Consider the following 57,671-nt stretch of genomic DNA (forward strand, 5'->3'; position numbering starts at 1 on the left):
CTGCACTATTTTCCTCGTTTGACGGCAATTTATCTCATTTTTATCACCATTTTTAAAATGAGGACACGCCCTAGAACATAAGATTTGTAGATGCATCTTCTTAAAAATATTAGAGAATCAAAGATTCCATAACAAATAGATATGAATGCTTGAAACCCGCTTAAACAGTTACTGTCACAACTCAGTATTAGTACCCCTCACGAACAGATAAGGATAACAATATGAGCCAGTCTTCTAACACCAATCGTATTCAAAAAGGCAGTCTTGCCATCGATCAGCAGTTATATGATTTTATTGAAAACGAAGTGCTACCGAAAGTCGGTGTTGATTCAGAAAGTTATTGGTCAGGTTTCGAAAAAGTTATCAAAGCGTTTACCCCACGCAATAAAGCACTACTAGAAACTCGTGACAAGATTCAAGCGCAGATTGATCAATGGCACCTAGATAATCCTGCAAAAAATGGCGAAATCGATTATCCAGCTTATAAGATATTCCTGCAAGAAATTGGTTATCTGCTACCTGAAGGCGAAGCGTTTACGGTTGATACCAAAAACGTCGATGATGAAATCGCTCACATCGCAGGGCCGCAGCTGGTTGTACCAGTTCGCAACGCTCGTTATGCGCTTAACGCGACCAATGCACGTTGGGGTAGCTTATATGATGCCTTGTATGGCACCGATGTAATTAGTGATGAGAATGGTCAAAAGGCGACTGGTAGCTATAATCCTACTCGCGGTGCGGCAGTTGTCGCTTATGCCAAGGCATTTTTAGACGAGCATTTCACACTAGCATTAGGCTCATACAATGACGTGATTGGTTTTAAAGTAGTCGATGGTAAGCTCGAGGTCATACAAGGTGATAGCAGTACCGAGCTAAAAGATACCGCTAAATTTGTTGGCTTTGTCGGTGACGCTGAATCTCCTACGGGTGTTCTGTTAAAAAATAACGGCTTGCATGCTGAGATTCAAATCGATAGCAATCATCCAGTGGGCAAAGACGATCCAGCAAACATCAAAGACGTACTGCTTGAATCAGCGATTACTGCGATTCAAGACTGTGAGGACTCAGTCGCTGCTGTAGATGCAGAAGAAAAAGTGGAAGTCTATCGTAACTGGCTCGGCTTGATGAACAGCGACCTACAGGAAACCTTTGAAAAAGGTGGCAAAACGCGTACACGTAAGCAAAACCCAGATCGTGAATATAACACACCAGATGGTGGCAAGCTGATCTTACCAGGTCGTTCGTTATTGTTAATTCGTAACGTCGGTCATCTGATGCAGAACCCTGCCATCTTGGTCGATTTGGGCGAGGGTCAAGAGCAAATATTTGAAGGTTTAATGGATGGCTTAATTACGCCACTATTATCACTCAACGATATCAAAGGTAAAAACGAGCTATCAAACTCACGCCAAGGCTCAATGTATATTGTGAAGCCAAAAATGCATGGCCCTGAAGAAGTCAAAATGGCCAATGACTTATTCAATGCATCAGAGGACTTGCTAGGTTTAGAACGCAATACGCTCAAAATCGGCATCATGGATGAAGAGCGCCGTATGACGGTTAACTTAAAAGAAGCAATCCGCCAAGCCAAAGAGCGCGTTATCTTTATAAACACGGGTTTCTTAGACCGTACAGGCGATGAGATGCATACCAGTATGAATGCAGGTCCGTTCGTACCAAAAGGCGAGATGAAGTCGCAAGCATGGCAACCTGCCTACGAGCAGTGGAACGTCGATATCGGTCTAGAGACAGGCTTACAAGGCCATGCTCAAATTGGTAAAGGCATGTGGGCGAAGCCTGATGAAATGAAAGAGATGATGGATACTAAGGCTGCTCATCCTAAGTCTGGTGCTAGCACTGCGTGGGTGCCATCGCCAACGGGTGCGACCTTGCACAGCATACATTATCATCAAGTAAATGTGGCCGATGTACAAGACAATCTAAAATCACGTGAACGTGCCAGCGTAGACGATATTTTGACCATTCCATTGGCAAAAAACACCAACTGGACTGAAGAGGAGAAGCAGCAAGAGCTTGAAAACAACGCTCAAGGTATCTTGGGTTATGTCGTACGCTGGGTAAACCAAGGGGTTGGCTGCTCTAAAGTACCTGATATCAACGATGTCGGTCTCATGGAAGATCGTGCGACCTTGCGTATCTCAAGCCAACACATTGCCAACTGGTTGCATCATGATGTGGTTAGCGAGCAGCAAGTGATGGATACGATGGAACGTATGGCCAAGGTCGTTGATGAGCAAAATGCAGGCGATGATGACTATCAATCAATGGCAGATAACTTCGATAGCTCTTACGCGTTCAAAGCCGCTTGTGATTTGGTCTTTAAAGGTCGTGAGCAGCCTAGTGGCTATACTGAGCCATTATTGCATCAGGCACGTCTAGATCTAAAAGCAAATGCGTAGAGCGTACCCTCATTTTTAAAATGAGGACACAGCCTAAAATAATAGACTGGATATGAGACCAAACAGCGTCTATTTGAGCCTATATTATAATGGGTAGACTGGCTCGTTTGTAACTGTCAGACGTACTTAAAGTAAGTGATAAATTGTCTTATGAGCGCTATTTATTTATCGATAAGTAGCGCTTTATTTTGGTCAGTTAATGAGCATTTATTACGAGAGTTTAAGAATATTGGTAACTGTATTAACCAATATTATTCGTATCTATTTGAGTAGATAGAAGTTTTTTTATAGCAGCTCAGACCTAATGAGGCGTGGGTTATTCGATATTAGATGTATCGAAAAAGCAAAAAAATATGTTGCAAATTATGTCAAAGTTGTTATGCTTGTACTCGAAGTATGAGTTTGGTAACGGATGTTACGCAATGGAAGGATAAAAACTAAAGATTACATGGCAGTTACTTTTTTGATCCCAGTTATGTAAATCATGGTTTTTTTCATCTTACTGTAATAGAACTTCGCCACACTTGTTTCTGACTAATCTAGGTAGCCAGTTACACATTATATCTTTGAGGATTTGTGACGATACCATTATGAGCACCAGCTAATAATAGCTAGCTTATTACTAAAATTGTAAAGTGGAGATACCCCATGAAAAAACTACTTTTAGCTACAGCAGTTGCTGCCCTATCTGTATCTGCAGCCAATGCCGCTCCTACCATATATGGTAAAGCATTTGTTACTGCCGATTATGTCAATGCTGAGTTTGATGGCCCTGCTGGCAACATGTATGATGAAGATACTGTAGAAATTAACTCTAACTCTTCACGTATTGGTTTTAAAGGCTCTGAAGCCATGACTGCTAATACTGATGTTATCTATCGTTTAGAGTATGGCACAAGCGTTGATGGTGATAGTAATGGCTTCACTAACCGTGACACATATCTTGGTGTAGTAAACAAGCAGTTCGGTGAATTTCGTGCTGGTAACAACCAATCTAGCCTAGACAAAATTAACAACGTTGTTGTTAACCAAGGTTATTGGGACAACATGGGTACTAACGTAAATGATGGCGATGTTGTTGAAGCATTAAACATGGCGGATAGTGGCCGTATCAATAGTTCAGTTATCTGGATGTCACCAAAGTATGACGGTCTACCATTACAGATGACTGCAATGTATAGTTCTGATGAAGCAAATGGTAATAAAGACGACGGCTTTGGCGTTGCAATGATGTTTGACCAAGGCACTGGCTTCACAGCTGGCGTTGCATATGACAAAGATCAAAACATCAATGGTGATATCATCCGTGGTACAGCAACTGTAGATCTTGGTAAGTACATGGCCGCTCCTGTAACACTTGGTGCTTTGTATCAGGTTGCAGATTATGACGTCAGTGGTTATGAGAAAGAGAAAGGTTTGGTAGTTAGTGCTCAAATGGGCCTAAACAACTTTGCCCGTCCAGCGTCTGTATATGCACAGTACAACAAAACTGACAACTTGGGCGGTCTTGATAATGCCAATTCAGACCAAATCGTTGTTGGTGGTAAGTACATGTATAAAGACAACATCATTGCTCATGCCTATGCTGGTATAAACAATGCTGATAATGTAGGCTACACGGGCTCTACTGGCGATGCTGAAGTATTCGTACTTGGTACTGGTCTAGAATACTTATTCTAGTATGAACTAGCATTTGACTCTAAAAAAACTCATCCTTCGGGGTGAGTTTTTTTGTTATATAACGTTTTAATGACAGAAAAATGTTTATCATCAGCCCAAAAAAATAAGAGTTTCAGATAGTTTGCATTTTTGCCCTATATTTTGTGGCGTATTTTTAGTAAAATCCTTCTTTACCAATTACCGACAGAGTACTATGACCAAGTTTATATTTGTGACCGGTGGGGTAGTGTCCTCACTAGGAAAAGGTATCACCGCAGCTTCTCTTGCCGCGGTCTTAGAAGCCCGTGGCGTGACCGTCACGATGACCAAGATGGATCCATACATCAACGTCGATCCAGGGACGATGAGTCCGTTTCAGCATGGCGAAGTGTTCGTCACCGAAGATGGTGCAGAGACAGATTTGGATTTGGGTTATTACGAGCGTTTTTTACGTCACTCAAAAATGAGTAAAAGTAATAACTTCACCAGTGGTCGCATCTATCAGAATGTTCTAAACAAAGAACGCCGTGGCGAATACCTAGGTGGTACGGTACAAGTTATTCCACACATCACTGACGAGATCAAAAGTAAAATCTTAGCCAGTGGTGAAGGTTATGATATCGCTATTATCGAAATTGGCGGTACAGTCGGTGATATCGAGTCACTGCCTTTCATGGAAGCCGTACGTCAAATGCAAGTAGAGCTTGGCCGTAATAGAGCCATGCTGATGCATCTGACCTTAGTGCCTTATATTGCCAGTGCTGGTGAGACCAAAACCAAGCCGACACAGCATTCGGTAAAAGAGCTACGCTCTATCGGTCTACAGCCTGATATTCTGATTTGTCGCTCTGATCATCATATCTCACCAGACAACCGTCGCAAGATTGCACTATTCACTAATGTGGAAGAGCGTGCGGTCATCATGTGTGAAGATGCTCAAAGTATCTATCAAATACCGCGCACACTGCATGAGCAAGATCTTGATGATCTAGTCTGCGAGCGTTTCGGCCTTGATGTGCCAGAAGCAGATTTGAGTGATTGGGATAAAGTTGTCGAAGCACAGCTCAACCCTGAAGCGGCAGTGACAGTAGCGATGGTCGGCAAATACGTCGAGCTTCCAGATGCTTATAAATCTATCAATGAAGCATTGCTACACGCAGGTATCACTCATAAAGTTGATGTTAAGATTGACTATGTAGATGCTGAACGTTTGGAAGATGATGACAATTTATTAGCGCAGCTCAATGACGCCGATGCTATCTTAGTACCAGGCGGTTTTGGTGAGCGCGGTACGATGGGTAAAATAAAAGCCATTACTCATGCTCGTGAAAACAACGTTCCTTATCTAGGCATTTGTCTTGGTATGCAGCTGGCCGTCATAGAATACGCGCGTAATGTGCTCAAAATTGATGCCAATTCTTCTGAGTTTGATCGTAAAACAGCTGAGCCTATCATTGGTCTGATCACTGAGTGGTTAGATGAACGTGGCGAGCTACAGATTCGCAGTGATGATTCAGACCTTGGCGGCACAATGCGTTTAGGCGCACAGCAAGCTGAATTGGTTGCTGGTAGCAAGCTAAGCCAAATTTATGGTGCAAGCAATATCACTGAGCGCCATCGTCATCGTTATGAGATGAATAACCGCTATATCGAGCCACTAGAGCAAGCGGGTATGAGCATATCTGGTTATTCTGCCAAGCAACATTTGGTAGAGTCGGTTGAGATTAGCGACCATCCATGGTTTGTTGCCGTACAGTTCCACCCTGAATTTACTAGCTCGCCACGCGGTGGTCATCCACTGTTTAACAGCTTTGTAAAAGCCGCAAAAGATTATAGCGACAATAAATAATCGTTGAGGCATGACAGCTTTACTGGTATCAAAAAAGACTGATCTTCGGATCGGTCTTTTTTTTGCTTAATTTAGGGTGTGTCCTCATTTTAAAAATGGAGATAAAAATGAGATAAATTGCCGTCAAACGAGAAAAATAGTGTAGATAATATCGAGATATTGACCAGCTATTTGACGATGTTTGGCAAAATTTAGCCATTTTTAGCCCAGTTAGATAACTTATTGTGTGAATTGAGGACATACCCTAGATAGCTGGTCGTTATCATTCAGTAAATATGCTTGCTAATGATATCTAATTACGCTTGCATACTTTCTTTAATCAGGCTATCGGTTACAATATGCGATAACAATATTAATAACAAGATAAGGGGCAGATGCTTCATGGAAAACTTATTGACAGCACAATCACACATCACGCTTAGCACACCTAGCAATGGTACGATCAACATTGGTAATGACCAACCCTTCGTATTGTTTGGTGGTATGAATGTTTTAGAATCAAAAGAATTGGCGTTTGAGATTGCTGAGCAGTATGTAGATATTTGCCAACGTCTGGGAATCGGCTACGTCTTTAAGGCCAGCTTTGATAAAGCCAATCGCTCAAGTTTGCACTCATATCGTGGGCCTGGGTTGGAGCAGGGGATTGATTGGCTCGGTCAAATCAAAGAAAAGTTTCAAGTGCCGATTATCACGGATGTGCATGAGCCACATCAGGCCGCCCCAGTGGCTGAAGTTGCTGATATTATTCAGTTGCCTGCGTTTTTGTCGCGTCAGACCGACTTGGTTCATGCGATGGCAAAAACAGATGCCATTATTAACATTAAAAAGGCCCAGTTTTTAGCCCCTCATGAGATGCGTCATATCGTCAATAAATGCTTAGAGGGCGGTAACGATAAGCTCATACTTTGTGAGCGTGGCAGTGCCTTTGGTTATAATAATCTGGTCGTCGATATGCTTGGTTTTGATACCATGAAGCAGATGGAAATACCGGTGTTCTTTGATGTGACGCACAGCTTACAGCAGCCAGGCGCGCGTAGTGACAGTGCTGGTGGACGTCGTGAGCAGATTACAACCCTTGCACGCGCTGGTATGGCAACAGGCTTAGCAGGGCTGTTTTTAGAGGCGCACCCTAGCCCAGAAACCGCAAAATGTGATGGTCCGTGTGCGCTGCGTATGAGTCAATTAGAGCCATTCTTGCGTCAGCTCAAGCAGATTGATGATTTGGTCAAAGGTTTTGAAGTATTGGATACTCATTGATACGGTAAGTGATAAAAGGGTTATGCAATGGCAATTCAAACGGTACAAGTAAGCATTGAAAATATCGATGACGAGAAAGGGTTGGATAGTGTAATGATTGCGCTTAAGCATATTTCTGGCGTGACTGCTATCGATCTTGATCCTACTCATGATATCGCGACAGTGAGTTATGATGACACGGATACCAGTATCCATGCTTTCACGGCGGCGATTAGCATGGTAGATTATGTGACTCAGCCATTTCCTATCGATGCACCACAGAACCCGCACCATCGTGACTAGAGACCCTAATAAAGTAACAACCAAAGTATCTTGTTGATGATGATAGGGCTTATGCTGATTCAGTGTGGCTTTGGCAGACTTTCAAAGATAAGAACACAGAGAAAATAGCAATCAGTGTTGTTTTTCACTCATAAAAATAAGGAGCCTGATATGGCAAACCAAACACGTATTATTAAAATTGATGGCATGACTTGCGGTGGATGTGTGGCAAGCGTGCATACGGCGACAGCGGATATCGATGGTTTGGATGATATTAGTATTGAGCTTTTAGACAATCAAGCGACGGTCACTTTTGACGACAGCAAAACCAGTGCAGACGCCATTGCTTCAGCTATCGAAGATGCTGGATTTGATGCGACAGTTGCCAACTCATAAACTCGGTCATCTATTCAAAAAACCAGCTACCATGTTATTACTAGCATGATAGCTGGTTTTTTCATGATTAAAAAATCCTAAATATTGGCTACATACGTGGCATCACCCACTTATTGTTATTAATTGAATGATAGCGGGTTGCTTGAATAGATGACAGTCATGACCATCTAAAAGGTGTTTTTGAAAATAGTGTAATATGTCCATCTATAATGGCTGGATATGCCTTACATTGCCTCCTTTGTTTTATTTGAAATTTTTGCCAACCCACTGATATTTTATTGTGGTTCCTACGACTTTATAGGCACCATGACGAGTTTTATTTATGAATGATACTACCCGCACCACCAGCGAAAAACCCTACGATGTTGAAACTGATGTTGAATCAAATACACCGCTTGCACCGCAACGTGCGCATCTGCAATTAGCGATTGATGGCATGACCTGTCAGGCTTGTGCCTCACGAATTGAGAAGGTGCTTAATAAAAAGCCTTCGGTGTACGATGTGAGTGTGAACTTTGCTGGCGAGACTGCCAATGTTGATTATGATCCTACCCAGACGACGCCTGAGCAGGTCACAGAGTGGGTGAACAAAACAGGTTTTGTAGCCAATGTGCAGGCAGCCGATAGCTTATTTTCTCAAACTGACGAAGATACCGCCACTCAATATCCATGGCGTTTGATCGGATTATGGATTTGTTTGGTGCCGTTTTTGGTGGGTATGGCAGGTATGCTGACGGGTTCTGGTATGGCGTGGATGCCGCCTATCTGGGTTCAGTTTATTTTAGCAACAGTGGTACAGTTTGGCTTGGCGTTACCGTTTTATAAAAGTGCATGGGCATCTATTAAAGGCGGCCTTGCCAATATGGACGTGCTGGTGGTCATTGGTACAGTGACGATATGGGCATATTCAACTTATCTGTGGCTCACGCATGGCGATGGGACTTTAAACAGCCTCTTGCAAAGTGGATACACAGGCGGACACGGTGCGAGTAATAGCCCAGCCGTATATTTTGAAGCAGGGGTGATGGTCATTGCCTTTGTGCGTACGGGTAAATACTTAGAGGAACGTACCAAAAAACACAGCCTAAACAGTATCGATTTATTACTGTCGTTGACGCCTGATGAAGTAGAGCAGCAGCAGCCAAATGGTGATTTCCATCGTATTGCATTGTCTGATGTGCAAGTGGGTGACGTCTTACGTGCAAAGCAAGGCAGCCGCGTCGCTACAGATGGTACAGTCATAGAAGGCAGTGGTTGGTGCGTGGAGAGTCATTTAACTGGCGAATCAGTCGCACTCAAAAAAGAGCAAGGCGATGGATTACTGGCAGGTGCCTTGGTAGAGAATGGCAGTTTGCTTTATCGCGTGAATGCGAAGGGCAGTGACACGAAACTCGGCGATATGGTACAAGCACTGAGTGATGCACAAGGCTCAAAAGCCAATCTGGCGCGTCTCGCTGATCGAGTAACGGCTATTTTTGTTCCCATTGTGGTTACGATTGCATTGGTTACCTTTGGGGTCACATGGTGGCTAACAGGTATGGTTGATACTGCCCTAATGCATGCCGTATCAGTATTGGTCATTGCTTGTCCTTGTGCGCTTGGTTTGGCCACGCCAGCGGCGATCATGGCTGGTATGGGCGTCGCCGCGCGTCATGGGGTGTGGTTCAAGGATGCACAAAGTCTTGAAGCCGCGGGTAATATTGATACGGTGGTGCTCGACAAAACAGGCACATTGACTATTGGTAAACCGACTATCGTCGATCATGTCATGGTGGACAAATCGCTTGCTGTTGATGACGTATTGCAGATTGCCGCCAGTGTCGAGGCGCATGCCAGTCATCCACTAGCAACCGCTCTGGTCAACACAGCCAAAGACCGTCAACTGCCTCTATTTAATGTGACCGATATCAGCGTGATAAAAGGTGCAGGTATACAAGCCAACATCGAAGGGCTTGGATTGATAAAAGTGGGTACGGCAGAGTTTGCTAATTTGACGCTGCCTAAGCTGATGCCAAAAGTATGGCAAATTGCCAGTACCGTTGCGATTAGTATTAATGATGAGCCATTAGGGGCATTTGCTCTGGCTGATGACTTAAAAACAGACACGCCGCGTGCGATCATTGCGCTACAAAATGCTGGTATCAATGTCATCTTGATGAGTGGTGATAAGCAGTCTGTCGTCGACCATGTAGCAGGGCAATTGGGTATTGATAAAGCTTATGGCAAGATGAGCCCGCGTGACAAGGCCAGTCAAATTGCGCTATTGCAGACTGCTGGTCATAAGGTAGCGATGGCAGGAGACGGCGTCAACGATGCACCAGCGATGGCCACTGCCGATGCCAGTTTTGCTATGTTTGAGGGGACTGATGTCGCGCAGCATAGTGCCTCTGCACGCTTAATGGGTGAGTCGCTCATGCATATCGATGCGGCGCAAAAAATCGCTCAAGCCACGCTACGCAATATCAAGCAAAATCTGTTTTTTGCCTTCATTTATAACTGTCTCGGTATTCCGCTTGCTGCGTTTGGGTTTTTGAATCCGATGGTTGCGGCAGCAGCGATGGCGCTTAGCTCTATCTCAGTACTCATGAATGCACTACGATTGACACGGTTTAAGACAGAAGTTGAGCTAAAAAATACAGTATCTATGTCTCATTTTGATGAAGACTACTCAGTGAAAGGGTAGATATCGCCGTTGCGAAGGTATGCTACAAATGGAAACAAGATAGCCATCGTGTAGATGCATATCTAGGATTGTTTTTATGACCGCAAGTCAGTGTAAGATAAGGGAAGTTTGGTAAAATATATGCTATGATGCCAAGCACTATAGCCGTCCCTCGATCTGCTCAATACACCTTTTATTGCTATTTAAACCTAGCCATATGATAGAAAGGTTTGCAGGGGTTTTAGGGGCAGTCGCTATGTGATATTTTGCTTTATCTTTTTTGTATGCTAGCTGCCGTTATTTATCTCACAAACTTGGCATGACCAAAGGAATTAACAGACATTATGTACGCTGAAGAAACCAACAACGTCACCGCAATTAAAGACATTCGCGCTCGTGAAATTTTAGACTCACGCGGCAACCCAACTATCGAAGCTGATGTTATCTTAGCTGACGGTACTGTCGGCCGTGCTGCTGCTCCAAGTGGCGCATCAACAGGCTCACGTGAAGCGCTTGAGCTACGTGATGGCGACAAAGCCCGTTTTATGGGTAAAGGCGTCAAAAAAGCCGTTTCTAATGTTAATAGTCAAATCCGTAGTGCTTTGATCGACAAAGACGTGACTGAGCAACAAGGCATTGATGATGCCATGATTGCACTAGATGGCACAGAAAACAAAGAAAGCCTCGGTGCTAATGCCATGCTAGCGGTATCACTTGCTACGGCAAAAGCGGCGGCCAAATCACAGAATCTACCATTACATCAATACATTGCCAATCTGCGTAATCAAACGTCGTTGACCATGCCTGTGCCAATGATGAATATCTTGAACGGTGGCGAGCACGCGGACAACACCGTTGATATCCAAGAGTTTATGATTGAACCTGTTGGCTTCACAAGCTTCTCAGAAGCGTTGCGTGCTGGTACAGAGATTTTCCACAGCTTGAAATCTGTGTTGAAATCACAAGGTTTAAATACCGCCGTTGGTGATGAAGGTGGTTTTGCGCCAAACCTACGTAGTAACGAAGAAGCCATCACGGTTATTATGCAAGCGATTGAACAAGTTGGCTATAAAGCGGGTGAAGATATCCACCTTGCGCTAGATTGTGCGGCTAGTGAATTTTATAAAGATGGTCAATATATCTTGGCAGGCGAAGGTAATAAATCTTTTGATAGCCAGGGTTTCTCAGACTATCTAGTTGGTTTGGCACGTCAATATCCGATTATCTCTATCGAAGATGGTCTTGATGAGTCAGATTGGGATGGTTGGAAGTATTTGACTGAGCAAATTGGCGATAAAGTCCAATTGGTCGGTGATGATTTGTTTGTGACCAATCCTGCTATCTTGCAAGAAGGTATCGATAAGCATATTGCCAATGCTATTTTGATTAAATTCAATCAAATTGGTACCTTGTCAGAAACGCTAGATGCGATTTATATGGCGAAGAAAAATGGCTATGCAACTATCATTTCACATCGTTCAGGTGAAACGGAAGACAGCACCATTGCAGACTTGGCTGTTGGTACAGCTGCGGGTCAGATCAAAACAGGCTCATTATGTCGCTCAGACCGTGTGGCAAAATATAACCAATTGCTACGTATCGAGCAGCAAGTACGTGCAAGCTATCGTGGCCGTGAAGAGTTTATCGGTTTACGTGGCTAGGACACACCCCAATAGTCTGACTGGCTTTTTAGTGTGCAATGTACGTTAAAAAGCCTAAGCTTGACTCACAATTCAAGCCAGGCGATATATAACAATTTATATATCGCCTAACCAACTTAACCTTTACTATCATTCTTTTTATATCGTTTGGCGTTATCACCTTATGAAATATTTTAGCCAATTTATACTACTTGCTTTAGCCGTTGCAGTGCTTTTAGGATTGCAATATCAGTATTGGCTGGGTGAAAATGGCCGCTTTGAACACAACAAATTGACGGCTCAAATCGAAGAGCAACAACGTTTGAATGACAAACAAGTTGCTGCAAATAATTTATTACGTACCGATGTTCAAGATTTAAAAACGGGGCTTGAAGCCGTAGAAGAGCACGCTCGTTTAGATTTGGGTTTAATCAAGCCAAATGAGACTTTTGTCCAAGTATCCACCGCACCCACGACACATAGCAACTATTAGCTTTTACGAATACATTAGCTTTTACGCCATACATTAATTTTTATGACGTAATATCACAACGTTATTATCTAACACCATTCATCATACTTAACATCTGCTTTATTTCTCTTTAAATATACTGTCATGGGCTCAGCCATGAGTACACTACTATGAATACAACCCCTAATATACATGCCATGATCGTCGCAGCAGGTCGCGGCAGCCGTTTTGGTGCATCTATCGCCAAGCAATATACAATGCTGCAAGGGCAGACCCTACTACAGCATAGCGTGGCACGGCTTGCTTGTAGTGCTTATATTGATAAGTGTCTATTGGTCGTGGCAGCAGATGACAGGACGGCGCAACAATTAACGTTTGCACTACCTATATGCTACGCAGTCGGCGGGGCAGAGCGTTGGCAATCAGTACAGGCAGGCGTTGAAGCAATTAGTCAAACAGGTGCTGATGATTCAGATTTAGTACTGATCCATGATGCGGCACGTCCCGCTGTACCGAGTGTAGATATCGACACAGTCATTAGAGCCGCGATGATGGAGCCTTATGGTGCTATCCTAGCAACTCCAGTGGCTGATACGCTAAAAACATCCTATACACAGTGCACTGATGCGAACCGTCCATATTCTTATGCCAAATGTACTATTGATCGTAGCAACATGTGGCAAGCACAAACGCCGCAAGTATTCCGTTTAGGTCAATTAAAACAAGTCCTAACCCACGTCTCTGAACACCAGCTCAGTATCACAGATGAAGCCAGTGCTTTTGAGCAACTGGGCTTTCCCATACGCCTAGTCTCTGGTAGTCGCCAGAATATCAAGCTTACCTATCCTGACGATGCGGTACTGCTAACAGCGATTATGGCTATTCAATCTTAATTTGACTTCAGACAATCAAATGGATATTTGATTTATTCGTATTGAGTAGCAGTCCTAATATTTAAATGTTCAACAGACCCTAGGGCGTGTCCTCATTTTAAAAATGGTGATAAAAATGAGATAAATTGCAGTCAAACAAGGAAAATAGCGCAGATAATATCGAGATATTAGTCAGCTATTTGACGCCGTTTGGCAAGATTTAGCCATTTTTAACCCATTTAGATAACTATCGATTGAATTGAGGAGATGCCCTAATCTACTTTGGAATATAATATGGTTATCACATATATTTTTTGAGTCCGAATTAGCCTACAGCCATTAATAAGTTGCTTTGATGACTAAACTAACCTATGATGTAACTAACTTAATACAATTAATATAAAAACTTATAAAATCAATAGTATATCGGACCAATTCATTACATTTAGTTATGTTGTCTCTATATTTTTTCTAAAGTTAGTATGATTGTTTTATCGACATTTACCTGATGATAGGGAGAAGCTGATTGCCAACAATCAACGATTCAACAAATCCAGTCACGACAAATCTCTGCCAGCTTGTATATATAAGCCGCATTACGTCCACTGGTCTTTCAAGCCCCAGCACACTCAATGATATCTCAGAGATCTCAGTTGAGCGTAATCAAATAGACAACGTTACCGGTATTCTTTGCTATGGCAATGGTTACTTTTTACAGTGCGTCGAAGGATCCGAGCAGGCGTTAACCAATCTAAAAAATCGTTTACTGGTAGACGATCGCCATAAAGAGTTAAATATTTTAGACTTTTCGGAGATTGCAGAACGTCGTTTTGCCAGTTGGTCATTACGCTCAGTGACGCTTGAGCGTTGGATGACCAAAGACCCTGAACTTAAAAAATTAATGCCATTCAAGCCTTATGAATGGGATTCTAATGAATGGCAAAAATTCTTGGATGTTTTGCAAGGTTATTATGAAGAGCAAACCAGAACAGGCAACATCGATACGCCACCTGTCAAATACAGTACGTTAGGGGTCACGCTGAGTAAGGTCGTTGGGCAGCACCAAGCGTTCTTTTTAATTCAAACAGTATTAGGGTTGATGATAGTTGCCACGTTATTGTGGTTATTGCTGTAATCGATAACCAAATATAAGAAAGCTAAATAAAAGAAAGCCAGCAATTTAATTGCTGGCTTTCTTTTGTTCAAAATGCCCTAAATGAATGACTTGAGCGTTAAAAATAGGCATAAAAAAACCCAGTTCATAATATATTATGAACTGGGTTTTTGGTGGTACGCTTGTTAGTCTGATCTAATGCTAAGCAATAGTGCCAACAAGTGACGCCGTATAGTGGCGTCCCCAGGGGGATTCGAACCCCCGTTACCGCCGTGAAAGGGCGGTGTCCTAGGCCTCTAGACGATGGGGACTAGTAACAACACTTCAACTGCTTTCACCATTTATGCTGAAGTGGTGCGTATTTTAATAGCGTCTGCGCTTCTTGTCAAGCCTTTTTCTACGTCTTTTTAAAATTAAGTATCTTTTTTTGAGTGCACGACTAGGATGCAGGTCATTACGCTTCAAGTGATATCGAATCCATAAAGAAGTACAAGCACTAATCGTCAATGCAAGCAGCATATAACCGAGGATGGTGCCCCATAACTTGAGTTGTGGATCCATAATAAAGTCCCTCTTATTAGTCTTGATAGTATTTTTTATCAAGACAGGGTGAGCAACTTAAACCATCTATAGGATATAACTATATCGCTTAGGAGTGATATTTTATCATCAGACAGTTATTCATATCCAATAGAACAACTATGTCTGTAATCAATAAATAGTTCCATCTATATATTATGATATCAATCATATCCCTATTGATTGCCAAATCAAGATGTCAAAGTCATCAAGTATTACAAATAGCACTATTATGTATGATTGGCAATATAGGATATGTGATTTATTGACTGTCGCTATCAGCTGACTCTTCTTTCGCGTCTTCATTATGCATCGCATTGGCCAGCATAGGATAGTGGTTAAGGATGTAACAGAATAGCTCAGCAGTCTTTTGAGTGTCATACAGGGCCGAGTGCGCATTTTTACCATCAAAATCAAGCCCAGCTGCTTTACAAGCGCGTGCCAGTACAGTTTGGCCAAAGGCTAATGCGGATAAAGTCACGGTATCAAATACTGAAAAGCTATGAAATGGGTTGTGACTTTTATTATTGGTTCGTAGCACCGCGGCATTCAGAAACGCCAAATCAAAATGCGCATTGTGACCAATCAACACGCACTGACGGCAGTCTTCATCACGGCGTACTTCTTTTAAGCCCTTAAAAATACGGCGTAATGCCGTTTTTTCATCTTCAGCAATGGCTTTGCGCATGGGGTTATTGGGATCAATACCAGTAAAGGCCAGTGCGCTTGGTTCTAAGTTTGCCCCTTCAAAAGGCTCGATATGGGCATTGAATGCCTCACCTGGATAAAATACGCCATGCTCATCAAGTAATACAGGAATGCAAGCAATCTCTAGCAGTGCATCGGTCTGTGCATTAAAACCTGCCGTTTCAACATCGACGACAACAGGCAAAAACTTGCGAAAACGGTCTTTCAAGCCCATAGGCGTTTGCTCATCTGTCACTGAGGCTGCGTCCTCTTTATGATTCGATAAGTTTTCATCAGGCAAGGTCGTTATGTTTTGATTGGTCATATAAAGTTAAATCACTTTTATCAGTCGTACTATTATATTAAATTAAAATAAGCATCCTATGATATCAACCACGCCTTTAGTACAAATGGAACTAGGGCGGCATTGATATCATAGAGTAAAATCAGAGGTTGCTTTATGCGTACTATGCTTTGTGAAAGCTATGCTTTACGAGAGCTATGCTTTGATAGACCATTGTAGTGTTTCACCTGCCATGAGCGGCGTCAGTGATGTGCCATCAAAATAAGGATAGTCAGTCGGCACTTGCATGGGCGTGTTGACAAGCGTGATCGTGCTGTCATTTAGGGGTAGGCCATAGAACTGCGCACCAAAGCGACTAGCGAACCCTTCTAACTTGTCTATTTTTCCAACACTATCAAACGCACTCGCGTACAAGGGTAGCGCCGTAGCCGCGCTATAGCAGCCAGCACAGCCACAAGCGGCTTCCTTCTTATCCGTCGCATGTGGCGCAGAATCTGTGCCCAAAAAGAACTTTGGATTACCACTGGTGGCCACATCTAGCAGTACTTTTTGATGGCTCTCACGCTTTAAGATAGGTAAGCAATAAAAATGCGGTTTGATACCACCAACCAATAAATGATTGCGATTAAACATTAAGTGCTGCGGGGTAATAGTAGCAGCAACATGATTGCCTTGAGCCAATACAAAATCCGCTGCATCACTGGTGGTGATATGCTCTACCACAATTTTTAATGTAGGGAATTTCACGATAATTTGTGCCAATACTTCATCTAAAAAGCGCTTTTCACGATCAAAGATATCTACATGGTCTTGTGTGACTTCGCCATGTATCAACAGTGGCAGATTGTACTTTTCTAATGCTTCAAACACATCCACACAGGCATTGATATTGGTAACCCCATCTGCAGAGTTGGTCGTCGCGCCAGCAGGATAAAGTTTGACGGCTTGTACAATACCCGACTGCGCTGCCAATTCGATATCTTGGGCGGTGGTTTTGTCCGTCAGATATAAGGTCATACGGGGATCGAACGCCGTTTTGCGCTCTGTGCTCAAGCTACTAGTTTCTAGATGCGACATGATACGCGCGCGATAGGCACGTGCATCGTCGACATTCTTGACGGGCGGTACTAGGTTTGGCATGCAAATCACACGGTTAAAGCTGTTTGCTGCATGCAATACAGTCGTGCTCAATGCGTTGCCATCACGTAAATGGATATGCCAATCATCTGGCTGAAGGATGGTCAGTTCTCTAATCGAATCAGTCATAATGTCGTTGCGCTCTATATCGTCATATACGGAAATAAAAGAAAAGGATGCTGTACCGCTATCATAACAGATTTGCCTACTTGACTAAATATAAGGCTAAATATCTGTACATAATTCATTGGGTGTTTTTCATTTGAGACAGTCAGATATCACCCAAATGCGCATAACCAAAATATAACGATCCAAAACTTAAACCAAAAGCGCATTCCTGATGGCAGTGGCACTTTTGCCTATAGTAAATATGATGTACACTGAGTAGGTAATTATCGTTTATCTCGCGATTGAATCTTAGCGCTTTTACCAAAATTAAATTCTCATAATAGGAGTTATTCATGGCTCAACTTGATCCAAAAAACATTAATAAAATCGTATTGGCCTATTCAGGTGGTCTGGATACCTCCATCATCGCTAAATGGTTACAAGAAACCTATGATGCAGAAGTCATCACCTTTACGGCTGATATCGGTCAGGGCGAAGAAGTTGAGCCAGCACGCGCCAAAGCAGAAGCCATGGGTATCAAGCATATCCATATCGAAGACTTGCGCGAAGAATTTGCCCGTGATTATGTATTCCCAATGTTCCGTGCCAATGCTATTTATGAAGGCGAGTATCTGCTAGGCACGTCTATCGCCCGTCCATTGATTGCCAAGCGCTTGGTTGAGATTGCTAAAGAACATAATGCTGATGCTATTAGCCATGGTGCAACTGGTAAAGGGAATGACCAAGTTCGTTTTGAGCTGGGTGCTGTCGCCTTGTCACCAGATGTTGTGACCATTGCTCCTTGGCGTGAGTGGGATTTATCAAGCCGTGAAAGCTTAATGAAATATGCTGAAGAGCATAATATCGCAATTGATTATGCGGGTAATAAGAAGAAATCTCCTTACTCAATGGATGCTAACCTGCTACATATCTCTTATGAAGGCGGTGTCCTAGAAGATCCGTATGCTGAAGCAGAAGATGATATGTGGCGCTGGTCAGTCAGCCCAGAAGAAGCGCCTGACGAAGCACAGTATCTAGAGCTAGAGTATCAAAAGGGTGACATCGTTGCTATCGATGGCGAAGCGCTTAAACCGTTTGAAATTATGATTAAGCTAAATGAAATCGGCGGCAAACATGGTATCGGCCGTTTAGATATCGTCGAAAACCGTTATGTTGGCATGAAGTCACGCGGCTGCTATGAGACACCAGCGGGTACGATTATGCTAAAAGCGCATCGCGGTATTGAATCATTAACTTTAGACCGTGAAGCCGCACATCTAAAAGATGAGCTAATGCCACGCTATGCAAAAATCATCTATAACGGTTATTGGTTTAGCCCTGAGCGTATGATGCTACAAGCATTGATTGATAAGTCACAAGAGTACGTCAACGGTACGGTTCGTGTGAAGCTATATAAAGGTGCAGTGAGCGTGGTTGGACGTAAATCTGACGATTCATTATTTGACGAAAAAATCGCAACTTTTGAAGATGATGCAGGCGCTTATGATCAAAAAGATGCAGAAGGCTTTATCCGTCTGAATGGTCTACGTCTAGCTATCGAAGCCAGCCGTGGTCGCGATTTATCGAAGTAAGCTTTTAGGCTGCTTGTCGCCAATTAAAAAACTGAAATCGTAAACAAAAAAACAGAGGCCTATTTCAATAGCGCCTCTGTTTTTTTGTTTTGTTTTAGATGATTTTTAGCTATTCAGCCTTTATAGACCCGTCGGTGACGGGTTCATCATCGTTTACTTTGACGATGGCCACGTCCTGTTGCTGCCGCTCTTCGAGGCGGTCTTGCTCCATGACTTCTTCTGTTGCGAGGATGGCACCATCAGATTTTTGGTTTTGATATTTGAGCATGGCCAATGCACCAAGAATCCCGATAACGATAAGAATAATCAGAATAACGGGGTTTTTCCAAAGCGGCGTTGCAGCCTCGTATTCAATCGGTTTTTCACTAATTGTGGCCGGCGTGTTGTCATTATTGACACCGATTAATCCCAAGCTAACCAGTGGGGGTTTGGGCGGAGTAGCAGGTTCAGAGTTGACGCGCAGGCGGTTACGGCTGAGATAGATATCTGATATTTTGGCGAGCTGTAATAACCAGCGCTGATGCGGTAAGGCAATGGCGTACATTTCTGCAAACACCAGCATGTCGTTATGATGACCTTGCTGCAAGTTATCAGGTGAGCGGCCAATGGCTTTTAGATAGTTACCTGTGGCCAGTTGCATGTCTTGCACAGGTTCATAGTTTTCAGGTTTGAATGCCGTCAGTTCGTACCAGTAATGATCGAAAGGCGGTGGGTTATTTGAGAGCTGCTCAGCACTTAATAGACCAGTCTCTGATGGATTTTCAGCTCCCGTGTCCACTGTATTTTCGGCTGCTATCACGGGCGCTTCGTTGTTGTTATTAGCCGGTTCAGCTGATAGCGTTTCTGGTTCACTGGCTGTAAAACGTGCGGCTGATAAAAACTGTGGCTGTAGCGCAAACCATTTATTGATTTCATCACTATCTAATTGACTGTATTCTGCCAAAATCGCCAATTCTCGGAGCACAATCACACATAAAGACGTCAGCAAAATTTGAATTTGTTGCGTCGTCGCGTCTGTTTTTGCTGCAATATGATCGCTCGCTTTGATGACTCGTGCATTATCATTGAATATTGCGTCCGCGGCATCATGACGATGATACAACGTCGCATTGATGGTCGCAAAATTCATCGAGTTGTATTGTCGTAATTCTTTGACAGCACTACGACCAAACAGTTTTTTGCTGACCACTTGACCATCATGGCGCTGCTGATAAGCGAGAAGGGCACTAACAATGGCCTGCAAACTGTCATCCATTGCTAAGCGCGCTTGCGACAATGAAAGTTGGGCGGCATCTGCCAATAACGACACCATAGGCATGGTATCTTGATATAGAAAATCATACATCGACACACGTGTCGGTGAAATAGTCGTCATAATCTGCTAGCATCAAAAAGTGTGCCCCTATATTACGGTGCCAAATGCCTTGATACAATCCCTTGATAATAGAAATTTCTAATCATTTTGCCGATTACCTTAACAGTAAAACTCTAAATGAATGAGAGCAGGAAGCATTTATGACAAATAATGAGACGTTTAATAAACAGCTAGTGATTAATATTGCCAAGCAAACACTAACGATGTACCAGCCGCAGGCTGAAATTGCTCACTATACTATCTCTACAGCAAAGAACGGTATCGGTAGCCAGCAAGACAGTGGCTGCACACCACTTGGCAACCATGTCATTGCAAAAAAAATAGGCGGTAGTGAGCCGATAAATACAGTGTTTATCGGGCGAGTACCCACAGGCGAAATATACGATGAAAGCCTTGGTGAGCGACACCCTAAACGTGACTGGATATTGAGCCGTATTCTTTGGCTCAGCGGTCTGGAAGAAGGCGTGAACAAAGGCCGCAATAGCGAAGGTGGCTGTGATACTTATGAGCGCTATATCTATATTCATGGCACGCCCAACACTGAACCAATGGGTATGCCGCTCTCACATGGCTGTATACGTATGCGTAATGAAGATATTGTTGAGTTGTTTGAGCAAGTCGAAGAGGGTATGCCTGTGACGATTGTGCCTGATTAAGGCGTGTTGCACATTTGACCATGGTCGAATGTGCAACACGCCCTATTTAAACACGATAAAAAAAGACAGCCTGTTATATAACAAGCTGTCTTTTTTGTGGAACGGTTTTATCGTTATGAGAGCAGTAACCGTCATAAAAATAACATGATTACCAAAATGTGGCGCTGTCTTTAAATTTTGCCAAACGTGTCTCAATGTGAGTGTAATCATCCGTGAGCATGGCAGCCAGAAAGCCTGCACCATATAACGCATTGGTATCTGTCGCGGCTTTTAGCTCATAAAACTGCTGATACTGATTGTCCTCATAGCGTTGTTCTAATGCTACCTGTGCCTTTATCAAGCGCTTTAGCCAACGTTGGGTTTTCTTTTTCGCTTTTTTCTTACTTAATAAAGCGGCGGAGAATTCACTCATATAGCGTAAATCTTTTAGGTGATCGCATAGCTCACTTTCGGCTTGATCTTCATCAGTGATATCCATGTCTACTTCTTCATCGCCGTTATCAAGGTCGGCATCACTCACTTCATCAAGGTTTTTATCGGTTTTAAGACATTTTTTATACTGTTTAGCTAGGATTTTTGCTAACTTATCGTGGGCAAGCTTATCATTTTGAGGTTCAATACTGGGATCGCTCATAGTAAAGGCAATCAGCTCTAGCAAGGTTAGCTGAAAGTCGTTGGCTTGCAGTGTATTGAGTGGCGTGATTTTTATATTTTCGATATCTGTCGACCAATCAACAGCAGGCGCGCCATATTCTTGTAGCTCAGGCTCGATATGTGTACCGATATAAGCGAGCTGATAATAATCGGTGAGTAGGGTCGCGGTTTGCTTTAGTATCGGTAGCCAGTCAGGGTTGATTTCATCAGAGAAATCAGCAAATGCCTTTAGTGCTGCCTGCAAGCGATCCATACCGATGCGTAATTGCAAAATATGCGCATCTTCTTTGCTGCCAGCCACGATAGCACTGCTATTCGGTAGTATGTGCAGCAGACAGTTATGCACGGCTGCCCGCACAAACGCTGGCATGGTGCTGTCTTTATCCACTTGTAGTTGACGGATATCCGCGCCAACCGCTGGACTGTGGTTTTTTCCATTGATCAGTAAGCCGCCGTTCTCAGCTTTGGTGACGGTAGACAAGCACAGCTTATAACGTTTGCACCATGTTTTGGCTGTCGTGAATAAAAAATCGACATCCCCTGAGACCAATTCGAACTCTATTTCTTGAATGGTTTTTCGCTGTGTGTCATCAGTGCCATGGATAATCTCTCCGTGGTCGTAAGCCATTTCGATACAGCCACTGGTGTCATCATTATTATCTTCTACCAGCAACCGCGTGGTGCGCTGTACATCAGTGACATACAGTCGTGTCAGCGTTTTGGCCAGTTTTTTGAGTTTAAAGTTAGCCAATGCAGAAGCGATTGAAGTGTCATCGTATATCGTCAAATCAGGCATCAGCTCATTATTATCGAGCATTGTTTGCACTTGCTCATTGTCTAACACCGCATTGTGCTCCAAGCGTGCAGCAATACCATCGCCACCCGCTTTGATTGTCTGTACCCATGTATCCCCTTCTTTGCGGATGCGAAGGCCTATACCTGCCTGTGCAAGCTGCTGGTCAGGCGTATCGTAATAATGGGCAGCCAGTTGCGTTATCTGCGAGGATTTGACTTTTGCTTGACGCATCAAGCCTTTCAGCCGTGACTCTGGTACCAAAAACTTCAGCTCTATCTCTTGCATGATGGCTCCCAATTATTTTAATAAACGTTAATTGACTACTATCGTATGAAAGCTATCAATTAATAACAAGTAATATTTCATAAGATTGCCTAGGGCGTGTCATCAATTAGTACATTGATACATTTAGTGGTCTTAAAATGGCTAAATTTTGCTAAACATCGTCAGTAATTTTGTCAATATGTTCATATTAACGGCCATTTCTTCCTTGTTCATCTACAATTTTCCTCATTTTAAGTCTCACAATCCAATTAATGACACACCCTAGGTATTTTTTCTATAAAAAATACACTTTTGTTTCATTGTCGTTATAATTAAGAAAAATATTGAACAAAAGTATATCTAATATAAGTGAACTCTTTATGGCATTGGTAAATAATTTTTTGAAAAAAAATGGTTTTGAGCAGCACGATTTTATGATGAGTAGATTTAAAACATCATCGCAACCCAATCGTTTGTCATTATCTATAGCAGCAGCGATGCTCGGGTCCGTATTGCTCATGAGTGGCTGTAGTCCATCTGAGGAATATGCAGAAAGTGCCTCAGAGGAGTCAAGTGACTATGCGGATGAACAAGACGTTAGTGCTGATATAAATACCGTCATGTCTGAACAGTCAGCTGTGGCAGACCTAGAATCAGAGGTCAACAGTCAGGATAATGAATTGACGGTTGAAAATTTATCAGGCAACAGCGAACAAATACTTGGCAGTCAAGCGGCAGACATCCAAATCGCTGGTAAAAAACTGCTGATTAATGCCAGTGCAAACTTTACTGTCAAAGACGTGGTCAAGAGTAGTGCTGCTATTGAGACGTTGACACGGCAGCAGGGTGGCTATGTGGCGCTCAGTAATATTAGCAATTATCCACGCAATGATAGAACCTTTGTCCAAGGTGATAAAAATATTACGATTACAACCTATAATCGCCAAGCTGAAATGACGGTTCGGGTTCCTCGTGTCAACGTCAATAAGTTTTTAGAACAAATGCAGCAGCAAGTGGCTTTTTTGAATGGTCAAGAGTTCACCGCACAAGATGTTACTTTGGATATTTATCGTGAACAGCTGGCAAGTCAGCTAAATAGCGATATGGCGGATGAGCTCAGTCAAGAGCGTCTCGATAGCAAAAATGATAAAGATCAGGGTAGTAATGTGGATGCTATCACCGCTACTTATGCAGCACGTCGTCAAAAAGAATTGGCAAAGCTTGAGCAAATGGATATCGCCGATAAAGTCAAATACAGCACCATCAATCTGAGCTTTATGCAGCCAGATGTCAGTTATAAAGAAACCACGCAAAACCTAGACGTTTTGATAGATGCTGAGCGGCCAAGTTTTAGCACCCAAGTTAATCAATCATTCAAAGATGGCTGGGAGATACTCAGGTCATTGGCACTGGGTCTCATACAGTTGTGGTGGTTGCTTGTACTAGGGGGTGTGTTTTATCTCATTTATAGAATGATAAAAGCGATCTATCGTAAGTTTTTTAAACACAACCCTCGTGTAAAAAATATACGACGTGAGTTAATGGGTGAGAATCAAGAAATTAATCATTCAGAGGGTATAAAGCGCAGTAAACTAGATGATAATACGGACAATGCTAAAGAGACTGATAGCAAGGATGCTAAGTATTAGAATGGAACATTAAAAAGCTCACAATAACAGAGTGTCAATAAACGGACATAAAAAAGCCGCCCTACATTATGTAGGGCGGCTTTTTTAGCAATTACTTATAGAGAGTCAGTGATTAGAACTGGTTCATTGTGTTCTTGCCGCCGCCAGCTTTCAGTGCGTTGTCACCAGAGAAGATTTCTTTGTGATCATCGCCTAGGTCAGAACCAGCCATTGCTTGATGCTTAACACAAGCGATGCCTTCGCGGATTTCTTTACGTTGTACGCCAGCTGCATAAGCAAGCATGCCTTCTTCACCGAAGTAGCCTTTAGCAAGTTCATGAACGCTAAGTGCAGTCGTGTGATAAGTCGGTAGCGTGATTAAGTGATGGAATACACCCGCTTCACGTGACGCATCACGTTGGAAGTTCTTAGCGGCTACGTCAGCTGCTGCATCAAGCTCAGTACCGTCGTAATCAGCACTCATCAAGTCATCTTTATTGTATGCAGAGATGTCTTTGCCTTCTTCTTCCCACTGTGCGATAACTTGCTTACGGAAGTTAAGCGTCCAGTTGAATGATGGGCTGTTGTTGTATACAAGCTTCGCTTTAGGCTGTTGCTCTTTGATACGGTCAACCATCATTTTGATGTGTTCTACATCTGGTGTTGGTGTTTCAATCCATAATAGATCGGCACCGTTTTCTAGAGCGGTCACACAGTCAAGGACAACGCGGTCAATGTTTGTGTCTTCACGGAACTGATATAGACCGTTTTGCAGACGAACTGGACGTACTAGTTTGCCGTTGTGCTTAAGCAAGCTGTCGTTTTCTTTGGCGTTTTCTAACGTGACTTCTTCCATTTCGATGAAGTCGATGTATTTAGAAGCCAAATCGCCTGGCTCATTTGATACTGGGATTTTTTGTGTGAGTGATGCGCCTTCAGAGTCAGTACGAGCAACGATAACACCGTCTTCAACACCAAGCTCTAGGAATGCATAACGGATAGCGTTTAGCTTAGAGATGAAGTCTTCATGCGGTACAGTTACTTTACCAGCCTGGTGACCACATTGCTTAGCATCAGATACTTGGTTTTCAACCTGAATGGCACAAGCACCTGCTTCGATCATTTGCTTAGTCAATAGGTAAGTGGCCTCTTCGTTACCGAAACCTGCATCGATATCAGCAATGATTGGCACAACATGTGAATCAAAATTTTCGATTTTTTCTACGATAGCTGAGGTGTCTTGACCCGCTTCTTCAGCAGCGTTTAGCTCACGGAAATAATCGTTCAATACTTTAGCATCGGCTTGACGTAAGAACGTATAGATTTCTTCGATTAGCTTAGGTACTGAGGTTTTTTCGTGCATAGATTGGTCAGGTAGTGGACCAAACTCAGAGCGTAGGGCTGCAACCATCCAACCTGAAAGGTAGATATAAGTTTTAGAAGTCGTACCGAAATATTTCTTTTTAGCGTACATAGTTTGCTGTGCAACAAAGCCATGCCATGCACCTAGAGACTGTGTGTACTGAGACGTATCATTGTCATAATCTTCCATGTCTTGACGCATGATTTTTGCAGTATACTTTGCGATATCCAAGCCCGTTTTGAAACGATTTTGTGACATCATACGTGCCGCATCAGTCTCGCTAATGTTCTGCCAGTTGCCGTGCTTTTGCTTCAATTCACGTACTAAGTCGATCGCTGATTTATATGCAGTTGACATCTATAGTCTCCTTGGTGGGGTGTAAAAAACGAATAAATTAATGGTCAAAATCATGAGAGTATCGTATTGCTAAAATGCTATCGGACGAAAAGGCTGTCTTTCAATGCTGGGTTATTATTTATCTATTGAGGTTCTATTTACCCTAAACAAACCGATACCTTAATACAAGGGCATTGCTGAACTCGGCAGTTGACAGTAATTGCTAGGCTCTGAATATTTGCTAAATTTCACGACCTATCTTGGCAAAGTGCTTGAGTACTTAATAGACAGTGATGTCATAATTGGTCGCAAGAGATGTTACAATAATCAGTTCAATTGATAATGTTTAGCTATCGATAATAATCATTCATATACTATTTAATTATGGTGTTCATTAGATGAAATCCGCTGATGACACTAAGGTTTATTTTCTGCGTCATCAATATTTCATAGAACTAACTATAACCACCTTACCAAGATTTATCTAATTTATGATAGTTATCTTTGGTATTTTTATATAATATAATGCATAGTTAACAGACACTTACGATTGGTAAATCGAGTTATACTTAGTACGTTTTAGCGTAAAGTTAATAAAAATTCGCCAGATTATGATGTTATAGACCAAAAATCATCATGACAGCACTACAAATACCAGCCTTACAATGGCAGTTATTCCAAAGCCAAGAGAACCAGATATGAATTTGCAGCGGGTTGATTTAAATTTATTAGTCCATTTAGATGTGTTGCTACGAGAAAAAAACGTTACTCGTGCAGCTGAGCAGCTTGGTATTACCCAGCCTGCCATGAGCAATATTTTGCGCCGTTTACGTAAATTGTTTAACGATCCGTTGTTGGTGCGTTCCTCTGAGGGGATGACACCGACCGAGCGCGCCTTGGAGTTGCAACCTCGTATTCGTGAGATACTGGCAGATTTGACGCAAGTATTAGAGCCACGTACCGAATTCCGCCCTTATAGCACCTCTCGCGTCTTTCGTATTATGACGTCAGATTATGCAGAAGCGACGCTAGTTCCTAAACTGGTCAAAGCCTTACGCTCAGAAGCACCCAATGTTATCTTGGATTTCTTGACACCATCGGACGTCTCTTATCGGGATATGGAGCAGGGGCGCGTTGACTTAGCGATTAACCGCTTTAATGAGATACCGCAGAGTTTTCACCAAGTGTTGGTGTGGCGTGATACTTTTAGTTGTCTACTATCCTCTGACAGCCCTTATGCCAATCGTTTCAACTTAAAAAACTATCTGAAAGCACAGCATGTTTGGGTATCAAAAACTGGCATGGGTGTGGGCTTTGGGGTCAATCCTGAAAAATCAGGTGGTCTAGGGTCTATCGATCAAGCGCTACAACGTTTGGGACAAAAACGTCAAATCAGTGTCTTTACGCGCCATTATCAAATGCCAGCCATGCTTGCTGCTAATAAGGATTTGGTAGCAACGTTGCCAACTCGTGTGGCAAAAATGCAGGCAAATAACGACAGTATTAAAATGGAAGAGCCGCCATTCTTCATTCCTGAATTTGAGCTGACAATGGCGTGGTCACCGTTATTGCAGCATCATCCAGCCCATCGTTGGTTACGCCAACTTATCATGCATGTGGCGCGTCAAATCGTTGACGAAGAAGAAAATCCGCCACAAGAGATTCCTGTGATGAATCATTTGTTCTGATGGGTTTTGTGTAATCGAACTTATCTCATTTTTATCACCATTTTCACAATGAGGATACGGCTAGTTTCTTAATAAAAATATATCTTTTACCTCTTACCTTATATAGTTATTAGACCAGCCATTAGGCTGGTTTTTTATGTTCTAGCGATTAATAATTTGTATATGGTGTTTAGCTGTACTTAATATGTCAGTCACACTCTTAACATCTTCAACACACTTCACAATATATTGTAAAACTCTTAGCCAAATAGCTTGTTAAGATAACGGCAGATAGAAAAGAACCTACCTATCGTTTTTGATATTGATGTAGATTTCATTATTAAAAACTGTGACAGAACAATAATGATAAGTGACAGTAATTTCAATTATAAATCCCAAATATAAATTCGAATAATAAGGACAGTAACTATGTCAGACATTACTACTATTAACCCAACCACGGGTGCAGAGATCAAAAACTACGATTACATGAGCGTAGACGAAGTTAATAAAATCGTCGATGCCTCGCATGAAGCTTTTTTATCATGGCGTACTGTGAGCCACGAAGAGCGTGGCCGAGCGATTAAATCTATCGGTGATAAGCTAATCGAGCACAAAGAAGAACTGGCTAAGCTGATGACAGAAGAGCGCGGTAAGGTATATAGCCAAAGCTTACAAGAGATTGATCTGTGTAAAGCAATTTGTGACTATACTGCCGAAAACGGTATTGAAGCACTGGCTGACGATGTACGTGAGATTGAAGGCATGAGAAAGGGATTGGTCAGCTATCAACCTATCGGTATCATTTATGGTATGCAGCCTTGGAACTTTCCAGCCTATCAGGTATTCCGCTATACCATCGCCAACCTGATGGCCGGCAACAGTATCTTGCTAAAACACGCCTCTAATGTGACAGGTTCTGGTTTATTAATCGAAAAAATACTTCACGAATCTGAATTACCAAGTGATTTGTTCCGTACGATTATCATCGATCACGACCAGTCAGAAGCCTTGATTGGACATGATAAAGTGCGCGGCGTCACACTAACTGGTAGTGACAAAGCAGGCGTAATCGTTGGACAGCAAGCCGCCAAAGCCATCAAAAAAGCGGTACTAGAGCTTGGCTCAAACGATGCTTTCATCGTATTAGAAGATGCTGATTTAGACATAGCAGTAGAAACTTGTACACAAGCACGCCTAATCAATAACGGTGAAACTTGTGTTGCCGCAAAACGATTTATTGTGGTCGATAGTGTGTACGATGAGTTTCGTAAGCGTATTGTCGAAAAGTTTGAAGGCACCAAAGCGGGCGATCCAATGGATGACAGCTCGGATATTGGTCCATTAGCCCGTGCAGACTTGCGTGAGCAATTACATGAGCAAGTAGAGCAAAGTGTGGCCAAAGGCGCAACGATTGCTGTTGGTGGCCGTGTTCCTGAAGGTAAAGGTAACTTTTACCCAGCTACTATCTTAGAAAATGTTGAAAAAGGTCAACCTGCCTATGATGATGAGTTGTTTGGCCCTGTGGCTTCGCTCATTCGCGCAAAAGACCAAGACGATGCCTTACGTATCGCTAACGACAGCCGTTATGGTTTAGGCGGTGCAATCTTCTCAAAAGATACAGACAAAGCAGTACGTCTAGCACGTGAGGAGTTTGATACGGGTATGGTCTATATCAATGGTTACGGTCTAGCCAATCCTGCACTGCCATTTGGTGGCGTCAAAAACTCAGGCTATGGTCGTGAGCATGGTGGCTTTGGTATCAAAGAGTTTGTTAATATCAAAGCGGTTCATGTTTTTTAAGAACCTACATTTTAAGAATCTAGATAGTTAAATAGCTAGACAGTTTCAGCAGATAACCATTTATGATCTCAAATTGTAGAGGGTTATTGAAATAAAAAAGCCCAGTCTCTCGTTATGAGTTGACTGGGCTTTTTATTGCATCAAATAGAACGGTAAAACATGCAATTTGATAAGCTGAAACTTTTACGTGTTTATAAACAGCTGTAATGGCAAGGCTGGCAAGTAATTTGCTTTAGTTTTATTACAGGTTTCATTGCTGACTTTATTGCTAGTATCAAGTGACAATACTTTATTTGCTAATAGCAAAATCGTCCAAGGCAGCAATTTATGTTCAAGTTTTTGTACACGTGCTTGTAGGCTATCAGCCGTCTCTGTTTGATTGATCTCTAACAGCGCTTGAGTCAAAACAGCGCCCGCATCGAGCTCAGCAGTGACAACATGAATACTACAACCATGATGACGTTCACCTGCTTGTATCGCTCGCTGATGGGTATCAAGCCCCTTGTAAACAGGCAATAGAGAAGGGTGCAAGTTAATCATAGGCGCTGGCGCATTGTCGATAAATGGGCCACTTAATACACGCATAAAACCAGCTAACACTATTAAATCAGGTTGCCATTCAACAAGCTGTGCATTTGCATGAGTTTCAAAAGTTTTGATACCCATGCGTTTGCCGTTAGCAACGTGTGACAGTACCGCGACTGGAATATTGGCCTCATTTGCACGCGTGATGGCATAAGCGTCATCACGATTGCTGATGACACCTACTATCTCAATCGGTAGTGCGCCAGCTTGCATCGCATCTATCAATACTTGCAAATTGCTACCACTGCCTGATACCAGAACGGCAATACGTAATGGCTTGTTGGCGTGACTGGTATTATTGGCTAGCATTAACGGTACACCACTGCATCCACTTCACGACTGACCATTTCGCCTAACTGCCATGCTTTTTCGCCAGCGTCATTCAATATATTGATAGCCGCTTCAGCTTTATCTTTAGGCACGACAATTACAAAGCCGACACCGCAGTTAAAGGTGCGGTACATTTCACTCTGCTCGATGTTACCTTGGGTTTGTAACCAAGTGAATAGCTCTGAAAACTGCCAGCTATTGGTATCGATGCTAGCGGCTAGTGTTTCAGGCAATACACGCGGTAAGTTATCTGTTAAGCCACCACCTGTGATATGTGACATCGCATGAAGTGCTGAACTGCCAAGGGTGTCTTGCAACGCTTTGATGGCTTTAACATAGATACGAGTAGGGGCCATGAGTGCGTCTTGAATAGGCTGACCGTCTAGTTGCTCATCGCTAGTGGTGACATCGACGCCACTCACTTCGATGACTTTACGAACCAATGAATAGCCGTTTGAATGAGCACCACTTGAGGCGAGGGCGATCAATACATCACCTTCTGCGACATTTTCACCAGTGATTACTTCGGCTTCTTCAACCACGCCCACACAGAATCCAGCTAGGTCATAATCGTCATCTTGATACATGCCTGGCATTTCAGCCGTTTCGCCACCGATGAGCGCACAGTTTGACAGTTTACAACCTTCGCCAATACCAGTGACAACCGTCGCTGCTACGTCAACATCGAGCTTACCTGTTGCATAGTAATCTAAGAAGAATAATGGCTCAGCACCGCAAACCAATAAGTCATTGACGCACATAGCGACCAAATCAATACCGATAGTGTCATGACGATTCAGTTGTAATGCCAATTTGAGTTTGGTACCAACGCCGTCAGTGCCTGAAACCAATAAAGGTGAGGTGTAACCGGTCGGAATACGACAAAGCGCGCCAAAACCGCCAAGTCCGCCCACAACCTCAGGACGAGAGGTGGCTTTTGCCACTGATTTAATACGTTGAACCAACGCATCGCCTGCATCAATATCAACGCCGGCATCTTTGTAGCTTAAAGAAGGCTTGTTACTCATGGTCATCTCACAAATTTTATAGGGAATGAAGGTCTGTCGGTAGAAAAGCGAGTTGGTCGTGTTAATTCTGAATATAGTGGGCGCATTATACCCAAAAATGACCCTCACTCGCAAAGCAACTTGTGGATATTTGGCTGATATTTAGTGAAGACTTGCTTTAAGTGGTAAATAAGTGGCTCGGAAACAAAAAATGACGGATTTTTTGCTGTACTCTGCGATAATGGAACGCTAAATTTATGGTCAATAACTGTTTACTATTAGGGCAGGTTGAACATTCACAAATAGTCTCTGTCAGTGTTATGGTCGAATATCAAACACGCCCTAAAAGGTTATTATGCGGTAAACCAAATCAAAAACTCAAACACACCACTATCTCAAATCATCTTAACTGTAGGGTTACTTGTCATGATGAACCAACCAATCGATCCTTTTTTTCGGCGTTTATTAATTGTTGTGGCTTTAGTGGTGGCCATGTTTCTCTTATATTTGATGATGCCAGTCATGGTACCGTTTGTCGTGGCTTTTACGCTTGCTTACTTATTCAATCCTTTGGTCAAGCGCTTATCAAAATACATCAAACGCTGGATGGCGATTATCATCGTTTACGCCACGATTACTTTAGGAATGACCGTGCTGTTGTGGTGGTTAATCCCCACTCTGTGGCACCAATTACAGGCGGCTTGGGATTACTTGCCCAAGATATTTAATTGGTATAATCAAATAGTGCGAGAGTGGTTCAATAGTAATACCCGTATTAAACTGCCCGAATTAGAATCCAAGGAGTTTTCTGAGACACTCGTCGATTATATGCAAACGAACTATAAGTTCGCTGATGCCAGTACGATGATGAGTCAGATACTGACCTCGAGTTTAAACTTTATTAATAACGCAGGTCTCATTGTATTGGTGCCCATTTTGACCTTTTATTTTCTGTTCAATTGGGATCAACGCCTGCATACTTGGCAAATGGCAATACCAACACAGTACTGTAAAAAAGTGACTCAAATTGCCAAAGAGTGTGATCTGGCACTGATGGCGTTTATCAAGGGTCAACTGCTAGTGATGGTATTATTGGGTGCGATTTATGCGGTACAGTTGCAGCTCATTGGGCTAGAGCTTGGACTTATCATTGGTATGGTGGCAGGCATTGCTAGCTTCGTGCCATATTTAGGATTTGGTCTGGGTTTTATCGCAGCCATCATCGCCTGTTTGTTTCAGTTTGGATTGGATTGGACGTATTTATCGCTTATTGTTGGTGCGTTTTTGATTGGGCAAGCCGCAGAAGGCTACGTCCTGCAACCATTGCTATTGGGTGATAAGATTGGTTTATCTCCACTATGGGTTATTTTTTCAGTATTGGCAGGGGCAAGCTTATTAGGCTTCGTCGGTATGCTGATTGCGCTGCCTGTCTCGGCGGTGCTGAACGTACTGTTTCATCATCTATATGGTTATTATCGTACGACTGATCTTTATAAAGGCCGTAAACAACTGGCGCTGTTTGAAAAAAAATAAATAGCCTATTATTGAGTCTACTAGGGTGTATTCTCCATTCACGTGATCGTTCTCTAAATGATCTAAAAATGGCTAAATTTTGCTAAACATCGTCAAATAGCTGGTGAATATCTCGATATGATTTGCGCTATTTTTCTCATTTGATGGCAATTTATCTCATATTTATCTCTATTTTTAAAATGAGAACACGGCTCAGATAGATAGCATGTGTATAATAATCATTAGGCACCAGCGCCATAATTGATAAGGCTGAATAGGTAAAAGACTTGTCAGTCATTTTGCAAATATGTTATATATAGGCGCAGTGCTGACAGTATCAGCCTTTTCAAAATGAGGACACGTCCTAGTTGGTCATCGACAAGATGGCCTTTGATCAAGAAATCCTCCGATATATCCAAGTTACAGCGATGAGATGTTAATGCGGCGCGTTTATATCAGGTAGTATGAGAGCGGTTCAAAGACAGGTATTCATAATTTACCCTTTTATTTATTGCATTACGCAAAACGAGTTGATGATTCATGGCAGAAGCACAGCTAAGTCTCAATCTGGACATTAAGCATGATGCAAGTCTCAGCGACTTTGCGGGTCCCGGTTGGATGTCGATTATAGACGCAGTACGGCAGTTACATGTCGGCCTGATAGGTCAGCTGTACCTGTTTGGCAGCCCAGCGACTGGCAAATCTCATTTGCTCTCGGCTATTTGCGAGTCATTCATTGAGATGGACAAATCCGCGATTTGTTTGTCACTCAATGAACTGATTCATACGGATGTCCACGTACTGTCATCTTTAGAAAACTTTGATCTTATTGCTATCGATGATCTAGAAGTCCTTGAGCAAAGCAGCCAATGGCAAGAAGCCTTGTTTCATTTGATTAATCGTAGCCGCGAAGGGCAGCGCCAACTGTTATTTGCGGCAAACAAACCAGCTGACGATTTGCCATTTCAGTTAAGGGATTTATTGACGCGTTTGGCGCAAGCACCTACCTTTAAAGTGCCTAATGGTCATGACTTGGCAGACCGCCAAGCATTGCTGCAATCTATTTTACGTCGTCGCGGTTGGCAGTTTGATGATCGAATTATTGACCACTTATTGACTGATGGGCCACATCGTATCGGCGCCATGATGGACGTACTCAATTATATTCAGCCGATGTTTTCAAACCTCGGCCGCAGCAATATATCTAAAGCTGTGATCAGTGATGCTTTGCGTACCATTGATGAGCAAACACTGGCAGCCGAGCTTGCTGATATCGCGCAAGAGACGCAAGTAGATAACGAGACGTCGGATCAAGATAACCATACGATGCCACTCGATTTTTAGCAGAAAAAACGAATAGCCGTAAGAATATGAATTTTTTGTCCAAAACGCTTTTACTATTAATGGAATCACTTATGAAATCGAATGCTTCTTTGCTAAAAAAATTAACCATAGGCACATTGTTGGTTGGCGCTACCTCGATACCTATGTTGTCACAGGCAGCAGTGACGCTACTGATCGATGATCATATCAAAGTAACCGCTATCAATGGACAGGAAGTTCAGCAGAGCGCTTTTCAGCCGCTGACGAAAAAATTTACATTACAGCCTGGGCAACACGCGATTACTGCTAAATACGACCGTTTGTATAACTTGCGCCGCGATGAGCATGATTATTTGCGTTCGGGCAATGTCAGTGTGGCGGCAGAATTGGCGGACAATCAAACCTATCGTCTCACTATGCCAAATCAACCAGAAGAGTATGAAGCCGCTAGAGAGTATGCCAAGCAGCCAACGCTTGCCGTACAGCAGAACAATACCATTATTGCCAGCCAGCAAAGTATGGCGGGTAACCAAGGTGGATTATTTGCAGGACTTGGTAAGACACTAGGTGGCGTATTTGGCGGTAGCGGTGATGCTGAATTGCAAAATCAGCGTGCGATTGCGGCATTGAATCAGCCAACTGCCCCAGCTCAAAATGTTTCACAGCAGAATACAAATATTGATAAATCTAGCAGTACGTTGGATCAGTTTATGCAAATTTGGTTACAAGCAACGCCTGATGAGCGTGAAAAAATGAGCCAGTGGATTCAAAAATAAATTACCATTTTCGTAAATACTTAGCAATAAAAAAGCACCTATCTAGGTGCTTTTTTATTTGTACATGATATCTTTTATCTCATTTTAGTCTGGCTACTATTAACCCAAAAAGGCGTTGTACATCCATACGAGCTTTTCTTGCTCTTGTACGTATGCATCGACGAGATCAGCTGATCCTTGGTCTTCACTTTCTGCTGCCAGTGCCGATACTTGACGCTGCTCTGTAATCAGTGCTTGCAATCCAGTGACTACGCCTTTGACACAAGTCGTGCCGTCTTTGACGTTTTTATCTTCACTGATACTGGTATGCTGCGCAAAGTCGCTGTAAGCATGTAATGGTGTGCCGCCTAGTGTTAGGATGCGTTCAGCAATCTCATCAATTTGTATTTGTAGCGCTGTATATAGCTCTTCAAACTTTGGGTGTAGGGTGAAAAAATGCTCACCTTTTACGTTCCAGTGATAGCCACGTACGTTTAAATAAAACACGTGATACGTTGATAGTAGGTTGTTCAATTGTGCGATGACTTCGCTCATGTCTGCTTTTTCTAGACCGATCTGGTTAGTAGCGTTATTAGAATGACTCATAGTATTATCCTTATAGTGTGAGTGTACGAGATTAAACCAGGAAGAATTATAGCTGTGCTAGGGCCAGACAATAATAAAAAGAACTTAATGGTTATCTGACCTATTGGTATAGTCTGTAAGTCTTCTTTTGATGCTTATAATAATAGCAAACTATTATTAATAAGTTAAATTTAATAAATACAACTTTACGATTGGTTTTATAAAACCATTAACAACGCTCTCTGCCATGTCTATCAATGATAGAGCGCGCTGCCTATTTTTAGGCTGGTGGTTGCAAGTTTTCAGGGTTTAAGCCTTTAGCAGGAATCACCTCTTGTAAATGCTGACGTACTGTATCGATCGGGAATTTCTGTGCTTGCAAACGTTTGGGAACGATTTGGCTGCCTTGCTGACCTTTCATTTCAAACATCATAAAAATGTAATCATCCGTTTCATCCCAGCTTTTGACTGCGGTCCAAGGGACAACGGCTTGCTGGGTCGCACCTGCACGCATCTGCATGCCACGCATTTGCGAGTTTTTCATCATATCAGGTTGATTGGTTGGCATTGCCATGACCAAGCCATGTTTTTGTACGCCCAACTTCATTTGACGCATCTCGTCTGGCATCTCTTGATCGGCCACTTGCTTTTCAAACTCTCTTTTTACGTACCATTTAAAACCCAAGGTACGAGCCAATAGGTAAATCACCACACCAACCAGCATCAACCAAAATATAATGGTCGAATAGCCTGTTACAAAGACCAATCCTGCGATAGCGAGTACCACAACCACTGCCATGATGATCCATTCTTTGGTTTTAATGCTTGATAGACCAAAAGAGGGGCTGGCACTGGCAAACAGTTCATACTGTGCTTGGTGAAATTCAGCCTCAGTCAGGTTCAGGGCGACAGGTTGGAGTGTGTAGGGATACAGGGCCATAAAGGTTTCTCAAATACTTGTGTTAAAAGCGTTGGGTTAAAATTACCAAAGCGAGGCAGCTATGCCGTACTTGGCTAGAAATGAATAAAGGTATGCGCTTATCTTACCGAAAAGTGCTCCTAAATGAAACATATAAGCAGGTCTGTTCACTGATAGAGGTGATATTAGTCCATTTACCGTTTAGGGTTCAGAGTTAGGACACGCCCTACGGTAATTTGCGGCAAATATGAAGCACAACGAATGAAAAATCAGTCAAAGAAAGCCAAAACATGGTCAAATCTGCTGTGTCTTGGTATTATAGCGGCTACCACTTATTTCGATAAAACCAGCACCTTTAAAAACAAATCTTTTATTCACCTTTAGTGTTACAGGCAACTATTATGATTGATCCGAAACTCTTGCGCGGCGATTTAAACGACCTACAACAGCAGTTGGCCACTCGTGGTTATGCACTTGACATAGATTTTTGGCAAACGGTTGAGTCAGAACGTAAATCTTTGCAGATCAAAACTGAAGAGTTGCAGTCGCGCCGTAACGCGGGTGCTAAGCAAGTAGGCGCGCTAAAAAAATCAGGCGAAGATGCCAGTGAGCTATTGGCTGAGATGCAGAGCGTCAGCGGTGAGATTAAAGCTGCTGAAGATGAATTGCGCACTTTGCAAGAGCGTATCACCAAAGCTGGCATGCAAATCCCTAATATTCCAGCAGCCGATGTACCAGTGGGTACGTCAGAAGATGATAACGTAGAAGTACGCAAGTGGGGCACACCGCGTACGTTTGATTTTGAGATTCAAGATCACACTTATATTGGTGAGACACTTGGAATGCTTGATTTTGAAGCGGCGACCAAGCTGACTGGCAGTCGCTTTAATGTGCTAAAAGGACAGTTGGCGCAGATGCATCGTGCACTGATTCAATTCATGCTCAATACGCATACCATGAAGTACGGCTATCTTGAGACCTATGTGCCATATATTGTGAATTCAGACAGCCTCAAAGGTACAGGGCAATTGCCAAAGTTTGAAGATGATTTGTTTAAGCTGAAAAATCACACAAACAATGAAGACATGGACTTTTATCTCATTCCTACTGCTGAAGTGCCAATGACCAACTTGGTACGCGGCGAGCGTTTGGACATTAGCGAGCTGCCGCTTAAATTTACCGCGCATACGCCTTGTTTCCGTAGTGAGGCGGGTTCTCATGGGCGTGATACTCGTGGTCTAATCCGTCAGCATCAGTTTGAAAAAGTTGAGATGGTCAATATTGCCACGGCTGAGCAGTCTGATGACTTGTTAGAGGCAATGACAGGACAGGCTGAATACATCTTGCAGCAGTTGAACCTACCATACCGCACCGTTCAGCTATGTACGAGTGATATGGGTTTTGCCGCACAAAAGACTTATGACATCGAAGTATGGTTACCGAGCCAAGATACTTACCGTGAAATCTCTAGCTGCTCTAACTGTGGTGACTTCCAAGCGCGCCGCATGGGCACACGTGTCAAAGACGGCAAGCAAACTAGCTTAGCTCATACTTTGAACGGTTCAGGTTTAGCCGTTGGTCGTACGCTATTGGCAGTCATGGAAAACCATCAAAACGCTGATGGTAGTATCACGATTCCAGAAGTATTGCGTCCGTTTATGGGCGGTGCTGAGACGATTTCAGTTTAATATCAGATTAACTATAGTCGATTCAGTTTAAAAGTAGTACAAGGCAACCGAGTGTAGATGTATATGTGATACTTTAAGCGAGGTTAACGCTGTAATACTTTTATAGTGGAATGACTATTATAGCTGAATAAGGATGAATAGTGGCATTGTACGCAGATGGTTCAGGTCAATATCAGAGTGAGTATGACGCTTTGTGGCAAAGCCTTGTGCCGAAAAGTGGTCGTGCCGCTACACTTCAAGGTGAGCTCGTTCGCTTGATCGGTCGGTTGGCTAGCGAGTATTACCGAAATGGTAATATGAATTGGAGTGATGATTTTAACAACATGGCTAAGTGCCTTGAGACTGAATTAAGCCATCATTTCGATGAACCGTCAGACCAACAAGCCATTCAAGTGTATTTGTATCAGATAATTAAAAATGGCGAGACAGGTATCTGCTATTACCTAGATGGTGAAGATATATACGATAAAATAACGGATTATGTCGTGATGTTCTGCCGACAGAACAAGTCAGCTGTGCTTAATCACTGCCCAGAGACTTACCATTACTCGTACTAATTCAGGCGACTCTTCTATTAGGTGATACTTCTATGACGCAGTTTTATTTAAGAACCGCAAATGATGAGTTGGCAATATTCGATTGGGTATCCATAAAACGTTATATTATGGATTTGCCTTATTCAAATGAAGAGCATATCGTCTTAGGTAGCTTGCTTGATGATAATAGTTATATCCAGACTCGTATTAATATAGAAACCTATCGCACAGACGGGCTGTATGATTTAGAAGTGCGAATTCCTATAGCGAGTGGGTTTAAGCACTATCAATGCTGTACTAACGATACGTGTCAAGTGATAGATAGCTTTTTTCTGTTTTACACCAACCAGCCAGTAGATGTCAGCTTGTATCAAGATATAACGGCTGAATTTGATTTGTATTGATTTAAAGCTCATGTCATAAATACTAAATTACTGACCAGTATTATTCATGATGTGTATGAAGTATGAGTAGTAATAAACTTGGCTTTCATGTCATTTCTTAGCTAGGCTCATAGCAAATATGTTAATATTGCACTTTGATTTTATAGCCAACACGGTAAGGGCGCATTTTGCGTCCTTATTTTATTACCCTTTGAGTAAACTCTCCTCTTATCAGCCATACCCCTCATTTGAATATTAGGACACTCTATGCCAGCTCCAATTAGCGAACGTAAATTAGCCAATGCCATTCGTGTACTGTCGTTTGACGCGGTACAAAAAGCCAACTCTGGTCATCCAGGTGCTCCGATGGGCATGGCTGATATTGCTGAAGTTCTGTGGCGCAAGTTTTTGAAGCACAACCCAACCGATCCACAGTGGCACAACCGTGACCGCTTTGTCTTATCGAATGGCCATGGCTCAATGCTTATTTATTCATTGCTGCATTTATCTGGTTATGATTTGAGCATCGATGATCTGAAAGGTTTCCGCCAATTGCATTCAAAAACCCCAGGTCACCCTGAGCTTGGTTATACACCAGGTGTCGAGACGACTACTGGTCCACTAGGTCAAGGTATTGCTAATGCCGTTGGTTTTGCCATTGCAGAAAAAACTTTAGCCGCACAGTTCAATCGTGACGGTCATAACGTCGTAGACCATAACACCTATGCGTTCTTAGGCGATGGTTGCTTGATGGAAGGTATCAGTCATGAAGTTTGCTCATTGGCTGGCACGTTAGGTCTTGGCAAGCTAGTCTTCTTCTATGATGACAACGGTATCTCTATCGATGGTAATGTCGAAGGCTGGTTCACTGATGATACGCAAGCGCGTTTTGAATCTTATGGCTGGCAAGTTATCAAAGTCGATGGTCATGATGCTGAAGCGATCACGCAGGCAACTGAACAAGCGCTAAAAGAGACTACCAAACCAAGTCTTCTGATTTGCAAAACCACGATCGGTGCTGGTAGCCCGAACAAACAGGGCCTAGCAGCCAGTCATGGTGCACCACTTGGTGATGACGAAATCACCTTAACTCGTGATGCACTGTCTTGGAAGCATGCTCCATTTGAATTAGATGATGAAATCTATGAAGCATGGGATGCTAAAGCCAAAGGTGACGTACAACAAAAGAACTGGGATGCGGACTTTGACGCTTATAAGAAAGCCTATCCTGAACTGGCGTCTGAGCTATTGCGCCGTCTAAATGGTGATTTGCCTGCTGACTTTGATAACCAAGCACAAGCTTATATTCAGCAAACGCAAGAAGCGGGCGGCGATGTCGCCAGTCGTAAAGCCAGTCAAAATGCGATCAATACCTTACAGCCATTATTGCCAGAATTGCTAGGCGGTTCAGCGGATTTAGCTGGCTCGAACTTGACGCTATTCAAAGGCGCTAAAGGCATCGAAAAAGACGCTGATGGCAACTATATCTATTACGGCGTGCGCGAGTTCGGTATGACCGCGATTGCCAATGGTATCGCGTTGCATGGCGGCTTTATCCCTTACGTAGCAACGTTCCTGATGTTTATGGAATACGCACGAAACGCGGTACGCATGGGCGCACTCATGAAGCAGCGCGTCATCCATGTCTATACGCATGACTCTATCGGTCTGGGTGAAGATGGCCCAACGCATCAGCCAGTTGAGCAATTGACTAGCCTACGTACCACGCCAAATCTACGCACATGGCGTCCGTGTGATGCGACTGAATCTGCTAGTGCTTGGGTAGAAGCAATCAAATCAGAAAACAACCCATCAGCATTGATCTTTAGCCGTCAGAGCTTGCCACATCAAGCACGTGATAGCGAGCAAGTAGCGAATATCACCAAAGGTGGCTATGTACTTGCGAAAGAGCAAGGCGAGCTACAAGCAATCATCATCGCCACTGGTTCAGAAGTTGGCCTTGCGATGGAAGCGTACGAGACATTGAGCGCAAACGGTGTTGGCGTCCGTGTGGTGTCTATGCCATGTGCTGAGATTTTCGTTGAGCAAGATGCTAGCTATCGTGAGGCGGTATTGCCTGCCAATATCCGTGCCCGCGTCGCAGTCGAAGCGGCGCATGTAGATTACTGGTATAAGTTCGTTGGTCTAGATGGCAAAGTCATCGGCATGACCACTTATGGCGAATCTGCTCCTGCAGACCAGTTATACAAAGAGTTTGGTATTACAACTGACGCTGTGGTTGAAGCGGTAAATAGTTTGGTGTAATAAACCTGACTTAGTTAGTGTTTAAAAAAAGAGCTACTGGAGAAATCTAGTGGCTTTTTTTTATATTTGATGTGTAAGTTTTGGAGCCAATCCTGCTTTACGCTATTATCTGCTTCGTCAATGGCGTGCGGACTATCGTGCCTGAACGCGTTCCGTCATTTAAGCGACCACTTCCATCCACAGTCCGTAGCGCCATTGTCATCAGCAGGATAACCGTTGCAATCAGGGCTAGCGGTTACATCGTGTTCTTGATAATATCTATAGTTGTTTAATTTATGCTCTTCTACTGAAACGAATGTGTTGCTTTGTGATGATTGTATTCTATATCACGAGTTCTAGATTGAGATATCTGCAACGTATAATCTTAAAACATAGAAATATTGATAAGGGTTTGAGCCATGAATAGTCTCATAAATAACTTAGTTGGTGCTTATAAAAAGGATAGAGTTTCAGAAAAGCTATCTGAAGTTAGAGATCAGTATAGTAAGGAATGGTATGAACATTCAAAAGCATTTGATGAAAGAAAGTATTATGAATGGATGGCTAAACGGGTTATAGATTATAAGAATATCCTTGAAGTTGGTTGTGGTACTGGATTTTCAACTTTGAATTTATTGAATCAGGGTCATAAAGTTATTGCTGTAGATGAAAACCCTTCATGTCTTAAAAAAGCAGAAAAGCTGTTGAAAGAGAATGGCTATAATGTAAAGTTGATTCTTCGTGGAAAAGTTATAGCTATAGATAGTCAGAAGTATGAAATAAAATATAAAGATTTAACATTCAATCAGGTAGATTATGATGTGGTTTTGGTCGAATCTGATTTTATTAATGATGATAAGTTTGTTGGATTTATAAAGAATGACTTAACTGAGGTTATTGATGGAATAGTATGTTGGTTGTTAGGTACTCACAATATGAGAGGGAATAATAGTTTATTCAATACTACTATTACTAAAAATTCATCAGATGCTCGTATATTTGTTCAGAAAAGACTATATCAAATATGTGACGAAATTCTTTCGTCAGGAAAAGGATTAAATATAATTGATAGGGCTGTATATCAGGAGGATTTAGTTGAGATGACTAAGTTTGAACATATAAGGCTGAGTAGAGGGACTGGATTTTGCATTGAGAAGATAAAATTTGTAGATTACGAAGAGGTAGGTAAAGATCGTGGTACTAAAATGATTGCTAGAGATGAGTCTGGTGGGACTATTAATACTGATAACTATCAGAAGGTTTTAGTATCTACTCTATCTATAAAAAAATAGAATAAGTTTCTGAATAAATATGAGCCCGAGCCCATCCCAGATTCTGTGTAACTGCCATTTAGATTAAATGCTTGCTGATACGATCATCAAACATAATCATAAAGCGATTCAGAGCAGACGTCCAGTTACGGATTGGCATCGACCACTTCTTGGATGCTTGCTAGGTTGCCAGATAAACCACCTTGAATGCTGCCTGATCAGAGGGAAACTCCCTTGCTGATAAATTATTTGTATCAGTCCTTTCTCAAAAAATGATTAATAACTTATAGTTAAATCGTTTTAAGAAGCTCAGTGTTTAAAATAGAGCCAAATCATGTCCCTAAAATCCAGCTTTAAAGGTTTCCTAGGCGAGACCGTTATCAACGTCGTCATGTGGTTAAAGCTTGAAAAAGATGTTTATAATCCGAAAGAAAAAATTATATAGGCTGGACACAAAGATGAATATCATGCATCAAAAAGTAGCTATCTATAACAATAAAATTAAAGAAAATGCTGAGTTAATATTTAAAAGCTATTCGGATTCTTCTGAAAATGTTGGACTAACTCTTGTATTGGCTGGACTTGGTAGGTATCAATTTCAAGATAGTGATTTTTATAAAGCTTTATTCGGACTAAGGGCACTATTAGAGCCTAAAAACATTGTTATATGTATTAATGGATGTAGATTAGATTTTGTCTGCTCAAGTATGGGTCAGCAAATGTCACAAGGAAAAGTTGGCTATATAATTGAAATGGGAAAGCGAGGCACTAACAGAGTTGGGACTTTTGACCATTGTGATGATCTAGATAAATTAACTACAGTACATAAGCAAATGGACTATATCAAACAATGGAGTGAGTCGCTAAAAGGTTAGTTTATTGGTTATATTAAATGAATATTTGATGTGAGTGCCAATATCCGTGCCCGCGTCGCAGTAGAAGCGGCGCATGTAGATTACTGGTACAAGTTCGTTGGTCTAGATGGCAAAGTCATCGGTATGACCACTTATGGCGAATCTGCTCCTGCAGATCAGTTATACAAAGAGTTTGGTATTACGACTGACGCCGTGGTTGAAGCAGTAAATAGTTTGGTGTAATAAACCTAACTTAGTTAGCGTTTAAAAAAAGAGCTGCTAGAGTAATCTAGTGGCTTTTTTTATGGTTTAATTTTTGGCTTTTCTTTTGGTCTGCTTTTGTCGATATGGTTATCTGTAAAATAACGGCTGCAATCAGTACTAAATTCTGTGCCTCAAAATAATGATTTAGTGGTAAATTAGAATAGATTGATTGCTCACAAAGTTATATTCTACTTCTTGTGCAGCTCTCATATAAAAATAAATTATATGACTACAGAACTGGAAAAATTAGATGGATAGTATCGAACTGGCAAATGTTATTACATGGCTAAAGCAGATTGAACTAAGTGAAGGCTTGATAGCAGCCTGTATAATCGGAATATTTGGACTATGCGGTATTCTCATTACTCAGAAATCTGAACGCAAAAAGGAGTATGAAGCCTTTTTGAGAATAAAGTTTGAGGAAGTGGCTTTTAGATTGGTTGATTTTGCAGCCATTATTCAGGAAATTCAATCCAAAAGTTTTTCAAGCAATGACGATGAAGCTTTAGATGTTGATGAATTTTACAGAGAAGGTGGCAAGATAGAAATATTGATAGCTTTATATTTTCCAGAGCTTGAGAAAAAATATGAGTTGTTTTTAAATGCAGGTGGAAACCTGATAAATGCACAGCAGGAATATGGAACTAATCCTAGTGATAGTACTTTAGAGGTACTTAAACAGTTTGATGAAGAGTATGATCGGGTTTATAAGAGTTTTTATAAACATATCAGATCATGCTCTTCTAATTACGCTAAGCCTTTAAAGCGTCGTAAGAGAGTGCTAATTAATTAAATTTAAAGAGTTTCGTTAGTACGCCTAGCATATTCTATAACCATTCTAAAGATCGCTATTATGTCCCTCAAATCCAGCTTTAAAGGTTTCCTAGGTGAAACCGTCATCAACGTCGCCATGTGGTTAAAACTAGAAAAAAACGTCTATCACCGATTAAACGGTATTACCTTGCCAAGAGCCAACGGTGGTAGTACCCAAATTGATCATATCATCGTTTCTGTATACGGCATCTTTGTCATCGAAACCAAAAATTATAAAGGCTGGATATATGGTAGCGAGAACCAAAGACAGTGGACGCAAGCCTTCCCAAATGGAAGTAAATTCAAATTTCAGAACCCACTGCGCCAAAATTATCTGCACATCAAGACGCTCGCAGATTTATTAGGATTGGAACTGAGCTACTTTCATTCGATGATTGCTTTCATCGGTGAGTGCGAACTGAAAACGCGTGATGAGTTACCCGAGCACGTATTGACAGGTGGCATGGTATCTTATGTTAAGAAAAAGCAGGATGAAATACTGACTGAAGACGAGGTTAGGTCCATCGTTGAGCAGATTAACAGCAACAAATTTAGTAAATCTTGGCGCACCAATCGAGAGCATAAAGCCTATCTAAAAGACAAGCATAGCCCCTCAAACAAACAGCCTAGTGGTAACGCTACCGATAAATCAGTTTCTAAAACTACCAATAAGCCTACACCAGAGACGATAGTAAAAGAAACCGCTAAACGAGCCACGCTGAAAAGTAGAGAAGTGCTGCAATGGTCGGGTCAGACTGACATTGAATCTAGCGAGTTACTAACTGATAATCTGAATACTCAGCAGGTAAATACACCATATGATATGGCTAATAAAGTGTTTCTTACACCGTTTGAGGTTGTAGAGCTTGAGCCAAAAGTGAATAAACCCGTTACAGTTGAGGTGGTAAACAATACAGATAATCTCATTCAAGCACCAACCTGCCCAAGATGTCAGGGGGCAATGATCAAACGTGTTGCAAAAAAAGGCCAGCACCAAGGGAAAGACTTTTTTGGTTGTAGTCAGTTTCCTAAATGTCGCGGTGTGGTGAATATTGATTAGTCTTTAAAGAAAACCGACCCATGCCTCGCATATTTCCCCACTTTTAAAGCATCGGATGCTGAGGCTAATATTTTTGTTTTCTTGCTTGGTTTTGTTCGCTAACACCTAGCGACAAGATGACCGTCGAAAAAAGTTTTATCGGTGCGCTAGACGTACTCTATAAACTAACCGCTACTTCATGATAAAAGCGACGTCAAAATCATGGGTTGGCACAAAATTACTTTCTTTGATTTCAAACGTCGTTGGTCCAATCTTCTTAACGTTACCCTTGCCTTTCCAGCAGAATGAGACCAGTTCGTTAGGGTCGCGTTTTACAGTCAGTTTAAAGTTGGTGATAGGTTTGGCCCAATTTGCCCCCGTCGTTAGGATATAGCTTAAGGCATGATAGGGACGACCACCACCCTTGTGAAATCCTCTCTGAGTTGAACTGTCTACGCAAAAATTTGGAAACTCTTCCTCACCTAGATGCACCGAGCCACCCACCAAAGGTTTATACGTGTGTTTGACCTTGGTGATAGTATTGGCTTTGAAGGTTTGCTCCCAACTATAAATAATTTGTGAGTCCCAAGGCATATAAAAGTACCCTTCATCATAGATAAATTTATCTAGTGCCTTATTATTACAATCTACAAGACGTTGATTGATGTCATCGGTATCAAATTTATAGGTCCAAGGTGACATCATTTCAGCGTCACTAATACCGCACGCCTTAAAAATGTTGGTGGTATCAATAGGCGTTTTCCCATAGTGTCTATTACCATCTTTGGTGACAATCGGATGCATAAAAGTACGAACATGCTGATTAGGAATGATAGGCTTACCACTGGCCCAAACTTTAAAGTTATCATAAGTGGCACTTATATCAGCGTAATCTGAGTCCATAGAGCTAGGCACCGCTGGCATAGGAAAAAGAACCGTCTCAGTAATGTCTTTATTACTGAGATTTTTGAACTCATAATTGACGCGAATTTCATCTTTTGAGATGTATAAATCCTCACTATGCATGCTGATGTTTTTATTTTTCAGATATTCAACACCGCCTGTGCCGACATAGCCCGTAGAGTCGTTTGCTTGGGCAGCCGTCATCGCTAGTAGCACAGTGCAAGTTAATGTACCGCTAAACATCAGATGGCGCTTATCCATATATTTCTTCCAAACGTAAACAAGCGACCAATCGACCGTCCCATTCGCGCAATTGCGGCTCTACTTCGCTGCATTGCTGCTTGGCATAGGGGCAGCGTTTATGTAGGGCGCAGCCACTTGGTGGATTGAGCGGACTTGGTAGCTCACCTTGTAGGGTCAAATCGTTTTTATGGCCATTTACCGTTGGTGCAGCAGCCAATAGGGCGATAGTATAGGGATGTTTTGGCGCGTTATAAATCGCTTCTTTGGGGCCGTGTTCAACAGCTTGACCTAAATACATGACCATCACATCATCAGCGACATGACGTACGACCGATAGATTGTGCGAGATAAAAACGTAAGCGGTACGATATTCATCCTGCAAATCCATAAATAGATTTAAGACTTGCGCCTGAATGGATACATCGAGCGCGGAGGTCGGCTCATCAGCGACGACAATTTTAGGATTGAGCATCATGGCGCGGGCGAGGGCAATACGTTGGCGCTGACCACCAGAAAACATATGTGGATAGCGGCCTGCATGTTCGGGACGTAGACCAACATTTTTCATCATCTCGTTGATTTTGTCGCGCTTTTCTTCTTTGGACAGTTTGGTATGGATATCCAATGGTTCCGTCAACTGATAGCCGATAGTATGGCGCGGGTTGAGGCTACCATAAGGGTTTTGGAAGACCATTTGAATTTCGGTACGCAACTCTTTTAGCGCTTTTCTACTATAGCCAGTTGTTGCTTCATCGTTGATAAATAGCTCGCCATGAGTAGGCTCTTCGATCAGCGTCAGCTGGCGGGCAAGGGTGGATTTTCCGCAGCCTGACTCACCAACGACTGCTAATGTCTTGCCAGCTTCAAGCTCGAATGAGACACCATTGAGCGCTTTCACGTAGGCTTTTGCTTTGCCCAGACCTTGTGATACTGGATAGTGCTTGTGTAGGTTGTCTGCTTTTAAGACCACTTTGTTACTCATACTTGGGACTCCAAGGTAGCAGCGTGAGAGGGGCGAGAGGTAATATTAGAATCAATACAACGTACCTTGCCAGTAGGTGTATCTAAAATAGGCGGTGGTACTTCACAAGCGGATTCTTTATACGGGCAACGCGGAGACAGTAAGCAGCCGCTTGGGCGATCGTATTGACTTGGCACGACACCGGGCAAGCTGTTTAGACGGTCTTGACCGATAGCGAGCTCTGGGATGGCTTGCAGTAATGCCTCGGTATAAGGGTGAGCAGGATTTTGGAAAATCTCCGGTACGGTACTGGTTTCCACCACTTGTCCCGCATACATGACTGCGACATCACGCGAGTTTTGTGCGACCAGTCCCAAGTCGTGGGTAATCAGTACCATTGCCATCTGTTTTTCGCGTTGTAATCGGCTCAGCAAATCCATAATTTGTGCCTGTACCGTGACATCGAGAGCAGTAGTGGGTTCATCTGCGATCAGTAGTTTTGGCTCACAAGCAATCGCCATCGCAATCATGACCCGTTGACTCATACCGCCCGACAGTTGATGTGGATAGACTTTGAGTCGGTTTTTGGCATCGGGCATCTCGACCAATTCTAGCAGCTCTAAGATACGCGCTTGTACTGCTGCGCCTCGTAAACCAAGGTGCTTGCGTAGTACTTCGCCTAATTGCATCTCAACCGTAAAGCTTGGATTTAGGCAAGACATGGCATTTTGAAAAATCATAGAGATGTCTTTACCAATGATGCCGCGCTTCTCTTTGGCAGGCATGCTAAGCATGTCTTTATTATCGAACATAACACGCTTAGCACGAACCGTCGCAGAGGGTGGTAATAGTCCCATCAGTGCCATCATAGTGACCGATTTACCTGAGCCAGATTCACCCACGACAGCGATAACTTCGCCTTGTGCGATTTTTAATGACACATCATCGACGGCACGAAAAGCACGCACCCCTTGACCGAAAGTGACTGAAAGATTTTCAATGTCTAACAACAATGCTGATTCTTTTGTTGATGAGTCATGCATTGAAGTATGGGTCGTGGTTGTGTTTAAAGTATCAATCATCTTAGGTCACCTGCTTCAATTTGGGATCTAGCGCATCACGTAAGCCATCACCAGTCAGGTTAATCGACAATGCAGCCAAGAATATAGCGACACCCGGCCAAATGGCTAGCCAAACATTACTTTGAATATATTGACGTGCCGTACCTAGCATCGCGCCCCATTCGGCATCCGGTGGCTGTACACCAAAGCCCAAGAAACCAATCGCACCCGCTTCTAAAATAGCAGAAGAGAAAATCATCGTCGCCTGTACGATAAGCGGTGCCATACAGTTGGGCAAAATGGTGATAAATAGTAAACGCAGTACACCAGCGCCCATCACTTGAGAGGCGATAAAGTACTCACGTTGTAGCTCTACCATTGCAGTAGCACGTGTCAGACGAATAAAAGGCGGCGTACAGACCAGCGCGATCGTAATGATCGTATTGGTCATAGAAGGCCCTAAGATAGCAGCAATGATAATCGCCAATAGCAAGCTTGGATAAGACATCAAAATGTCATTAACTAGCATGACGGCCTTGCCCCAGACTTTTGGCCAAAACGCCGCACTCAGCCCGAGCGAAATACCGACCAGCATCGCCAGAGTCGTCGCGCTCAGACCGATAAACAGTGAATAACGCGCACCATACATCACCCGAGACAAGGTATCTCGGCCCGCATCATCAGTACCCAGCCAAAACATGGTATTGCCGCCATCAAGAAAGGCAGGTGGCAGTTGCTCTTGGCCGGTGAACAATTCATAAGGATCATGAGGCGCAATGGCAGGCGCGAGTATGGCAATAAGCACCATCAATGCCAGTACAATAAAACCAAGCACTGCGCCTTTGTTTCGGCAGAATGTCGATAAAAATAGCTGCCAAGACGAGGGCGGTGTGGCAGCCATAAGATTAAGATCAGTGGGAACAGCAGAAGGCTTCATGAGCATTTCCTATAGTGGCTAGCGCGTTGAGAGGGTTCGGATTTTTGTTCTTAATAATTATTAAGAATCTGCTAAAAAATCCCTTAAAACCATACCAGCGCTAATCGTCACTATTTATAATATGAGTATTTATCAATGTTAAATTAAGAAGTATGTCGGATACGCGGATTGATCAGACCATACAAAATATCAATAAATAAACTAACCAAAATCAGGGCTGTGGCGACCAATAAAATACCGTTTTGTACAATAGGGTAGTCACGAGTGAAAAACCCATCGAGCAGCCAATTACCAACGCCTGGCCAACTAAAGATAGTCTCGGTAATAATGGCACCTGCAAGCAATGTCGCCATCTGTAGACCAACGACCGTAACCACAGTAATCAAGGCATTGCGCATCACGTGTACCAATATCACGCGGCTTGGTGATAAGCCTTTGGCGCGTGCTGTGCGTACATAATCTTCATCTAATACCTCTAGCATCGCCGAGCGTGTCATGCGCGCTATCATCGCTAAGGGGATGGTCGATAAAGCAACAGAAGGTAAGATAAAGTGCTTGACCACGTCCCAAAATGCGCCTGGTTCTCCTGACGTCAAAGAGCCCAATAACCACGAGCCATATAATGGCTGGACATCTAAAAACTGAGCCACAGAGATGACCCCAGCGACGGGTAACAGACCAAGATAGTGAGCGAATATACCAGTCAGGATAGGTCCCAATAAGTAGATGGGCATAGAATATCCTGCCAGCGCTCCTGACATGAGGGTGTAGTCAATCCATGTGCCACGGCGTAGGGCGGCAAAAATACCCAAGCTCACACCAATCACACTAGCGATGACGATGGCGCACAACGCCAGCTCCAAAGTAGGGACAAAGTGAGCAAAGAAGTCTTGTAAGACAGGAGTACGAGTACGAAAGGACTCGCCAAAATTACCGGTCAATATACCAGTCAAATAATCCCAATACTGGGCGACGAGTGGTTTGTCTAAGCCTAGTCTTTCTAGGGCCCGAGCATGTAGCTCTGGATCGACCATACGCTCGCCCATCATAATCTCGACAGCGTCTCCAGGGACGAGACGAATCAGAGTGAAGGTCGATAGCGTTAAGCCAAGATAGACGGGAATAAGAATAGCAATTCGACGCAGAATATAAAGTAGCATGGCCTGCTCAATAGTTGTGGTTCAATGATTAGAATGTTAACAGTGATGAAAATATCCGTGACAAAGCATTTGAGTCATATAAATACGGCTGGAGCAAAGTTATCTGACCCAGCCGAATATTAAAGAATCAATCGTGCATGTCTTACCGAAATTAATCAGTCAAGATTATTCAACCTTCACACCATCGAAGCGTATTGAGCCAAGCGGGCTGATTTTATAATCGACAACGTTTGGTGCAGTGAATACCGTTACGACCGAATGCGCCATCGTTGTCCAAGGAAGCTGCTCTTTGAATATCTGCTGAGCTTTTTCGTAGTCACCGACACGCTCTTCTTGATTGGTGATTTGACGGGCATTGGTCACCAAACTATCAAAGTCTTTATTACACCAGCGTGAGTAGTTATTACCACCGACGGCATCACAAGACAATAACGAACCAAGCCAATTGTCTGGATCACCATTATCACCAGTCCACCCCGCTAGAATCACATCAGGTTCACCTTTAGCAGCGCGCTTGAGGTACTCGCCCCACTCATAAGTCACAAGTTTAGTATCAATTCCAATCTTCGCCCAGTCTGCTTGCAGCATCTCAGCCATGAGCTTGGCATTCGGGTTATATGGTCGTTGAACGGGCATATACCACAGGTTGATAGAAAGGTTGTCCGCGCCTGCTTCTTTGATAAGCGCTTTTGCTTTTTCAATGTCATAAGGCGCATCTTTGAGCGACTTATCGTAACCCCATTGCGTTGGTGGCATTGGGTTGGATGCTTTCAGCCCTTCGCTTTGATAGACCGCGTTGATAATAGCGTCTTTATTGATGGCCATGTCTAATGCTTGACGGACTTTCAGATCACTCAACTTAGGTTTTTCAACGTTGTAACCGACATAGCCGACGTTGAAGCCTGGTTGATCAAGCACCGTTGCCTTACCCGATTTTTTGACAGAGTCAATTTCGGCAGGTTTTGGATAAGCGGACACATGGCATTCGCCAGCTTGTACTTTTTGAGCACGAACCGCCGAATCTTTGGTGATGACAAAGACGAGATTGTCGATATGAATGTCGTCTTTGTTCCAATAGTCTGGGTTTTTGGTATAGCGAATTTGCGCGTCTTTTTGATAGGAAGTAAAGACGAAAGGTCCAGTACCCACTGGCTTGGTATTAATGTCAGCTGCTTTGCCATCCGTCATTAATTTATTGGCATATTCAGCAGAATTGATATAAGCAAAGGGCATGGCTAGATTTTGTAAAAATGGCGCGTTGGTCTCGCTGAGCGTGACTTTGACGGTATAGTCGTCCACTTTTTCGATATCAGAGATAATATCAGGCAGTCCCATACCGACCGAATATGGGAATTCAGCAGGATAGGCTTTATTAAATTCAAAGTCTGGATTGGTGATACGTTCTAGCGTAAAAATAATGTCATCTGCATTAAAATCGCGGGTCGGGGTAAAGTAATCAGTCTTACCGAATTTGACCCCTTTACGTAGAGTAAAGGTATAGCTTTTGCCATCTTCACTAATATCCCAGCTTTCGGCTAGACCTGGCTGAATCTCAGTACCCGCTCTTTTGAATTCTACTATGCCGTTGTAGATGGGGAAGGCGCTCGCATCAAAATCAGTACCCGACGTATACTGGGCTGGATCGAAACCAGCGGGGCTACCTTCTGAGCAGTAAAGCAAGGTTTTAGCTGCTTTAGCATCTGAGCTAGCAGCAGATTCATCAGTGGTTTTGTTGTCTCCGCCACAGGCACTAATACCTAAGACAATCGTAGCCAACATCGTAAGTTTGAAGAGTGAGTTCTGCATTATTACATCCTATGTAATGATAAATAGTCGCTCATATATTTATGATTCGTCTTCGATTCATAAATATCATTAGCGAGCTTTTAATTCCCTTTAAAGCTTTATTTATATAGTGTCTTTGATCTATAAAACAAAAAATGCATCAGGTTATATTAGGGTCTGTTGAACATTCAAATGTGGTGCTGGCAGTCACTATTTTTTAGACAATATGCAGTGAAATTTTTGACGCCTAGTTATTCTAGGTTAGACAATTTCGCCATATATTGGCAAAAAAGAGTACTGCCCTGAAAGGCTGATGCTAAAATCCCCCCAAACGTTGTTACAAACCTAGCTAAGGTCTCGACATTATCGTCGGCTTGCGCCTAGTTTGGTGCAATTTTAGCAATCAGCAGCTCTAATATTTGAATGTTCAACAGACCCTGACCTTTATGCATGTTTATAAAAAATACCAATATAAATAGGTTGTTTAAATATACTCTTTTAAACAACCTGAATGCAAGACATCTGTAAACTAATTTTAATAGAAAACGTACCGTTTTACGTTATTTGTCTTTTAATCTGTTGATAGCCATTAACATAAGTAGATTAAGGCATGGTTCCCCATTTTTAGCCATATTCTTAAAGTTTGAATATGGATATTTTGTCATATTACACTTCTATTAAGGCGTACGTAATAAAATGAGTATCGTTCTATTTTTTATAGAGTAGCGCGCTTTGCATGATTATGATTTTCTTTAATAAGCTCTGCTATTTTTTCGGCAATCATAATGGTCGGGGCATTGGTATTGGCGCTAATGAGCGTTGGCATGACTGAAGCATCGATAACTCGCAATCCGCGCACACCTCGTACCTTGAGTTCCAAATCAACCACAGAGTGTTCATCTGAGCCCATGCGGCAAGTACCGACAGGATGATAGATGGTATCGGATTTATTGCGAATATAGCCGAGCATGCCGTCTTTTTCGATGTAAGGGGCAGGGTAGTCTTCAGTGATGTACTTCGCGATTGCTGACTCTTGCATGATGGCTCTGGTACGTTCGGCACCTGCCACCATGCACTCTACATCTTTTGGATGAGATAGGTAGTTTGGGTCAATCAAGACGGCATCAGAGGGGTCGGCTGAGTCCAGTCTAACGGTACCGCGACTCTCAGGACGCAGGTAGCAACTATGGCAAGAAATGGCAAATCCACGTCTGAGGTCACGACCGTGTTCGATTACACGAGATATGACGAAGTGTAGCTGTGTGTTTGGCCACTCTTTTGGGGCATCACCGACACTAAAGAACGCACCTGCTTCGGCATAGTTGGTAGACAGCAATCCTGTGCCGTCTTTTCTCCATTGTCGAATGCTTTTGGTCAATGTCGAAATCGTCGCCATACCAATGCCAATGACATCAGTGGTATTGACCTCGTAATCAAAGACCACGTCTAGGTGATCTTGCAGGTTGCCACCGACATCAGGTGCGTCTACCACGACCTCAATGTTATGAGATTGCAGATGAGATGCAGGGCCAATGCCTGATAGCATCAGTACTTTGGGCGAGCCGAAAGCACCACCTGATAAAAGAACTTCACAACGTGCCATCACAGTGTGCTCAACGCCGTCTTTTTCATAGACGACGCCTGTTGCTTGATGGTCTTCAATGATGACACGGTTGGCTTGCGCGTGGGTAATGACGGTCAGATTTGGGCGGCTTTGGACGGGATGTAGATAGGCCGCAGCGGCAGAGCAACGTTGACCTTGTTTTTCCCCATGGAAATGAGTGACTTGATACAGCCCTGTACCGTCTTGCTTTTCGCTATTAAAGTCTGTGTTATGGTCGAGACCATTGGCAATAGCAGCTTCTACAAAGGCTTTTGAGATATCGCGTGGACTGAGCAAATCGCTAACGTGCAGCGGTCCGCTATCGCCATGTAGCTCACTACTGCCATGAACGTTGTTTTCAGCTTTGATAAAGTAGGGTAGGACATCGTCAAATCCCCAACCATCACAGCCTTCCTCTACCCAGCGCTCATAATCCAGCTTACTACCACGTGTGTAAATCATGGCATTGATAGCGGATGAGCCGCCTAAGCATTGGCCACGTGGTTGAAAACCGCGTCGATTATTGAGATGAGTTTGAGGCGTAGTGTGAAAGCACCAGTTATTTAACTTTAGTGGTTTACCAGGAACCATAAGGATTAGTCCAGCAGGGACACGCACTGCTAAATCTTTGCCATCGCCGCCAAATTCTAATAAGCAGACACTGATTTCTGGATTTTCGGTGAGGCGGCTGGCAAGTACACAGCCGGCAGAGCCACCGCCCACGATGACGTAATCAAATGTTGTGTCAAATTCCATTTTATCTTCCTTATAGCATCCATGCTAATTAAAACGAGCTTTTCAAAGTAAGCTACGCTTTACAGTATCTATTATTTTGCTGAAATAATAAAATAAAAATGACTCCGCGGTATCTGTCTGCGCAAGTACCGTAAGATTGTTAGATTCGGTTCATCATTTAAAGTCGATACTACCTGATTTTGCACCAAACGACCTTATACCGCACAAATTTCTGAACGTACGATAAAACGCTTGCCTTCAGGAATTTCTAACGAAAAGCTGGCGCCGCGCCCTTTGACGACATCAATGGTCAAATCCGTATTTTGCCATAATTTGTGCTGCGCTTTGCCCATATAAAATGGACAACCAGCAATCTCACCGATTAATACATCTTGGCCGCCTACCTTAAATTCACCTAGCGGATAACACATGGGGGAGCTACCATCGCAGCAGCCACCAGATTGATGAAACATCAACTCACCGTGCTTGGATTTGAGTAGTTCGATTAAGTCTATGCAGGACTCTGTCGCTTTGACTTTCATGATGATTTCCTTATCATATAGAATGTAATTTTAGAAAACGTCTTATTAAGTATGAGCGTCTTATTAAGTATAAGTGTCATACTGGATGAGAATATAAAAAGCCGTATCGTTTTCACTCACATCATTTATAGCATGTGAATGAAGACGATACGACTGATGGTTTGTGATTAAATGTGTGAAATATTAAGACACGCCCTAGTAATAACTACATACTGTAGTCAATCACAATGCGACCTTCGATTTTGCCGTTACGCATACGCTCAAAGATATCGTTAATGTTTTCTAACGGCTCAGCGCTAACAGTCGCTTTTACTTTACCTGCTGCGGCCATATCTAATGACTCTTGTAAGTCGAGACGCGTACCGACGATAGAGCCGCGAATGGTAATACCGTTGAGAACCGTATCAAAGATAGAAACAGGGAAGTCGCCCGTTGGCAAGCCGTTAAAGACCACCGTACCACCACGTCTGACCATGCTGATCGCTTGATCGAACGCGATAGCAGATACGGCAGTCACTAACACGCCATGAGCCCCGCCAATTTCTTCTTTCAAGTAAGTACCAGGATCTGTATTTTTAGCATTGACGGTAATGGTCGCACCTAGTTTTTTGGCAAACTCAAGTTTTTCATCGTCAATGTCGACTGCCGCAACGTTCAATCCCATCGCAATGGCATACTGTACTGCCATATGACCGAGACCACCGATACCAGAAATAACCACCCAATCGCCGGGCTTGGTGTCGGTCATTTTAAGGCCTTTATAGACGGTAACACCTGCGCATAAAACGGGTGCAATTTCAATGGAGTCAACACCTTCAGGGATGATACCGACGTAGTTGGCATTGGCCAGTACGTACTCTGAAAAACTGCCATTGACGGAGTAGCCAGCGTTTTGTTGACGCTCACATAAGGTCTCCCAACCGCCTAAACAATGGGTGCAGTGACCACAAGCAGAGTAGAGCCAAGGTACACCGACGCGGTCACCTTCTTTCACATGGGTAACACCTGCGCCAACCGCAGTGATTAGGCCGACACCTTCGTGTCCTGGAATAAATGGCGGGCTAGGTTTTACGGGCCAATCGCCTTCAATAGCATGTAAATCGGTATGACAAACACCTGAGGCCTGCATTTTAACCACAATTTCACCAGCGCCTGGTGTTGGAATGTCAACCTCTTCGATTTGTAAGGGTTGGTTGAATTCATGCAATACGGCAGCTTTCATCTTATTAGTCATATAATTATTCCTTGTCAGAGTTCTTACATGAAGAGGCTTATAGAACATCACTAAAGCACTTTGCAACCTTTATTACAAAGTGCTTTGAACTTAGGGCGTGTCTTCAATTCACGGCCTAGTACATTAAAAATGGACTTAAAAGAAACCCATTTTTTTGGGGCTATAAGACACCAGCATGTTTTTGGTTTGCTGATAATGATCGAGCATCATCAGATGGTTTTCGCGCCCGATGCCTGATTGCTTATAGCCACCAAATGCAGCATGTGATGGATAGAGATGGTAGCAGTTGGTCCAGACGCGACCTGCTTGAATACCACGGCCGAAACGATAAGCCTTATGTACGCTACGCGTCCAAACACCAGCGCCTAGACCATATAGCGTGTCATTGGCAATTTGCATGGCTTCTTCATCGTCTTTAAAAGTAGTAACGGCAAGCACAGGTCCAAAGATTTCTTCTTGGAACACGCGCATATCGTTGGTGCCTTCAAAGATGGTTGGCTTGACGTAGTAGCCGTCTGCTAGGTCGCCATCGTGTTTGGCTTGATCGCCACCGACTAGGACTTTTGCGCCTTCTTTTTTACCGATATCAAGATAAGATAAAATCTTCTCTAACTGATCTGAGCTGGCTTGTGCACCAATCATGGTCTCGGTATCTAGTGGGTTGCCCATTTTGATGGCTTCGACACGAGCGATACAGCGTTTGATAAATTCGTCATAGATGCTCTCATGTACGAGCGCACGTGATGGACATGTACAGACCTCACCTTGGTTAAGCGCAAACATGACTAGGCCTTCGACCGCTTTGTCCAAGAAGTCATCGTCTTCATCCATGACATCGGCAAAGAAAA

47 protein-coding genes, 1 tRNA gene and 2 pseudogenes (1 of these 50 running past the window's edge) are annotated in these 57,671 nt (G+C 42.9%); 28 read left to right on the forward strand and 22 right to left on the reverse strand.

From position 1 onward, the window contains the following. The first annotated feature begins 221 nt into the window (after positions 1–221). From QL982_RS04520 to QL982_RS04570, 11 genes are all read left to right on the forward strand, one after another. Positions 222–2,420 (forward strand): malate synthase G, encoded by a 2,199-nt coding sequence (locus QL982_RS04520; RefSeq protein WP_290190182.1) that lies wholly within the window; start codon positions 222–224, stop codon positions 2,418–2,420. Between the two features lie 648 nt (positions 2,421–3,068). Beyond that, entirely contained in the window at positions 3,069–4,100 is a 1,032-nt protein-coding gene (locus tag QL982_RS04525; protein ID WP_290190183.1) for a porin, read from the forward strand. Between the two features lie 193 nt (positions 4,101–4,293). Further along, positions 4,294–5,928 carry a CTP synthase gene (locus tag QL982_RS04530; protein ID WP_290190184.1) on the forward strand — a complete coding sequence of 545 codons (1,635 nt, stop codon included), beginning with the start codon at positions 4,294–4,296 and terminating at the stop codon, positions 5,926–5,928. A 381-nt stretch (positions 5,929–6,309) separates the two neighbouring features. After that, complete coding sequence (gene kdsA / locus QL982_RS04535; RefSeq protein WP_290164212.1) at positions 6,310–7,185, forward strand: 3-deoxy-8-phosphooctulonate synthase; 876 nt, start codon at positions 6,310–6,312, stop codon at positions 7,183–7,185. Positions 7,186–7,212: 27 nt separating this feature from the next. Then, complete coding sequence (locus QL982_RS04540; RefSeq protein WP_290164211.1) at positions 7,213–7,467, forward strand: heavy-metal-associated domain-containing protein; 255 nt, start codon at positions 7,213–7,215, stop codon at positions 7,465–7,467. Between the two features lie 150 nt (positions 7,468–7,617). Next, complete coding sequence (locus QL982_RS04545) at positions 7,618–7,842, forward strand: cation transporter (RefSeq protein WP_290164210.1); 225 nt, start codon at positions 7,618–7,620, stop codon at positions 7,840–7,842. 322 nt (positions 7,843–8,164) lie between these two features. Continuing rightward, a complete protein-coding gene (locus tag QL982_RS04550) occupies positions 8,165–10,525 on the forward strand; it encodes a cation-translocating P-type ATPase (protein ID WP_290164209.1) in 2,361 nt (786 codons plus the stop codon). Between the two features lie 323 nt (positions 10,526–10,848). Then, on the forward strand, positions 10,849–12,165 hold the full coding sequence (gene eno / locus QL982_RS04555; protein WP_290164208.1) for a phosphopyruvate hydratase: 1,317 nt from the start codon (positions 10,849–10,851) through the stop codon (positions 12,163–12,165). Positions 12,166–12,328: 163 nt separating this feature from the next. Beyond that, positions 12,329–12,637, forward strand: coding sequence for a septum formation initiator family protein (locus QL982_RS04560; protein ID WP_290164207.1), 309 nt, complete (start codon positions 12,329–12,331; stop codon positions 12,635–12,637). A 149-nt stretch (positions 12,638–12,786) separates the two neighbouring features. Continuing rightward, on the forward strand, positions 12,787–13,509 hold the full coding sequence (gene ispD / locus QL982_RS04565) for a 2-C-methyl-D-erythritol 4-phosphate cytidylyltransferase (RefSeq protein WP_290164206.1): 723 nt from the start codon (positions 12,787–12,789) through the stop codon (positions 13,507–13,509). Between the two features lie 505 nt (positions 13,510–14,014). Further along, complete coding sequence (locus QL982_RS04570; protein ID WP_290165343.1) at positions 14,015–14,623, forward strand: BLUF domain-containing protein; 609 nt, start codon at positions 14,015–14,017, stop codon at positions 14,621–14,623. Positions 14,624–14,837: 214 nt separating this feature from the next. On the opposite strand, the gene QL982_RS04575 is transcribed toward QL982_RS04570, so the two are convergent. The 4 genes from QL982_RS04575 to pyrC all read right to left on the reverse strand — a co-directional run bounded on the left by QL982_RS04575 (position 14,838) and on the right by pyrC (position 17,438). Beyond that, positions 14,838–14,913 (reverse strand) — tRNA-Glu (locus tag QL982_RS04575). A gap of 52 nt (positions 14,914–14,965) precedes the next feature. After that, positions 14,966–15,163: a hypothetical protein gene (locus QL982_RS04580; protein ID WP_290165345.1), complete on the reverse strand. Its 198-nt coding sequence runs from the start codon at positions 15,161–15,163 to the stop codon at positions 14,966–14,968. A gap of 280 nt (positions 15,164–15,443) precedes the next feature. Continuing rightward, positions 15,444–16,103: a ribonuclease T gene (gene rnt / locus QL982_RS04585; RefSeq protein WP_290165357.1), complete on the reverse strand. Its 660-nt coding sequence runs from the start codon at positions 16,101–16,103 to the stop codon at positions 15,444–15,446. A 264-nt stretch (positions 16,104–16,367) separates the two neighbouring features. Beyond that, on the reverse strand, positions 16,368–17,438 hold the full coding sequence (gene pyrC / locus QL982_RS04590) for a dihydroorotase (RefSeq protein ID WP_290165347.1): 1,071 nt from the start codon (positions 17,436–17,438) through the stop codon (positions 16,368–16,370). A 332-nt stretch (positions 17,439–17,770) separates the two neighbouring features. Between pyrC and QL982_RS04595 the strand changes: the two genes are divergently transcribed. Continuing rightward, complete coding sequence (locus tag QL982_RS04595; RefSeq protein WP_290165349.1) at positions 17,771–19,009, forward strand: argininosuccinate synthase; 1,239 nt, start codon at positions 17,771–17,773, stop codon at positions 19,007–19,009. A gap of 109 nt (positions 19,010–19,118) precedes the next feature. Here the strand turns inward: QL982_RS04595 and QL982_RS04600 are convergent, their stop codons facing one another. Next, the gene (locus QL982_RS04600; protein ID WP_290165351.1) at positions 19,119–20,384 is read right to left on the reverse strand and encodes a hypothetical protein; all 1,266 of its coding nucleotides are present in this window, start codon (positions 20,382–20,384) and stop codon (positions 19,119–19,121) included. 140 nt (positions 20,385–20,524) lie between these two features. Here QL982_RS04600 and QL982_RS04605 point away from each other — a divergent pair, with 140 nt between their 5' ends. Continuing rightward, positions 20,525–21,040, forward strand: coding sequence for a L,D-transpeptidase (locus tag QL982_RS04605; RefSeq protein ID WP_290165353.1), 516 nt, complete (start codon positions 20,525–20,527; stop codon positions 21,038–21,040). Between the two features lie 148 nt (positions 21,041–21,188). Here QL982_RS04605 and QL982_RS04610 read toward each other — a convergent pair whose 3' ends face one another. After that, a complete protein-coding gene (locus QL982_RS04610) occupies positions 21,189–22,775 on the reverse strand; it encodes a CYTH and CHAD domain-containing protein (RefSeq protein ID WP_290165355.1) in 1,587 nt (528 codons plus the stop codon). 359 nt (positions 22,776–23,134) lie between these two features. On the opposite strand from QL982_RS04610, the gene QL982_RS04615 reads away from it, so the two are divergent. Beyond that, positions 23,135–24,403, forward strand: a complete 1,269-nt coding sequence (locus tag QL982_RS04615; protein ID WP_290164410.1) for a DUF4349 domain-containing protein — start codon at positions 23,135–23,137, stop codon at positions 24,401–24,403. Between the two features lie 112 nt (positions 24,404–24,515). Here the strand turns inward: QL982_RS04615 and QL982_RS04620 are convergent, their stop codons facing one another. After that, complete coding sequence (locus QL982_RS04620; RefSeq protein WP_290164409.1) at positions 24,516–26,102, reverse strand: isocitrate lyase; 1,587 nt, start codon at positions 26,100–26,102, stop codon at positions 24,516–24,518. A gap of 677 nt (positions 26,103–26,779) precedes the next feature. Between QL982_RS04620 and QL982_RS04625 the strand changes: the two genes are divergently transcribed. Together QL982_RS04625 and QL982_RS04630 are read left to right on the forward strand one after the other, a co-directional pair. Further along, on the forward strand, positions 26,780–27,769 hold the full coding sequence (locus QL982_RS04625; RefSeq protein ID WP_110923131.1) for a LysR family transcriptional regulator: 990 nt from the start codon (positions 26,780–26,782) through the stop codon (positions 27,767–27,769). 408 nt (positions 27,770–28,177) lie between these two features. Then, the gene (locus QL982_RS04630; protein WP_290164407.1) at positions 28,178–29,551 is read left to right on the forward strand and encodes an NAD-dependent succinate-semialdehyde dehydrogenase; all 1,374 of its coding nucleotides are present in this window, start codon (positions 28,178–28,180) and stop codon (positions 29,549–29,551) included. A gap of 183 nt (positions 29,552–29,734) precedes the next feature. On the opposite strand, the gene purN is transcribed toward QL982_RS04630, so the two are convergent. Then, positions 29,735–30,445, reverse strand: a complete 711-nt coding sequence (gene purN, locus QL982_RS04635; RefSeq protein WP_290164406.1) for a phosphoribosylglycinamide formyltransferase — start codon at positions 30,443–30,445, stop codon at positions 29,735–29,737. Further along, complete coding sequence (gene purM, locus QL982_RS04640; protein WP_290164405.1) at positions 30,445–31,494, reverse strand: phosphoribosylformylglycinamidine cyclo-ligase; 1,050 nt, start codon at positions 31,492–31,494, stop codon at positions 30,445–30,447. The genes purN and purM overlap by 1 nt, the downstream gene beginning before the upstream one ends. 405 nt (positions 31,495–31,899) lie before the next feature. Here purM and QL982_RS04645 point away from each other — a divergent pair, with 405 nt between their 5' ends. From QL982_RS04645 to QL982_RS04655, 3 genes are all read left to right on the forward strand, one after another. Beyond that, a complete protein-coding gene (locus QL982_RS04645; RefSeq protein ID WP_290164403.1) occupies positions 31,900–33,006 on the forward strand; it encodes an AI-2E family transporter in 1,107 nt (368 codons plus the stop codon). A 519-nt stretch (positions 33,007–33,525) separates the two neighbouring features. Beyond that, the gene (hda, locus tag QL982_RS04650) at positions 33,526–34,329 is read left to right on the forward strand and encodes a DnaA regulatory inactivator Hda (RefSeq protein WP_290164401.1); all 804 of its coding nucleotides are present in this window, start codon (positions 33,526–33,528) and stop codon (positions 34,327–34,329) included. A gap of 71 nt (positions 34,330–34,400) precedes the next feature. Next, positions 34,401–35,084 carry a DUF2057 family protein gene (locus tag QL982_RS04655; protein ID WP_290164400.1) on the forward strand — a complete coding sequence of 228 codons (684 nt, stop codon included), beginning with the start codon at positions 34,401–34,403 and terminating at the stop codon, positions 35,082–35,084. Between the two features lie 99 nt (positions 35,085–35,183). On the opposite strand, the gene QL982_RS04660 is transcribed toward QL982_RS04655, so the two are convergent. Continuing rightward, entirely contained in the window at positions 35,184–35,669 is a 486-nt protein-coding gene (locus QL982_RS04660; RefSeq protein WP_290164398.1) for a Dps family protein, read from the reverse strand. A 259-nt stretch (positions 35,670–35,928) separates the two neighbouring features. Then, positions 35,929–36,588, reverse strand: coding sequence for a YcxB family protein (locus QL982_RS04665; protein WP_290164397.1), 660 nt, complete (start codon positions 36,586–36,588; stop codon positions 35,929–35,931). A 380-nt stretch (positions 36,589–36,968) separates the two neighbouring features. Here QL982_RS04665 and serS point away from each other — a divergent pair, with 380 nt between their 5' ends. The 5 genes from serS (at position 36,969) to QL982_RS04690 (ending at position 42,710) form a co-directional block, all read left to right on the forward strand. Next, positions 36,969–38,255, forward strand: a complete 1,287-nt coding sequence (serS, locus tag QL982_RS04670) for a serine--tRNA ligase (protein WP_290164395.1) — start codon at positions 36,969–36,971, stop codon at positions 38,253–38,255. A gap of 140 nt (positions 38,256–38,395) precedes the next feature. Next, entirely contained in the window at positions 38,396–38,812 is a 417-nt protein-coding gene (locus QL982_RS04675) for a hypothetical protein (RefSeq protein WP_290164393.1), read from the forward strand. Positions 38,813–38,844: 32 nt separating this feature from the next. Then, entirely contained in the window at positions 38,845–39,195 is a 351-nt protein-coding gene (locus tag QL982_RS04680) for a hypothetical protein (RefSeq protein ID WP_290164392.1), read from the forward strand. A gap of 246 nt (positions 39,196–39,441) precedes the next feature. Beyond that, positions 39,442–41,439 (forward strand): transketolase, encoded by a 1,998-nt coding sequence (tkt, locus tag QL982_RS04685; RefSeq protein WP_290164390.1) that lies wholly within the window; start codon positions 39,442–39,444, stop codon positions 41,437–41,439. Between the two features lie 398 nt (positions 41,440–41,837). Further along, a complete protein-coding gene (locus QL982_RS04690) occupies positions 41,838–42,710 on the forward strand; it encodes a class I SAM-dependent methyltransferase (protein WP_290190185.1) in 873 nt (290 codons plus the stop codon). Between the two features lie 58 nt (positions 42,711–42,768). Here QL982_RS04690 and QL982_RS04695 read toward each other — a convergent pair. Further along, positions 42,769–42,924: pseudogene (locus QL982_RS04695) on the reverse strand (IS256 family transposase); the annotation flags it as partial. A gap of 223 nt (positions 42,925–43,147) precedes the next feature. Here QL982_RS04695 and QL982_RS04700 point away from each other — a divergent pair. The 4 genes and pseudogenes from QL982_RS04700 (at position 43,148) to QL982_RS04715 (ending at position 45,680) form a co-directional block, all read left to right on the forward strand. Further along, on the forward strand, positions 43,148–43,564 hold the full coding sequence (locus QL982_RS04700) for a hypothetical protein (RefSeq protein ID WP_290165169.1): 417 nt from the start codon (positions 43,148–43,150) through the stop codon (positions 43,562–43,564). 36 nt (positions 43,565–43,600) lie between these two features. Continuing rightward, a pseudogene (locus tag QL982_RS04705) lies at positions 43,601–43,786 on the forward strand (hypothetical protein); the annotation flags it as partial. Positions 43,787–44,057: 271 nt separating this feature from the next. Next, entirely contained in the window at positions 44,058–44,600 is a 543-nt protein-coding gene (locus QL982_RS04710) for a hypothetical protein (RefSeq protein ID WP_290165167.1), read from the forward strand. Positions 44,601–44,660: 60 nt separating this feature from the next. Beyond that, positions 44,661–45,680 (forward strand): NERD domain-containing protein, encoded by a 1,020-nt coding sequence (locus tag QL982_RS04715; protein ID WP_290165165.1) that lies wholly within the window; start codon positions 44,661–44,663, stop codon positions 45,678–45,680. Between the two features lie 171 nt (positions 45,681–45,851). Here the strand turns inward: QL982_RS04715 and QL982_RS04720 are convergent, their stop codons facing one another. From QL982_RS04720 to QL982_RS04765, 10 genes are all read right to left on the reverse strand, one after another. Further along, positions 45,852–46,823, reverse strand: a complete 972-nt coding sequence (locus QL982_RS04720) for a DUF4424 family protein (RefSeq protein ID WP_290165163.1) — start codon at positions 46,821–46,823, stop codon at positions 45,852–45,854. Then, positions 46,816–47,787, reverse strand: a complete 972-nt coding sequence (locus QL982_RS04725; protein WP_290165161.1) for a peptide ABC transporter ATP-binding protein — start codon at positions 47,785–47,787, stop codon at positions 46,816–46,818. Before QL982_RS04725 ends, QL982_RS04720 begins: the two co-directional genes overlap by 8 nt. Further along, a complete protein-coding gene (locus tag QL982_RS04730; RefSeq protein WP_290165159.1) occupies positions 47,784–48,848 on the reverse strand; it encodes an ABC transporter ATP-binding protein in 1,065 nt (354 codons plus the stop codon). Before QL982_RS04730 ends, QL982_RS04725 begins: the two co-directional genes overlap by 4 nt. Before the next feature lies 1 nt (position 48,849). Further along, on the reverse strand, positions 48,850–49,764 hold the full coding sequence (locus tag QL982_RS04735) for an ABC transporter permease subunit (protein ID WP_290165157.1): 915 nt from the start codon (positions 49,762–49,764) through the stop codon (positions 48,850–48,852). Positions 49,765–49,907: 143 nt separating this feature from the next. After that, positions 49,908–50,924 carry an ABC transporter permease subunit gene (locus QL982_RS04740; protein ID WP_290165155.1) on the reverse strand — a complete coding sequence of 339 codons (1,017 nt, stop codon included), beginning with the start codon at positions 50,922–50,924 and terminating at the stop codon, positions 49,908–49,910. A gap of 165 nt (positions 50,925–51,089) precedes the next feature. Further along, entirely contained in the window at positions 51,090–52,730 is a 1,641-nt protein-coding gene (locus QL982_RS04745; protein WP_290165152.1) for an ABC transporter substrate-binding protein, read from the reverse strand. Positions 52,731–53,424: 694 nt separating this feature from the next. Next, positions 53,425–55,068 (reverse strand): GMC family oxidoreductase N-terminal domain-containing protein, encoded by a 1,644-nt coding sequence (locus QL982_RS04750; RefSeq protein WP_290165212.1) that lies wholly within the window; start codon positions 55,066–55,068, stop codon positions 53,425–53,427. Between the two features lie 194 nt (positions 55,069–55,262). Further along, positions 55,263–55,589, reverse strand: coding sequence for a DUF779 domain-containing protein (locus QL982_RS04755; protein ID WP_290165210.1), 327 nt, complete (start codon positions 55,587–55,589; stop codon positions 55,263–55,265). Between the two features lie 205 nt (positions 55,590–55,794). Beyond that, positions 55,795–56,823 carry an alcohol dehydrogenase AdhP gene (gene adhP, locus QL982_RS04760; protein WP_290165208.1) on the reverse strand — a complete coding sequence of 343 codons (1,029 nt, stop codon included), beginning with the start codon at positions 56,821–56,823 and terminating at the stop codon, positions 55,795–55,797. A 135-nt stretch (positions 56,824–56,958) separates the two neighbouring features. Further along, positions 56,959–57,671, reverse strand: partial view of an aldehyde dehydrogenase family protein gene (locus tag QL982_RS04765; protein ID WP_290165206.1) — the final stretch only. Its footprint extends 814 nt past the window's final position; 713 of the gene's 1,527 nt are visible here — the last part of the coding sequence; its start codon lies beyond the right edge, outside the window; its stop codon occupies positions 56,959–56,961.

It is taken from the genome of Psychrobacter sp. 5A.1 (assembly GCF_030407455.1).
GTDB lineage: Bacteria > Pseudomonadota > Gammaproteobacteria > Pseudomonadales > Moraxellaceae > Psychrobacter.

Bases quoted from the DNA above. Each gene is read 5' to 3' on its own strand.
- QL982_RS04520 (WP_290190182.1), top strand. From the start codon at position 222: ATGAGCCAGTCTTCTAACACCAATCGTATTCAAAAAGGCAGTCTTGCC.
- QL982_RS04525 (WP_290190183.1), top strand. From the start codon at position 3,069: ATGAAAAAACTACTTTTAGCTACAGCAGTTGCTGCCCTATCTGTATCT.
- QL982_RS04530 (WP_290190184.1), top strand. From the start codon at position 4,294: ATGACCAAGTTTATATTTGTGACCGGTGGGGTAGTGTCCTCACTAGGA.
- kdsA (WP_290164212.1), top strand. From the start codon at position 6,310: ATGGAAAACTTATTGACAGCACAATCACACATCACGCTTAGCACACCT.
- QL982_RS04540 (WP_290164211.1), top strand. From the start codon at position 7,213: ATGGCAATTCAAACGGTACAAGTAAGCATTGAAAATATCGATGACGAG.
- QL982_RS04545 (WP_290164210.1), top strand. From the start codon at position 7,618: ATGGCAAACCAAACACGTATTATTAAAATTGATGGCATGACTTGCGGT.
- QL982_RS04550 (WP_290164209.1), top strand. From the start codon at position 8,165: ATGAATGATACTACCCGCACCACCAGCGAAAAACCCTACGATGTTGAA.
- eno (WP_290164208.1), top strand. From the start codon at position 10,849: ATGTACGCTGAAGAAACCAACAACGTCACCGCAATTAAAGACATTCGC.
- QL982_RS04560 (WP_290164207.1), top strand. From the start codon at position 12,329: ATGAAATATTTTAGCCAATTTATACTACTTGCTTTAGCCGTTGCAGTG.
- ispD (WP_290164206.1), top strand. From the start codon at position 12,787: ATGAATACAACCCCTAATATACATGCCATGATCGTCGCAGCAGGTCGC.
- QL982_RS04580 (WP_290165345.1), bottom strand. From the start codon at position 15,163: ATGGATCCACAACTCAAGTTATGGGGCACCATCCTCGGTTATATGCTG.
- rnt (WP_290165357.1), bottom strand. From the start codon at position 16,103: ATGGGCTTGAAAGACCGTTTTCGCAAGTTTTTGCCTGTTGTCGTCGAT.
- pyrC (WP_290165347.1), bottom strand. From the start codon at position 17,438: ATGACTGATTCGATTAGAGAACTGACCATCCTTCAGCCAGATGATTGG.
- QL982_RS04595 (WP_290165349.1), top strand. From the start codon at position 17,771: ATGGCTCAACTTGATCCAAAAAACATTAATAAAATCGTATTGGCCTAT.
- QL982_RS04600 (WP_290165351.1), bottom strand. From the start codon at position 20,384: ATGACGACTATTTCACCGACACGTGTGTCGATGTATGATTTTCTATAT.
- QL982_RS04605 (WP_290165353.1), top strand. From the start codon at position 20,525: ATGACAAATAATGAGACGTTTAATAAACAGCTAGTGATTAATATTGCC.
- QL982_RS04610 (WP_290165355.1), bottom strand. From the start codon at position 22,775: ATGCAAGAGATAGAGCTGAAGTTTTTGGTACCAGAGTCACGGCTGAAA.
- QL982_RS04615 (WP_290164410.1), top strand. From the start codon at position 23,135: ATGGCATTGGTAAATAATTTTTTGAAAAAAAATGGTTTTGAGCAGCAC.
- QL982_RS04620 (WP_290164409.1), bottom strand. From the start codon at position 26,102: ATGTCAACTGCATATAAATCAGCGATCGACTTAGTACGTGAATTGAAG.
- QL982_RS04625 (WP_110923131.1), top strand. From the start codon at position 26,780: ATGAATTTGCAGCGGGTTGATTTAAATTTATTAGTCCATTTAGATGTG.
- QL982_RS04630 (WP_290164407.1), top strand. From the start codon at position 28,178: ATGTCAGACATTACTACTATTAACCCAACCACGGGTGCAGAGATCAAA.
- purN (WP_290164406.1), bottom strand. From the start codon at position 30,445: ATGCTAGCCAATAATACCAGTCACGCCAACAAGCCATTACGTATTGCC.
- purM (WP_290164405.1), bottom strand. From the start codon at position 31,494: ATGAGTAACAAGCCTTCTTTAAGCTACAAAGATGCCGGCGTTGATATT.
- QL982_RS04645 (WP_290164403.1), top strand. From the start codon at position 31,900: ATGATGAACCAACCAATCGATCCTTTTTTTCGGCGTTTATTAATTGTT.
- hda (WP_290164401.1), top strand. From the start codon at position 33,526: ATGGCAGAAGCACAGCTAAGTCTCAATCTGGACATTAAGCATGATGCA.
- QL982_RS04655 (WP_290164400.1), top strand. From the start codon at position 34,401: ATGAAATCGAATGCTTCTTTGCTAAAAAAATTAACCATAGGCACATTG.
- QL982_RS04660 (WP_290164398.1), bottom strand. From the start codon at position 35,669: ATGAGTCATTCTAATAACGCTACTAACCAGATCGGTCTAGAAAAAGCA.
- QL982_RS04665 (WP_290164397.1), bottom strand. From the start codon at position 36,588: ATGGCCCTGTATCCCTACACACTCCAACCTGTCGCCCTGAACCTGACT.
- serS (WP_290164395.1), top strand. From the start codon at position 36,969: ATGATTGATCCGAAACTCTTGCGCGGCGATTTAAACGACCTACAACAG.
- QL982_RS04680 (WP_290164392.1), top strand. From the start codon at position 38,845: ATGACGCAGTTTTATTTAAGAACCGCAAATGATGAGTTGGCAATATTC.
- tkt (WP_290164390.1), top strand. From the start codon at position 39,442: ATGCCAGCTCCAATTAGCGAACGTAAATTAGCCAATGCCATTCGTGTA.
- QL982_RS04690 (WP_290190185.1), top strand. From the start codon at position 41,838: ATGAATAGTCTCATAAATAACTTAGTTGGTGCTTATAAAAAGGATAGA.
- QL982_RS04700 (WP_290165169.1), top strand. From the start codon at position 43,148: ATGAATATCATGCATCAAAAAGTAGCTATCTATAACAATAAAATTAAA.
- QL982_RS04710 (WP_290165167.1), top strand. From the start codon at position 44,058: ATGGATAGTATCGAACTGGCAAATGTTATTACATGGCTAAAGCAGATT.
- QL982_RS04715 (WP_290165165.1), top strand. From the start codon at position 44,661: ATGTCCCTCAAATCCAGCTTTAAAGGTTTCCTAGGTGAAACCGTCATC.
- QL982_RS04720 (WP_290165163.1), bottom strand. From the start codon at position 46,823: ATGGATAAGCGCCATCTGATGTTTAGCGGTACATTAACTTGCACTGTG.
- QL982_RS04725 (WP_290165161.1), bottom strand. From the start codon at position 47,787: ATGAGTAACAAAGTGGTCTTAAAAGCAGACAACCTACACAAGCACTAT.
- QL982_RS04730 (WP_290165159.1), bottom strand. From the start codon at position 48,848: ATGATTGATACTTTAAACACAACCACGACCCATACTTCAATGCATGAC.
- QL982_RS04735 (WP_290165157.1), bottom strand. From the start codon at position 49,764: ATGAAGCCTTCTGCTGTTCCCACTGATCTTAATCTTATGGCTGCCACA.
- QL982_RS04740 (WP_290165155.1), bottom strand. From the start codon at position 50,924: ATGCTACTTTATATTCTGCGTCGAATTGCTATTCTTATTCCCGTCTAT.
- QL982_RS04745 (WP_290165152.1), bottom strand. From the start codon at position 52,730: ATGCAGAACTCACTCTTCAAACTTACGATGTTGGCTACGATTGTCTTA.
- QL982_RS04750 (WP_290165212.1), bottom strand. From the start codon at position 55,068: ATGGAATTTGACACAACATTTGATTACGTCATCGTGGGCGGTGGCTCT.
- QL982_RS04755 (WP_290165210.1), bottom strand. From the start codon at position 55,589: ATGAAAGTCAAAGCGACAGAGTCCTGCATAGACTTAATCGAACTACTC.
- adhP (WP_290165208.1), bottom strand. From the start codon at position 56,823: ATGACTAATAAGATGAAAGCTGCCGTATTGCATGAATTCAACCAACCC.